Genomic DNA, 57,671 nt, shown 5'->3' on the forward strand with positions numbered 1-57,671 from the left:
TTATGTTGCAATGCTTGATCTACTTTGCGTCTAAAATGCTCTAAATTTAACGGTGCCTTTCCAAACTCCACAAACCATTCATGATAAGGAAGTTGTCCCGCTCCCGGATTCACCTGGGGAGCTACTGTAAACTCAGAAATTTCGACACCTTCTTGGTTAGCCACGCTTAACAAAGCATATTCAACCTCTTCTCCTATAACATGCTCGCCAAATGCCGAAATATAGTGTTTTATTCTACCAGAAACAATAATACGAAAAGGATTGAGGGAAACAAATTTTATTGTATCACCTAAATTGTATCCCCATAGCCCCGCATTTGTATTTAGTATTACCGCATAATTAACGTCCAGTTCGACTTCATTCAATCCCAATCTCGTGGGGTTTTTACTGAAAATTTCATTGACAGGAACAAACTCAAAAAAAATTCCCGCCTTACATAGGAGCAGCATTCCCTTCTCCTGCTGCGAATCCTGATACGCAATAAACCCTTCCGAGGAAGGATAAGTTTCTATGTCGTCTATCTTTTTCCCAATCATTTCCTCGATCCTAGCACTATAGGGTTGAAAATTCACTCCTCCATGTACAAAAAGACTAAAGTTCCTAAAGATATCCTTAATCTTTTTTCCATTAGCTCTTGCCGACAGTCTTTCAAAATACATTTGAACCCATGGTGGAATACCCGAAATAAGACGCATATCCTCCTGCAACGTTTCTTCCACAATTGCCTCTACTTTTGTTTCCCAGTCGTCTATACAGTTTGTCTCATAACTTGGTAACCTGTTTTTTTGTAAATAAGAAGGGATATAATGCGCGACAATGCCCGAAAGTCGTCCAATCTTAATACCATTTCGCTCTTTCATTTCCGGACTTCCCTGTAAAAAAATCATTTTCCCATTAACAAAGGCTGTGTTACCCGTCTCGTGTATATAACTAAGTAATGCATCCCTGGCGGCATTAATATGCTCGGGCATTGATTCTTTTGTTAAAGGAATATATTTGACACCTGAGGTCGTACCTGATGTCTTAGCTAAATAAAGTGGTTTACCAGGCCAAAGAATATTCGATTCTCCCGCAACTACCCGATCAATATAGGGACGTAATGCCTCATAATCTCTTATAGGTACATTCTTTTTAAAATCATTGTATGATCGAATTGTTGAAAAATTATGGTCCCTACCAAAAGCAGTATCCTGAGCTTGCTGCAAGAGCTCTTTCAGCACGATTTTTTGCGTTTTCACAGCATTATATTTCCATTTATCAATTTTCCTCGCCACTATTGCAGCGAAAGGTTTGCTCATCGCAGCTTTTAATCCCATAATACCGTTGATAGCCGATTGAATTCTATAATCAAATAATATTTTTGATAAAGGTAGGGTCTTCCTCGCCCTTATATTCTTTCATCATCTGTCTATATGCCAATGCAATAGCAACACTCGAGAGAGGAACTACTAAAAACGAATTTACTAAACTCAATCCTGCCGACAGCATAGGGTATCCTCTATAGTTCGAATAAATAGACAATAAATGTAAGATGGTCAAAAAAGTTAACAATAATAACAATTTCAGAAAATTCCCTCTTGTTATTGCAAAACTAAGACGTATTGCTTTGAACGGCTTTTCATGTCTATCAATAATAAAAAAGGGATAAAATGCTACACGCATCATAAAACAGATCAAAAAAATTATTGAAAGGAAGGCAAATAAGTCGACCGCCTTTGCTGTACTTTTATAAATATAAATTACTGGCAAAATAAGAACCGCCAATAACGCAAATGCTATTAGGATAATCGCCAGTAAGGACAACATGCCTACAAAAAAATAGCTGATTTCCTTAGTTGTTGGAATAGTATCCTGAAGTGTTAAATGCTCATTATCTTTATCTACAACGTGAAAGATATATTTGAATAACGTCAATTGTATGCCAAAATAAATCACCACGAAAGAAAATGCCATAAAGGAACTTAAAATACGACTAACTTCGCTAAAATAAAAAGCTAAAATGCCAGAGGCATTTGACGTTAAAAAGAGCAATAGGCAAAGGCCGGCAATTGAAAAATAATGCCTTTTTAGTACAAGCCAGGCATCATTTATCACTTCATTTACAGCAAAAGTACTATCTTTAAGGAACTGGATCATTCTATATTAAATATTACATGCAAACCTACCACAAAATTTTTTATTAGCCTCATCTTAGTGAATAAGTATTTTTGTTCTTAAAGTTAAAAAAATATATTCACCTGCTGATCGGCAGCCGTTAAAAAACGGTATTAATAAAGTCTCAAACAATCTTATCGATCTACTGTTAACGTATCGTGAAATATGATTACTTTATAAAAATAACCTTATCAAAAAAAATATATGATCGTTGAGACCAACATCCGCGCAACGCACATGTTCCAGTTAATCGCTAAATGGATAATTATTTACCTACTTGTTGCAACAATAGTATGTATAGGATATATTGAATTGGGCTGGCATATTGCCATTCCTGAAACGGAGATAGCGATTGTTGGTACCGCACTTTCTATTCTCATGGGTTTTAGGGTGGATGCGGCATATAAACGCTGGTGGGAAGCTCGCATCATATGGGGCGCCGTCGTTAATAATTCAAGGACTTTTGCCCGAGAGGTAATGGGGTTTGTCGGAAATCAGCATTATGACATTGGCAGAGAACTCATTTATAGGCAAATTGGTTTTGTGGAATCGATGGGGAAGCATCTGCGAAGACAGGGAGGAATAGAACATTTAAATAGGCTCTTATCTCAGGATGATTATGAGATCATCAAGACGAAAAAACATGTTCCCAATACACTCCTTATGATGAATCTAAAACAATTAGCTGATCTTAATACACAGGGAGAGCTGTCTACTTACTTATTGGTCCAATTAGAGACTATTATACAGAACTTAACGGACGAACTGGGAAAGGCTGAACGAATAAAGAATACTCCTTTTCCCGTTCCTTATGGTTATTTTTCCTGGCTGCTGGTACATACTTTCGCCTGTTTAATTCCCTTCGCCATGGTGAAAGAACTGGGATATCTCACCATCGTGCTTTCTATCGTTATCTCATTCATATTTCTAATTATTGAACAAATAGCTATTCAGATACAAGATCCTTTTGAAAACAGACCCAATGATACTCCTGTAACCACTATAGCTAAAAACATTGAGATAGATTTAAGGGAAATATTGGGTGAAATACCCCTGCCGGAACCGTTAAGACCAAAGGCTGGTGTAAGTATGTAGCAGACAAAAAAACGTCTACCAGTATAAAACTAAAGGTAGACGTTTCTATAAGAAAACTAGAAAAACTAAAAACTAAATAAATTCAGCGCGACCTTCGTGCTGCGAATTCTGTGAAACCAACTTCTTTAATTCACAATTCCCGGTAGCGCCTCGGTACAACAAAGCACTCCCTATAGCCACCTGGCCTAAGGCCAGTAAAGGTTTTTTCAGCAGTTCGCGTACGCCTTTGTAAATCATATAAGTTCCTGTACCAATTGAAATGACACGTTCCGAGAAATCCATATTTTGTGTCCGATCGTTTTCTATCAAAAGGTATTCTTTATTTCCAACATTTGCCATGATAAAATAATTACGTTTATCATATAACAAAGATTTTGCTATTAGGTTTTAAGTATTAGGGTACTAGTAGCAAGATATCAGACATAAGCAGCAAGATTAAGACGAAAACGTCAAAGATTCATCACTCATCATTCATCACTAGCTTTAAGCTCTTGCTCCGCACTAAAGTATATTAAACAGGCACAGATAAGTCAGGATTGAAGTCTTCATCATGTAAATGGCTTATCTGAGTTGCCTTCTCGTAATTAGTAGATTTTTTTGAAAAGAAATCGTGCTGTGTAGTTTCTAAATTTAAACCATTTAACACAATTGGATTCACCTCCTTCACTTCAAAAATTTCTTCAAAACCCAAGTTCATAAGTGCCTTATTGGCATTGTAACGAACATATTCCTTCACCTCTGCTGTAAGGCCTACATCGGTATAAATTTCTTCGGTATATTTCAGTTCGTTCTCATACAGCTGCATCAACAGATCAACCACATCATTCTTGGTCTTTTCTTTATTCGGAAGTTTTTTATAAACATCTTGTGCCAATAACCCAACAAAAACACCGTGAATGGATTCGTCTGCTACAATCTTCTTAATAATATCGGCACTGGCAACCATCTGACCTTGCCCTGCAAGCCATAGGGGAATAAAAAAGCCGCTGTAAAAAAGAAAGGATTCCAATAAAACAGAAGCCGCCAATGACATAAATAATTCTTCATTGCTTACCTTTTTCTTGTCTAATGAGCGATAGTACTGATCAATGGTAGCTGCCTTAAACTGCAAATACTTGTTACTTTGTACCCACTCAAATAACTCATTTATTTCGGGTGTACTTGCTACTGTTGTAAATATGGTTGAATAAGATTTTGCGTGTATTGCCTCCATCATACACATGTAAGAGAGTACTGCTTTACTTTGTAATCCGTCTATGTGATCTAACAGTTTAGGCATTCCGGTATGGCTCTGCAGTGTATCCAATAAGGTTAAACCTCCAAGGGCCTTTTTGTAAGTTTCCTGCATTTCAGGAGAAAGCTTTTTCCATACATCAATATCCTTTGACGGTATATATTCCGTATCTATCCAAAACTGCCTTATATTCTGTTCCCAGAACATTCCGACATATTCATTCTCCGGAGTATTCCAGTTTACTGCTTGATATTGATTCATTACTATTAGTTGTGAGTTATGAGTTATAAGTTGCCAGACTTAAATAACATGCAGTGACTGGCAACCGGATAACTTATTATTTTTATGAGTTATATTTTGCGTGTTACGAAACGTAAGAAATCAAAGACTGATAACTGGCAACTCGCAACAGGCAACTAGAAACTAAACTGAACAAGAAATACATTCGTCAATCGATGCTTTCCTAGTACGCGTATAGTAAAGTGATTTTAATCCCATTTTGTGGGCATAGATATAATATTTAGCTAAATCGCGTGTACCATCTTTAGTATTTGTATGTAAGATGGTTGATATACCTTGATCTACATGACGTTGAATGACCGAAATTAGACGTAATACGTTATTTTGGTTCATGTCGTAAGCTGATTTATAGTAAAAGTAATTATCATTGCTTAAGTAAGGCATTGGATAATAGGTAGTACTATCTCCATATTCACGTACTTCAATAGTATCGACTACCGGCATAATCGAAGCCGTAGCATTCATAATATAAGAAGTAGATTGATTTGGAGCAATGGCCATACGATAAGCGTGATACAAACCATGTTCCTTCACTTGTTGCTTCAATTGTTCCCACGCAGCTTTATCAGGAATTTCTATCCCTTCGAAGAGTTCTTTTATTCTATCCGTTACCGGTTGGTAGTTTTCAGCAGTATATTTATCAAAATAGACACCACTTGCATAGTCCGATTCTTCAAAACCTTTAAATGTCACACCCCTTTCTTTAGCTATTTCCATAGAACATTCAAGGGAATAAAAATTAACCATCATAAAAAAGACATTACAGAAATCCAAGGCCTCCTTGCTTTCATACATAATGAAATTTTTAGCTAGATAACCGTGAAGATTCATCGCTCCCAATCCAACACTATGCAATTCCCTATTAGCTTTTTGTATGGTAGGCACCATTTTTATATCTGTTATGTCAGATACAATTGTTAAAGAACGCATAGCTGTTTTAACAACCTCCTTAATGCGCTTGTTATCCATTGTGGTAGCAATGTTCAATGAACCTAAGTTGCAGGATATACCGTAACGAATAGTATCATCTTCATGATATGAATTCATATCCGAAACTTCAGACAGCTGCATAATTTCCGTGCAAAGATTGGAGAATTTAACGGAACCGATACCGTTTAAAGCATGCCCTTTATTAGCATTATCTTTAAAGAATAAATATGGATAGCCACTTTCTTTTTGTGTTTGAGCAATTTTTATTAATAAGTGACGCGCATTTATTTTACGTTTCTTGACTTTAGGATTACTCACTAACTCGTCGTACATTTTAACCATGTCCATCTCATCAAGATATTTACCATACTCCTGGAATACCGTGTGTGGATAGAACAGATAACAAACCTCGTCATCCGCTGCAATCTGCATAAATTTATCCGGAATGACGACACCAATGGAAAGTGATTTTATGCGCAGCTTTTCGTCGACATTAATTTTTTTACAATCCAAAAACTCTTCGATATCATTATGAAAAATATTTAGATATACCGCTCCAGCCCCCGGTCTTTGCCCCAGCTGATTAGCATAAGAGAACGTATCTTCCAATATCTTCATTACCGGAAGCACGCCGCTCGACCTACCTTCAACACCTTTGATAGCTTCTCCCCTAGCACGTACTTTTGAAATATTAAAAGATACACCTCCTCCGATTGAAGATAGCTTCATCGCTTCGTCTACCGCATAGCTGATACCACTTAAACTATCACCAATCTCGTCGAGAAAACATGAGACCAGTTCGCCCGAACGCAATTTTCCTGCATTTAGGAAAGTCGGCGTAGCAGGTTGATACTCTTGATTGATTAAAATTTCAGCGTATTCCAATGCCTGTTTTAGATCGCCTCTTGCTAGGTAAAGAGACACACACACTACACGATCTTCGTACCGTTCCAGAAATTTTTCACCACTATCATCCCTCAGGGCATAGCTTTGAAAAAATTTGAAGGCACTCATAAAAGAAGAGAATCTAAATTTACGTGCATAAACAAAATCATATACTTCTTTCATTTGCTCAAAAGAGTAATGCTCGTAAAAATTGATGTAATATCTATTTTCTATTAAGTAATCAATTTTTTCTTTCAAGGTATAGAAGAATACCGTATTCTTATTTACATAATCCAGAAAATATGACCTAACTGCTTCTTTATCTTTATGAAGACGGAATTCATCTTCATCCTTGGTCATGATTTCGTTATTGAGCAATATCCACTTCTTCGCAATGGAGGGATTTTTCGTTACTGTGGTATTCATGGTATTCATTTATCTTGTTAATAAATTGCCGAACATCGCTCATACTGCCCGATAGTTCAAACTTAAATAGTAAAGGAAGTTGATAAAGATTTGCGATAGTATCAGCAGCCTTACCAAAATTTTGACCCCAATTTCTGTTTCCGCTTGCAGATACTGTTTTGATAAGTTCATGATTATGCTGCATAAATTTATCAGTGCTTGATGGAATTTCTCCTTTCCCGGTAGTGAAGGTTATCAGATGCCCTGGATTGGCGATAGACATATCTTCGCTAATACGGCGAATACACCATCCTGTCGCTATTTCCAGCTTATCTGCAAATCGTGCAACATTACCCGTTTTACTATCATAGTAGATCCAATCTTGCATAATTAGCCGGATGTTTAGGCATTCTGCAAACCGCTAATCATTAAAAGTTCCTCGGGTTTGAACCCAATTACCCGCTTCACCTCTTCATTTCCTTTTGTTACAATCACAGTAGGCACTGTTCTTATCCTAAATTGCATAGCTACTTCAGGATTTTCAAAAGGATTGATCTTTTCATAATCTACACCCTTATTATCCAAAAATTCTGACACCATATTGCATGGCGCACAATTATCTTTCTCAAATTTTATCACTCTTATCATAGCTTTTTATTTTTATTATTTATAGAGGTGTAAATGCAAAGGTGCACCATAGTATTTAGATACGATGTAAATAATTTTCAACAATGGTGGATTAATCCACATTTATAAAATAAAAGGAAATTGGTATGGTTTTTATATTGACTGACAATGCGATGACAAGTAACCCATTACTCGAATTTACAGATAGGCTAATAAGTTAATAATGAATCCTATTCAAGATTTTTATGAAATAACTGTTCAATTGATTAACTCGCTTTGACCGGACGCCATCGGGCAAGCAAGTGGTTTGGATTAAATGTCCGCTGCTTATCTAACAACTCGTAACCGGCAACTCACAACTAATAATTAACCGGCTAAACAATCGTCACTTTCACTCCCCTACTTTCCAGTTCTTTTAGCATATGTGCAGGAATACCTTGATCGGTAATAACCTCATCGATTTCATCTAGACCACAAATTCTGCCAAAACCCCGTTTACCAAATTTTGTAGAATCTACCAGTATGATTGTTTTTTGAGAAACCTCAATCATTTTTCTATTAAGATGTGCCTCCAAACCATTGGTAGTAGTTAGTCCAAAATCGGGATCAATCCCATCAACACCTAGAAATAATTTACTACAGAAAAAATCGTCTAAAATTTTTTCGGCATAAGGCCCGGCCACAGAAGCAGAAGTAGAACGCATCATACCTCCCAGTTGCAAGATCTCCACATTGGCGTGTCTATTTAATTCAATTGCCACATTTAATGCGGAGGTGACCACCGTCAAATTCCCAATCGGATGTATATGTCTGGCCATTGCAAGCACAGTAGTTCCAGAGGCAATGATGATGGAGTCATCTGCCTCTACCAACTTCGCAGCAGTCTCTGCAATCAAGGCTTTTTCTTCCGACTGCATTTTTTCTTTTTCAATAACCGATCGATCGCTTGTATACGGGTTATTAAGCGTCGCTCCACCATGTGTTCTAAAAAGCATTTGCCTTTCTTCTAACACTTTTAGATCTTTTCTAATAGTAACAGAAGAGACGTCTAATTCTTTTCCCAATTCAAGCACATTGATCGAACCCTTTTCTTGAAGTTGCTTTAAGATATACTGATGCCTTTCTACGCTATTCATAGTGTTTTTTTGTAGCTAAATTAGGCTTTTTCCTTCAAAAACAAGTTACTTTTTTATTGTTTCGTTTTATTTCGAATTAATTTCAATAAATTATTTTTGATTTCTAATTTAGATCCTTTAACTTTGCTTTATAACATCACCTCAAAGTGATACACATATGCAAAATACCGCTAACAAGAACCATTATTCACTGAACCGCGATTTAAATATTGACGAAATAACCCAAATCGATCGTTGGGATATTGCCATTATAGGGGGTGGAGCAACCGGACTAGGCATTGCAGTAGACGCGGCCAGTAGAGGATACAAAACCTTATTAGTAGAACAATCAGATTTCGCAAAGGGTACATCCAGCAGAAGCACAAAATTAGTACATGGAGGAGTGCGGTATCTTGCACAAGGAGATATAAAGCTTGTATACAGCGCATTAAAGGAACGGGGTATCCTTTTTAAAAATGCACCGCACCTAGCGCACGTTCAAAGTTTCATTATACCTTGCTATACTTTATTCGCCAAACTGAAATTTCTAATAGGTTTGAAAATATATGATTGGATGGCTGGCAAATATCGCATTGGTAAATCTTCCTTGCTATCCAAAGAACGCGTATCAAACTTAATACCCGAAGTAAGGCAATCTCAACTGAAAGGGGGCATAGAATACTTTGATGGGCAATTTGATGATGCACGATTAGCAATTAATCTTGCGCAAACAGCTAGTCAATATGGCGCTACCCTATTAAATTATGCAAAAGTTACGGCGCTAAAAAAAGACAATAACGGAAAAATAAAAGGATTTACGTTCGTTGACAAGGAAAGTAACGAATCGTATACTATTCATGCAAAGACTGTCATCAATGCCACTGGTGTATTTGTAGATGAAATCTTAACACTTGCACATCCTAATCATAAACCCATGGTTCGACCAAGTCAGGGTGTCCACATAGTGGTAGAACGTTCTTTCCTTGGAGGCAAAAGCGCTCTCATGATTCCCGAAACAAGTGATGGCCGCGTACTTTTTGGTGTGCCCTGGCATAGCCACCTTGTATTAGGCACGACAGATACTCCCCTCAATGAGCACAGTTTAGAACCACGTGCACTCGACACGGAAATTGATTTTATTTTAAACACTGCAGGTGAATATCTAAACAGGAAACCAACAAGGAATGATGCCTTAAGTATCTTTGCCGGACTTAGGCCGCTGGCAGCGCCTACCGACGATAAAGAAAGCACCAAAGAAATTTCGCGCGACCATAAATTGATTGTAAGCGATGAAGATCTTATCACCATTACGGGAGGAAAGTGGACGACCTATCGAAAAATGGCAGAAGAAACGGTAAATCAAGCCATCAAAACAGGGCAACTTCCCCCTGCTCCCTGTAAAACAGTCAATATAAAAATACACGGGGCAGAGAATCAAACAGCGCAAGGCCATTGGGCTGTTTACGGGTCAGACGCGGAGCCTATCAAATCGCTCATTATTGACGACGATCGTTTAGCACAGCAATTACATCCACGACATGCACATATAGGTGCAGAAGTAGTTTGGGCTGTTCGACATGAAATGGCCAGAACGGTGGAGGATGTTTTAGCCAGAAGAATGCGCATACTTTTCTTGGATGCTCGTGCAGCTATAGAAATGGCACCAAAAGTTGCGCAATTAATGTCTGACGAACTTCATAAAGACGATTCATGGATTCGCCAACAAATTGCCAGCTTCAATGATTTAGCCAATGGTTATCTAGCGGAACCTTTTTACTCAAAAACAACCGATTCATAATGTTATAAATTTTCTTTGCTAACTTACAAACCTGAAATTTATATGACTGATAAGAAATATATACTTGCATTAGACCAAGGAACAACTAGTTCAAGAGCTATTATTTTTGATCGTGCTGGACAAATCATCTCCGTTGGCCAAAAAGAATTTAACCAGATTTATCCTAAATCTGGCTGGGTAGAACATGATCCGCGTGAAATATGGTCATCTCAAATCGCCGTAGTGGCAGAAGCCTTGGTGAAAGCCGACATTAAATCTGCCGATATTGCTGCGATTGGAATAACAAACCAACGGGAAACAACTATCGTATGGGACCGGGAAACAGGACGACCAATTCATAACGCAATTGTATGGCAAGATAGGAGAACAGCATCTTATTGCGACGAATTAAAGGCAAAAGGCTACGATGAAAAAATCAAAGAGAAAACGGGGTTATTGATAGACTCCTATTTTTCTGCCACAAAAATACGTTGGATATTAAAGAATGTAGAAGGTGCAAAAAAGAAAGCAGAAGAGGGTAACCTTTTATTTGGAACAGTAGACACTTGGCTAATCTATAACCTTACGGATAAAGAAAAGCATGTCACGGATGTAACGAACGCTTCTCGCACTATGCTGTTTAATATTAATAACATGCAATGGGATGAAGAGTTATTAGCATTATTTGAGATCCCTAAAAGCATGCTTCCCGAAGTAAAAACTTCCAGTGAAGTATATGGTGAAACGGCTGGCAAAATATTGACCGATAAAATACCAATTGCAGGCATTGCGGGCGACCAACAGGCGGCACTTTTTGGTCAATTATGCATAAATCCCGGCATGGTAAAAAACACCTACGGTACAGGATGTTTCATGCTTATGAATATAGGAAATAAACCTATCGTTTCTAAAAACAAGCTTGTTACGACCGTAGCTTGGCAAATTGGCAAAGAAGTGACCTATGCTCTTGAAGGCAGTATCTTCATCGCTGGAGCCATTGTGCAATGGTTGCGGGATGGCTTAGGAATCATTAAATCATCTGAGGAAGTAGAAGCATTAGCAAACAAGGTAACAGATACAGATGGCGTTTATTTGGTTCCTGCATTTGCCGGCCTGGGGGCACCTCATTGGGACTCTTATGCGCGCGGAACAATAGTAGGTTTAACTAGGGGAAGTAATGCCTCACATATCGCTCGAGCAGCACTAGAAGGAATTGCATTTCAAACAGTTGATATCCTCAAAGCGATGGAAGCAGATGCCGGAAAGGAAATAAAAGAACTGCGTGTTGATGGCGGCGCCACTAACAACAATTTATTAATGCAATTCCAATCAGACATTTTACAGGCCAAGGTTGTCAGGCCCAAGATTACAGAAACCACCGCTATTGGCGCTGCGTATCTGGCTGGCTTGGCAGTGGGCTATTGGAAGGATATGGACGACTTAAAAGGTCAATGGCAGATTGATAGAACATTCGACCCAGATAGTAAAATGGATGTAAAAAAGCATCTAAAAAATTGGCATCATGCTGTAGAAGCAGCAAGAGCTTGGGCCAAACTTGAATCAAAAAATGATGAATAAAGCGAAAAGTAGAGAGCGAAAAGCTTAAAGCTTTTCATCATGACATTCGTCTCCCCGAGCGGAATTGAAGCGTCTCTTGAAATATTTCGACATCAATGTGTTAAGCTTATTCTGACAACCCAATAACAAACAAAAAATAACCAATAACAGATAACAAACAACCAGTAACTAATAAAGAATAACCAAATTATGACACCTTTTATAGCAGAATTTCTCGGCACCCTTATTTTAATACTTTTAGGCGGCGGTGTTGTTGCCAATGTGTTGTTAAAAGGCACTAATGGGAATAATGGCGGATGGATTGTTATTACCACCGGCTGGGCACTGGCCGTTTTTACCGGGGTGGTAATCGCCGGCCCCTACAGTGGTGCTCACCTAAATCCAGCCGTAACATTAGCAATGGTCCTCACGGGGAGCCTAGGCTATCAAGATGCACTGCTATATGTAATAGCCCAAATCGGAGGGGCTATGAGCGGTGCCTTTTTGGTATGGCTAATGTATAAAGATCATTTTGATGAGACGGAAGATCCAGGATTGAAACAGGCTGTGTTTTGTACGTCGCCAGCTATTCGTAATCTACCCATTAATTTGATCAGTGAAATCATTGGCACTTTTGTGTTAATTTTGGCTGTTTTCTTTTTTACAGATGGCGAAATAGCCATCGAGCAGACGAAAACACCTATCGGACTAGGTTCTATTGGAGCCATCCCAGTAGCTTTTGTGGTTTGGGTAATCGGCTTATCCCTTGGAGGAACCACCGGATATGCTATTAATCCGGCACGGGATCTTGGTCCTCGAATGATGCATGCCATACTTCCAATTAAAAACAAAGCGTCTTTCAATGCCAGCTATGCTTGGGTGCCGGTAGTTGGCCCTTTAATAGGATCAGCTATTGCTTGTCTAATTTATATAATGCTTGCTTGATGGTCAGAAAAATCAGAAAGAAAACGTAAAAATATTTTACGAGAACAAATACTTTTAATTTTTAACCAATTATCCTGCTTTAGGCCCTCCCTATTAATGCAGACATTATATTAACAATTTCTTAATACCATATTAACCATTTACAAACCTAACTGCACTAACATTGCAGCTTTCATTTTGATGCTAAAAAACAACAAACGCATCACAGCTTAACTTAAATGAAATATTATGAAAAAAACTGAAACTAAACCGAGGTATCATGGCTCATATGTGTACCTCTTAATTGCCAAGCTAATACTGTTATCGCCAATGGCGTATGCTCAGGAACGATTGAGCGTAAGCGGAACAGTTGTCTCTGCGGAAGACAAAGCCCCATTGCCAGGTGTATCCATTAGTTCCGCAGAAAAAACGCTTGGTATTACCGATGGTGATGGCCATTTCAGCGTTAACATCGCTCCTCAGTCGAAACTGAGCTTCCGATATGTAGGATATAAATACTTTGAAACAACGATAAATCAGGCGACAGCAAATTTAACTATACGTTTGGAATCGGCCAGCACCATGCTGGAAGACGTTGTTGTAGTAGGCTATGGCACACAAAAGAAAGAAAATCTTACAGGAGCGCTCAGCACACTCAACATGAAAGAGAAGGAAGGCTCGCCAACGACCAATCTAAGTAATGCTTTAGCAGGAATGCCCGGTATGTTTGTTCAATTAGGGCAAAGTCAACCTGGCGTAGATCGATCTCAGATCAGAATTAGGGGCATGGGTACATTAAGTGGGAACAATCCGTTGGTCTTAGTAAATGGCATCGAATACTCAATGGACGAATTAAACCCCGATGACGTTGAAACCGTAACGGTGTTAAAAGACGCATCTGCTGCTATCTACGGATCAAGAGCTGCTAACGGCGTCATACTGGTTACGACTAAAAAAGGTGCTGGTGTTTCACAGGTGAACTATAACTACTATAATGGTATCCAAAACCCGACAACTATGCCTGATGTTATATGGGATCCTATCCAATACATGCGTTTGAAGAATCAGGCACTAGCCAATCAAGGTACCCAACTTCCTAATTATAGTGATGAAGAAATTGCAGAATACGAGGCCGGTATGAAGACAGACCCCTATACTTACCCGTCAAATAACTGGTTTGATATCGCTCTTAAAAACGGTAATATCCAAAAACATAATTTAAGTTTTGGGGGCAGTTCAGACAATTACCAGTATCGTCTTTCGCTTGGTTATCTCGACCGTAACGGTATTATCATTGGTCCGTCCGACAAAGAAAAAAAATATTCTTTAGGATTTAATGCATCCTTAAATGTTTCAAAGAGACTAAAAGTTGGCGCATCTATTGATGGCTACTATAGACACTATGATTATCCTTTTTACGGAAAAAATTTCTTCCAATATTTGAGTAGATCCCTACCTATCTTAACCGATACGCTTGCCGATGGTCGTTATGGAAATTCCTGGTTAAGAACTCCCGGACGCAACAATTGGGAGAATCCAAGAATGATTGCCGAAACTGGAAATTATAGAAAAATTGTGCAACGATTTTTAGCGTCTGTGTTTGGTGAATATAAATTGCCTTGGGATATTACCTACAATGTAAGGTTCGGGGCTGATAAATACGATGGACTCCTATCAGGATTTACGCCGCAAGTACAACATTTTAACCCAAAAACATTAGTTCCTATTAATTGGAATAGCCCTGCTACAGCGCCTAGATCCAATAAGGCAGATGATAACGTCTTAAATATCCACTTTTATAACACGGTCGACTGGAAAAAACAGTTTGAAGAAAAACATAACGTAGCGTTAATGATTGGTTCGAGTTACGACAAATTTTCCAACAACTTTTTTGATGCAGAAATGGTTGGATACCTCGACGAAACCCTAACAGCATTGGATGCAGGCACGATTCGGAATGCCATCTCTGGACACCTTGAAGAGGATGTGCTTATTTCTTATTTTGGACGGGCCAATTATGATTACAAAGGCAAATATCTATTGGAAGCTACCTTTCGGTACGATGGTTCTTCGAGATTTGCCAAGGGGCATCGCTGGGGATTTTTCCCATCCATATCGGCCGGGTGGCGAATAGATCAAGAATCTTTCTTTCAATCTGAAGTTATCAACCTGATGAAATTACGGGCGTCAGTAGGCCGTCTTGGTAATCAAGCAGTAGATTTGTATAGCTATGAGAATAGTATCGCCTTAGGGCAGAATTACAGTTTCGGGGGCATAAATGGACTATTAGCCTCTGGAGCTGCGGCGAACGCCTATGCCGATCCGCTGACATCTTGGGAAACAACTACGACTTATAATGCCGGTCTAGATTTTGAGCTACTACAAAGTAAAATCAATGTAACAGCAGATTTTTATAAAAAAAGAACAACTGGTATTCTAAGAACGGTTAACCTGCCTTCTCAAGTAGGTGGTTTGGCAGGACCAAAACGAAATGTAGGTACAGTAGATAACTCAGGGCTCGAATTGGTCGCTCAGTATCGAAATAAGATCGGTGAAGTTAACTACGGCATACAAGGCAACGTATCCTATAACAAGAATAAAGTAATTGACCTGGGTGGTCAGATATTGTACAATTTTGAAACTAATTTATCCACTATCACCAAAGAAGGTCTCCCGATCAATGCGCATTACTTACTACAATCAGACGGTTTTTTCCAGAATCAGGAAGAAATTGACAACCATGCTTTTCAAAGCAATGCTACACGTCCCGGTTACATTCGCTATAAGGACATAAACGGTGATAATATCATTAATGGGGAGGACCGGGTAGCAATAAGTGAATCTTCCTCTATACCAAAATACACCTATGGCTTCGGATTTAATGTCGCATATAAAGGATTCGAACTGAAAGCCGCGTTTCAGGGTATAGGTGGCATCAAAATTTATCCAACTGCAAACCTAGCATATCCCTTTAATAACGGTGCAGGGGCTACAACTGAGTGGTTGACAGACGCCTGGACACCTGAAAACCCAAATGCGAAACTACCTATTGTAACTGAAAGCACCGGAAATAAGGATAACTTTTTACAATCGGATTTCTGGCTGAGAAGTGGTTCTTACTTGCGTTTAAAAAGCCTTCAGTTGGCCTATTTAGTTCCGCAGGCATGGACATCAAAAATTAAGATCGCGCGGCTTTCTGTGTTTGTGAATGCTGAAAATTACCTTACATTCTCAAAATATAAAGGATTTGATCCGGAGACTATTATCGATGCCAATTCGCTATATCATTATCCTATGCTAAAAACCATTAGTGGAGGGGTCAACGTAACCTTCTAGCACATTATTTTACATTCATAAAAATTTGAAATATGAAACGAATTTATATAATCGCCACTTTCTGTTCCATGCTTTTATTAGGTAGTTGTAACCCTGATCTGCTGGACACAGCGCCCGATAATAAATATACTGAAAGCAATTTTTGGAAAACAGAAGCTGCTGCCAATGCTGCGCTCACTGGAATTTATGCCACTTTAAAGGGAGATGGTTTATATGGAGGTGAGGCTACCCCACTATGGGAAGAGGGGGCATCGCCTAATGCTTTTTGTTATAGTGCTGGAACACAGGGTTTCGATGCTATTGGTAGAGGTCAACAATCAGCAAGTACCGGAGCTGTGATCAGCGCTAGATGGAAACAAGCTTACCAAGGGATTGGCAGGGCCAATACATTTTTGGCACGTATAGGAGAAGTAGGCTTAACACAGGAGGTACAGAGTAGAATGGAGGGAGAGGCTTACTTTTTAAGAGCATTTTATTATTTTACGCTGGCGACCTATTACGGCGGTGCACCGATTATTTTAGACGCGCCAGACCCTGACTCTCAAAAAGATTTACCGAGAAATAGTCGAGAGGAAGTCATACAACAAGTACTAACAGACATTGATCTTGCTGCAGAAAAACTTCCGGTGAAATATACCGGTGCAGATGTTGGTAGAGCAACCAAAGGGGCGGCACTTGCGTTGAAAGCCCGCGCACTTTTATACGAAGCAAGTCCGCTATTAAACACAGATAATAATATCGAAAAATGGCAAACTGCCTCTATTGCTGCTAAAGCCGTGATCGATTTAGCTGCCGAGGCAGGATACGCCCTTTTTGACAATTACAGAAATCTTTTCTTACCGGAAAATGAGAACAATCGAGAGGTTATTTTCGATGTTCAATTTTTATTTCCGGATGCAGGAAGTTCCTTTGATCTAATCAATAGTCAATATAATTCAAATGCACCGTTACAAGGTTTGGCAAATGCATATGAGATGAAGAACGGGTTAGCAATAAACGATCCAAATGCTGGCTACGACCCTGAAAAGCCCTATGAGAACCGCGATCCACGATTGTATGCAACCATTGTCTTTCCCGGCGACACCTTTAAAGGAAAAGCCGTTACACCAAGCACATTTGCTCAAACGGGTTATGCTATGAAAAAATATTCCATATATGATAAAGAAACACCTCCTTCTGATAAGGCAGATTTAAAGTCCGGTCAATCTGAAACTAACTTCATTATATTTAGATATGCTGATGTGTTATTGATGTATGTGGAAGCACTAAACGAATCCAGCCCCGGACACGCCGACATATTGAATTATATTAACCAAGTACGAGCTCGCGTAGACATGCCAAATATTGCAGCTGGTTTAGGGCAAGAAGCTATGAGAGAAACCATCAGAAAAGAACGACGGGTTGAGTTCGCCGGAGAAGCACTTTACTACAATGATGTGAGACGTTGGAAAACGGCAGAATCTGTTATGAATGCACCAATAGAGAATTGGAAAAATCAAATTCTTGAAACACGAAAATTCGATGCGAAACGTGATTATTGGTGGCCAATTCCTCAAGCAGAATTAGATTTAAACCCCAATCTTGAACAAAACCCCAACTATTAATTTAATAAAATAATATCAAAATCTTAACAATAGCGATTAAGCAATTACCCGTGTTTTACTTGAATATTTGTAATTTGCTTAATCGTTTTTAAACAACATAATAAAAAAATAATGAAAAAACATCCGTTCTTAATGACTGTAATTTGTTTATTTGCTCTTATGCAAACCACTTATGCTCAATTCAACAAAAATGTTGTTATCGCTCATCGAGGCGCTTGGAAGGTATCCAATCTACCGGAGAATTCGATCGCTTCTCTTAACCATGCTGTCTCTTTAGGCTGTTATGGTTCTGAATTTGATGTGTACTTAACTAAAGATGACATCCTAGTGGTGAACCATAATAAAGATTTTTATGGCATTGACATCGAGACAGCAACTTACCAAGAGCTATTAGCTAAGAAACATCCAAATGGAGAGTCTATTCCGACAGCCGAAGCCTATCTTAAAGAAGGCTTAAAACAGAAAGGAACAAAACTTATCTTTGAATTAAAGCCGTCAAAACTGGGTAAGGAACGTGTGCTAAAAGCTGCTGAAATGTCCGTTGCACTCGTAAAAAAAGTTGGTGCTGAAAAGTGGGTTGACTACATTACGTTTGATAGAGATGCCGGAAAGCATCTTGCAAAACTTGCCCCTAATGCTGAAGTGGCCTACCTCAATGGCGATTTAACACCTGCTGAGGCCAAGGCTGATGGTTTTAAAGGAATCGATTACCACTTCAAAAAATTTGAAGAAAATCCAACTTGGATTAAAGATGCGCAGAAACTGGGTTTGACAGTAAATGTTTGGACGGTGAATGATGCGGAAAAAATGAAAAGTCTTTTAGACCAAAAGGTTGACTATATCACCACGAACGAACCGGAATTACTTTTTGACATATTGAATAAAAAATAACTGGTCATGATGCAGTTAATCGGTATGATAAGAAAAGCACTACTATTAGGGTGCTTTTCTTTCATCTTTATAACAAGTACTGCCCAGACCTATAAACCAATTGGGGGATGGAACCGTAACATCAATCAGCAACTGGAAAGCTTTCTGAATTCAACAACTATCATCAAAGAAAGAAAAGTTGCCGTATTTGATTGTGATGGAACGCTCTTTGGGCAGGCACCTTATTATCTTGCGGATGAAGCCATCTATGCATTTGCCAAAAAAACATATGCACATCATACTGACAGCCTATCTAAAGCTAAAATGGCCATTATTGAGGCCATGTTGCACGGTGATAATGTAGGGGTAAATTATGTTAAAAACCGAATTGCTTTTCTGGCCGGATTAACGCCAGATGAAGTGAAAACAATCGGAAAGAATTGCTTCCATGAAAAGTATCAAAAGAAATTCTATCCGGAGATGCGTGAACTATTAGCCAACTTACAACAATATGGTTTTGAAATTTGGGTGCTGTCTGCCTCTCCCGAATTACTTTATCAGCAGTTTGTCAAGGAAAATTTAGGTATCCCAGAAGACCGCATCTTAGGGGTTAAGTCGGTGATTAGTAATAACCAAGTGACTGATCAAATGGTTTACCCCATCCCCCAAGATGGCGGAAAAGCCGAAGCGATCCAAACCTTTATTAAAACACGTCCCCTATTTGTTGGAGGGAACAGCAGAGGCGACTTGGAGATGATGAATGAATCAGTTGGAATAAAGTTAATTGTCAATCCTGATGATGAAAAAGTAGAGCAAGGTGCTCATGCAGGTGCGATGAATGGCTACACTGTTAAACAATATTGGGATAAGCATGAAGGGCTGACCGTTTACTGCAATGATATCCCAGAAGGGAATAACCATTATATTACAAAAGAATGGAAAGTACCTGCGAATAAAAGCAACCCTATACAAAACCATTAAATAAAATAAATTATGAATCGTTTTAAGTTACGCTTACTAAGTTGTTTGCTGTTCTTGGCTTTCAACCAATCGTTCGCACAAGAAAGCAGCTGGGATAGCACTTATAGACCAGCCGTCTATCCGTTATTAGTGGAACAATTTAAGTCTTTCCCAAAAGCATCTTCTGATATTGTCTTTCTGGGGAATAGTATAACTGCCGGCACCGATTGGAATGAATTATTGCAACTTCCAACTGCTCGTAATCGAGGAATTTCAGGAGATATTACCTACGGTGTACTGGAACGTCTGGATGATGTTATTTCGGGCAAACCAAACAAGGTCTTTATTTTGATTGGGATCAACGATATATCCAAAAACATACCCGATGATATCATACTGAACAACTATACTAAGATTGTTGATCGTATTCAAGCAGCGTCACCTGCTACCAAGATATATTTTCAAACCCTTTTACCTGTTAACAGTTCCTTTGAAAAATTCAAAAATCACTATGGAAAAGATGAGCATATTCTTTACGTAAATGAAGGGATAAGAAAGCTCACTAAAGAGAAAAAAATACAGCTGATCGATCTGTATCCCCATTTCTTAGATCACGCAAAACACCTGAAAGCGGAGTTAACACATGATGGATTACATTTAAGAATGGCGGGTTATCAGGTTTGGGCGAAAATTTTAAAAGACGGAGGTTACCTATGAACAGGCTATTCAAAAAAAGCATCGTCTGCTTCATCACCTTACATTTCTTCCTCTCCGCTTCTAGTCAGGAAGCTGCCTACACGCCTCCCGCATTAACCGACTCCAATGCGTGGTCGATGATTCTTCTACCGGATCCACAAACGTATGTTAAGTTTAGCCGGAATCAACCGATTTGGGAGCTAATGACCAGCTGGGTTAGCGAAAATATTCAGCCTTTACACATAGAAATGGTACTATGTACAGGCGATTTAGTAGAACAAAATAATATCTTAATGCCTGTTGGACAAAACGGCAATCAAGCAAGTGCAAATCAATGGAGGTCTGTCGCCCGTGGATTTAGCAGGTTAGACGGCCAAGTACCTTATATTGCCGCAACGGGCAATCATGACTACGGCTTCAAAAGTGCAGAAAATCGTCAAACCAATTATAACCAGTATTTCCCTGCCGACAAGAACCCTAAATCGCAAGCCTTACTAAAAGAGGTTGGTTTAAACATCGATCAACAACCAAGCCTCACGAAATGCTGCTTACGAATTCATAGATCCTCACGGCATCAAATACCTTTTTATGGTATTAGAGTTTGCCCCACACGATGGAACGATTGCCTGGGCAAAGGAGGTGGTGAACAAACCTGCCTACGCCGAACATCGCGTGGTATTGTTGACGCACTCTTATTTAAATGCTAAAAATGAACATATAGAAACCGAAGGATACGAAGTGAAAAACCCCAATTATGGAAAAGCAATTTGGGAGAAACTAGTAAAGCCATCGAAAAATATTGTACTGGTTTTTTCTGGACATATTGGTGCACCCGACGATGAAAAAGCACATATCGCTTTCCGTACCGATACAAATGCCGCTGGCAAAAAGGTTCAGCAGATGACGTTTAATGCACAGGCCTTAGGTGGTGGCTGGCACGGCAATGGTGGAGATGGCTGGCTTAGAATCTTAGAATTCTTACCTGATGGAAAAACAATCAAAGTAAAAACATTTTCTCCCCTGTTTGCTATCTCCCCTGCTACTCAGCATTTAGCATGGAGAAGTAAAGATTATGATGATTTTACATTCCAGCTCGACTAACAAGGTTTTATCGTAAAATGCGAATAGATCGTTAAGCAACAAAAAAGTCTTCGACCGGGGAGATCGAAGACTTTTTAACTAACCAATTATAAACCTAAATTATGAATGACACAAAAATAGTGCATACAGAAAACACTATGAAAACTATTTATTTGAATTAACAATTCAATGACAAAATATGCCTAAAACAAATTATTCAGAAATAAACAAGTCCTGCGATCTGTGAATTGCAGGACTTGACAAACCCAATATAAACAAAAAACTATTTATAAGACGTTCCGAATCCTTATTCGTTACAACACAAAAACTATTTTAACATATTTTTAACATCAACTTAATCATATTACAATAATGTTCAACTAAAATTTATCCTCATTTTACTTATATTACGCTATTGATCTGAATTCGATTATTAACAGGTCAGTGAATTTTCAGAAATAATACCCTTTTCAGCATTCATTAAGTTCTGGAGTGTAATATGTGCAATCTCATTTAACGCTTCTGAAGTAAAAAATCCTTGATGTGCGGTAATCAATACATTCGGAAAACTCATAAGTCGCAAAATGTCGTCATCTTCAATAATATTTCCCGACAGATCTCTAAAGAATAATTTCTCCTCCTGATCATATACATCAATTCCTAAAAATCCTACTTTCCTCTTTTTAAGGGCTTCAATAATATCCCGCGTATGAACTAAACCTCCTCTACTGGTATTTATTAACATAACGCCATCCTTCATTAAAGCTAAGCGCTCTTTATTGATTAGATGCAGTGTATCTTTGAGTAACGGGCAATGCAAAGAAATAATATCAGACTCTTGAAGTAACTCTTCCAACTGGATCACATTAATATAATCGGGGTACGATTGAATTACAGGATCATATGCCAACACCTCACAACCAAAGCCATGTATTATTTTACTAAAAGCCAATCCGATTTTCCCTAGACCTATCACGCCTACCTTCTTTCTGTGCAGGTTAAAACCAGTTAAACCCACCAAGGAAAAATTCCCTTCTCTTACCCTATTATAAGCTTTATGTGTTTTTCTATTCAATGTTAGAATCATGGCAACTGCATGCTCTGCAACTGCTTCTGGGGAATAAGCGGGTACACGCATCACCTGTATACCTAGTTCTTTTGCCACTTCCAGATCCACTTGATTAAAACCAGCGCAACGTAGTACAAGTGTTTTGATTCCAATATTCAATAAAGCCTGCAATACCTTTGCATCTGCCTGGTCATTCACAAAAATACAAACAGCCTCACAGCCTTCTGCTAATTTTACGGTGAATAGATTTAAATCTATATCAAGATATAAAAACTCATGACCATATTCCTCGTTTACCTTATCAAATGAAAAACGGTCGTACGATTGAGCACTATACATTGCTACTTTCATGTTTGCACTTTTACTAGTCCATATCAACCCCTGAATATAGCAATTTTGACGTTAGTTTCTGCGATACATAGAAAAAAATCAGTAAATGGAGAATTAAACATTTATTGCCGTTGCTTGTAGCATAAAATTGTGAAGATCTATATTCTTAACAAAAGGTTTTAAATTTTCTCTTCCTGCCCCAAACATGGCCAGTTCTACAAAATCTGCCGAATGGTCCATTGCTCCCCAGCCCACGGAAAGATGCTTTTCCTGAATCTGAGCAAGTAATTTAAACGGTAATTTCCGCGGGTTATACAGTCCGTCACCATCCAATGTCTTATAATGACTTAACAAGGCACTAGCTTCCTCTTTGGCAATAACATAATGTTGTGCAAATTCAATACGTTCAATCAATTGATCGGGTGTATAGGCTTGGTCCACCCCATTTAATATCCAATTATTTGTATGTTTAAATTGCTGAATGCGATCAAAATTCTTATTAGCGTGTTCGCCATAAAACAAACCCGGGTTTGCATTTCCATGATCCGTTGTAATAATGACCAAAGTTTCCTTATCTTCCGCTGCAAAAGCGATCGCTTCTCCTATCGCATCATCAAAAGCTAATTGATCATAAATCAAGCCCCCAGCATCGTTAGCATGTGCAGCCCAATCCACTTTACCTCCTTCAACTTGTAGTACGAATCCGCTTTTATTTTTCTTCAATTGCTGAATCGCTGTCTTTGTCATTTCGGCCAAACTTGGTGTCGTTTCTTTTAATTGCACATCCGTTTCCCTATCGAGTGCATAAGGCAATCCATCTTCATAAAAAACGCCCAAAATCGGTTTTTGAAGGTCGCTTGAAATAGCTAACAGTTCTCCCCTATTTCGAATAACTTCAAAACCACCCTGCTTAAACTTTGCCAACAGATCCTGTTTATCCCTCCGCTTATCAGCACTAAAAAATTCAAGTCCGCCCCCCATCATTACATCAAAACGTAAATCAAAATATTGAAGCGCAATGCCGGGCTGATCAGAACGTTTATTGCTATTTACACAGAAACCCGCTGGGGTAGCGTGTGTGATGGGCACTGTCGTCACGCAGCCTACGGCTTTACCTGCTGCCTTAAACTTTTGTAGAATAGGCTTATTATACGTTCCATCTTCGTTTACATTTAAAGATCCATTACTCACGCGAACACCACCGCCCCAGGAAGAGCTTGCCGCGGCTGAGTCGGTGATCAGCGAACTAGCTGAAGCCGTATCCATTAAGGCTCTGCTAGCTAAATTCTGCTCATATAAGGATAGCCAATTACTTTGCTTTCCTTCCTTTCTAAAGCGTAAAAGACTTGCCATGTTTAAGGTACCGGTACTCATCCCATCACTTACCATAAAAATAATATTCTTGGCCCCGCCTGCTGGGCTAGATACAATATTACTTGAACGACGGCGGGCTATGGATTCAAATGGAGATAGTAAGGAAGCACCAAGGGCTGTGAAAGCCGTATTTCTAAAAAATTCTCTGCGTCTCATGCACGATGTATTATTGATATATTAAATTTTTGCAATTAGCAAATATAATATCTCCGCCTCAATTGCAACTAAGATTCATTTTAATTTTATGTTAACAATCGCTCCTTCTTTAGAGAAGATTACATATATTCCGGAAAATCGTCCTTCCAATGTTTGTTATTCCATTCCTTAGCTTCTTCATCTGTGAGTAAGCACGCTTCGAGGTCATTCAAATAAGTTTGTTTATCCAAATATTGTCCTATGAATACTAATTCGTTCTGCCGATCTCCCCATTGTTTACTCCATCTGTTTTCTATTTCTTCTTTAAAATCGTGGTAATAGGAATATTGAATTCTTTCTTCATAAGGCATGCTGCACCACCAGGTGCCGGCATTTTCTATTCGCAGGCTCCCGCCAGCCTGACTAAAATTTATAGCTTTGTCCGGTCTGGAAGCCATCCAAAACAGTCCTTTTGCCCGTATGATATTATTCGGGTAATGCTGGTTTAAAAATGTATGCCAGCGCTCAGGATGGAAAGGTTTCTGGGAGGTAAAGACAAAAGAAGAAATTCCATATTCTTCCGTTTCGGGTGTATGTTCGTTTTCCAGCTCTTTTTGCCATCCAGCGGTTGAAGAAGCCTTCTCAAAATCAAACAGACCGGTATTCAAAATATGCGTTATATCAATCCCACCAAAATGTGACCTTATTATATGGGCATCGGGATTTAATTTCTTCAGCGCTGCTTCCAATGTCCCGATCGTTTCATCGGCTACCAAATCTGTTTTATTTAAAATAATCACATTAGCAAACTCAATTTGATCTGTTAATAGATTAACAATTGTCCGATGATCTTGCTCATCATCCGTCAAACGCCGATCCAATAAAGTTTCGTTCGTACCAAAATCTTTAAAAAAATTAAAGCAGTCTACTACCGTAACCATCGTATCTATATAACTAAAATTCCCTAAATCAATATGCTGGTTATCATCAACATAACTCCAGGTTTGAGCTACGGGAATGGGTTCAGAAATCCCCGTGCTCTCAATAAGTAAATAATCAAAACGATTTTCTTTTGCTAAGCGTTCTACTTCCACTATTAGATCCTCCCTCAAAGTACAACAGATACAGCCATTACTCATCTCTACGAGTTTTTCTTCTGTACGCGATAGTACATTTTCTCTGCTTACCATTTGCGCATCGATATTTACCTCGCTCATATCATTTACAATAACGGCTACTTTTAAATTTTGCTTATTGTGCAAAACATGATTTAACAAGGTGGTTTTTCCAGCCCCTAAAAACCCACTTAACACAGTAACAGGAAGTTTTTTTGTCGACATTTCTATGCTCCTTTTTCTATTGTTTCTAACCAAGCAACTATGTTTTGATAGTGTCTCGAACCATATAATCTTATAAATGCTGTTGTTTCAGTATGCGCTTTCTGTCTATAAATAGCCAAACGCTGCCTTGCGAATGCTGGAGAAAGCGTTATACCACATTTTACAGTGATGCAATCACGCCATGTTTCAAAGTCTTGTGGAATCATCTTTAATGCAATTTAGTTGCAAACTTAAAAATAAGATAATATATTTGCAACATAATTGCATTAATAAATATTCACTTGAGTAAAACACACATATATATTATGAAAACCAGCTTTTTGTCCAAATTAGATCAAATTGGGTTTACCGCCTCCGCGCTTTGTGCCGTGCATTGTGCGCTAATGCCCTTTGTTATTACCCTTCTTCCATTAATTGGCTTAGAGTTTTTATCAAGCCCATGGGTTGAGATCGCTGTTATTTCTCTTTCAGTTGTGGTGGGTATTAGCTCCCTTATTCCCTCTTACCTCAAATTTCATCGCAAGTGTGGCCCTATTCTCTTATTAGTATTAGGCTTCATACTTATTTTTGGGACGCATTTATTAGGTTTTCATGATATGGAACCTGTTTTAGTTCCATTAGGAGGCTTAACCATTGCTGCAGCGCATTTTATCAATTGGAAATTAACCAGAGCACATCGTCACAGCTGCTACACTTCATCTGAAAATAAATAGCTACGATGATTGACGTCCGTGAAATAAAAACCAATACATTGTCTCATAGCTATAAAAATGGTCACACCATTACGTTCCAACCCTTTATCTTAAAGCAAGGACAGCCTTGTTTAATAACTGGGAAATCGGGAAGTGGCAAGACCACCCTGCTCCACCTATTATGTGGCTTGCTAAGACCGCAAAGGGGTGCCGTGCACATTTTTGGAACAGCTATTTACCAGCTTCCCAATAGAGCGCTTGATCATTTTCGAGGCACGTCCATTGGTATAATATTTCAGAAACCGCATCTTTTGCCAAGCCTCACGGTACAAGAAAATCTAACATTGGCGCAAATGCTTGCTGGTTTAAAGAAGGATACAGCGCGCCAACATGATCTCTTAAACAAACTAGGTATATTGGAGAAAGCGAATAGTTATCCAGTTCAGCTTAGCCAGGGACAAGCGCAACGCGTAGCGATTGCAAGAGCACTTATTAACCGTCCAAAACTATTGGTGGCAGACGAGCCCACATCTTCATTAGACGACAGCAATGCCGAAAGCGTATTAAATTTATTGATAACCCAAACAGTAGACAATGAAACGTCGCTTATTATAGCAACTCATGATCAGCGAATTAAGAGTAGAATATCAACCCTTTATCAGCTTTAACAAAATGACATTATTCTATTTGGTTAGAAAAAACGTAAGCCATCATTTGTCTTCTTGTGTATTGAGTATCATCCTTTGTTCATTGGGTATAGCTACCTTATGTCTTATTTTATTAGTTAGTACACAATTAAATGAGCAACTTGAAAAGAAAAGCAGGCATATTGATTTAGTTGTAGGGGCAAAGGGTAGTCCGCTGCAATTAATACTCAACAGTGTCTATCATGTAGATAATCCGACAGGAAATATCTCCTTAAAGGAGGCTCATCAACTGTCTAAGAATCCATTTGTAAAAATGGCCGTTCCTCTTGCTATGGGCGATAATTATCAAGGTTATAGAATCATAGGAACGGATAGCAATTTTCTAAAATTATATCAAGTAACGGTTGCTACAGGTCGCTGGTTTACAAAAGATTTTGAGATAGTGATCGGCGCATCCGTCGCTCGAAAAGCCGGTCTTCAGATTGGTGACAAAATAATCAGTGCTCATGGATTAAGCAGCAGCGAGGACCTACACGAGACACATCCTTATTGGGTAGTCGGCATTTTAGGCGACAGCAAGAATATTCCTGATAATTTATTACTTACAAAGCTCACCAGCATATGGCATATGCATGATCATATGCAACATGAAGGTCATGCAGGGGAAGAAGATCCGCTTCACCTAATAGCTCCTTCGGAAGGTGAAGAAGAGATTACAAGTCTGCTAATACAATATAAAAATCCAGCAGCCATAGCGGCATTTCCCCAAATGGTTAATAAAAAAACGAACCTTCAGGCTGCATCACCGGCAATTGAAAGTAGTCGGATTTTTAGTTTACTTGGAATAGGGTTTGATTCCTTACAAATACTTTCCTATCTATTAATGGTCATGGCCGGCGGCGGAATTTTCATAAACCTACTTAACAACTTAAAGAACAGAAAATATGAGCTAGCTATTATGCGAACAATGGGTGCATCGCGCATGAAAGTATTTATGCTTACGATAATAGAAGGAACATATATAACATTTATAGGAACTATAATAGGTCTTCTACTTGCGCATCTAGCGCTGTTTTTTATTACAATTTATAGTAATAATGAAATGGTACATCCATTTTATTTCATTAGGCAGGAATTACTTATTATGTTAATAGGTTGTTTAGTTGGCTTCATAGCAGCAATGGTACCTGCCATGAAATCTTATTCGACTCAGCTGTCTGAAACACTAGCTAAATAAAAAACGGTGCCGCATGAAAGGTTTTCGTATCCAACTTAAAAAAATAAATATGAACTGCCATGTTTAAATATTTACAGAAATCCTTTCTATTAGTGGTTTTGCTATTATCCTTTTCCTATCAGGTAAAGTCACAGCTGATCCAGAACACTATTCCCGATCATAAACCAATGATGACGGCCATTTGGGAAAAATTTGATCTTCTCATGTATAAGGTTATCACTATGCCAGACGGCACAAAAACGTACACGCCTCATTTCCCACAAGAATTGAAAGCCCTTGATAATAAAAATGTCACACTACCTGGCTACATGATTCCCCTAAAGGTAGGTAGGGATCATCATACGTTTATGTTATCCGTTTTACCGGTCATGCAATGCATGTTTTGCGGGCAAAATGGCATTCCACCACTTGTACAAATTGTGATGAGAAAAGGGAAAGTAAGATTTACAGATGAACCCTTCAAAATTAATGGCACTATACATCTAAACCAAGATCCCGACAAAGGTGCTGAGATTCAGCTTTTAGATGCATCCCTTTCGCAATAAATAAGTTTATTTTATTGCGCGGATTTTAGCAACCAGCATACTGATCACTACACCGAAAACACCTATTACTGCGTAAGAATATCGTAGACTTGCGAGTTCTGCTATATAACCTATCAAAGGCGGCCCCATTAAAAAGCCTAAATAGCTTACGCTAGACACCATTGCCAACGCTATGCCTGGAGCTACTTTAGCATTTCTACCAGCAACACTATAGACCGTCGGCACCACCGTAGCCACTCCTAAGCCAACCAGCATAAATGCTAAAACGGCTGTAACAACATAGGGAAATATTACTGCTATAAACATACCCAGTGAAATGAGAACTCCACTTACCTGCAACACGGTCTTCCTACCTAATCTGGCAATCAAACGATCTCCAATAAATCTTCCAGAAGCCATCATGATCATAAAAGAAGCATAACCAAGCGGTACCAAAGCATGTGGTGCTTTCACAATATCTTTAAAATATACACCACTCCAATCAAACATAGCTCCCTCTGTTGCCATGCTGCAAAAGCCTATCACACCTAATTGTATCAACGCTCCTTCAGGTTTCGAAAATAATTTTCGTTTGGTAGTACTGGTAGGGCCTACTCCCGCAATTAAATACTTATTATTTATGACTATACTGATCCATACAAGTCCGGCGATAATCCAAAAATGCAGATAGGGATTAACATGCAGATTAATCATTAAAAGACCTACAAGCGCACCGGTGAAGCCAGCAATGCTCCACGCGCCGTGAAAAGAAGACATAATGGGTTTATCAAATAAGTTTTCAGCAGCGACACCTTGTGTGTTTACCGCTATATTGCACATATTCCCTATTATACCAAAGAGGAATAGCGCGGCTCCTAGATGCCAGCCCTTAGTAGCTAAACCTAAATTTGTTAATGCAATTACATATAATGCTGCTGCAACGATCAGGACTTTTTTACTTCCAAATTTTGTCACTAAGCTGCCCGACAATGCCATTGTCACTAATTGTCCGAGAGGAAGCGCAAATAAGAGACTTCCCAACTGACCGTCTGAAAGGTTTAATGCTGTTTTTATGTCAGGTATGCGGGATGCCCATGAAGCAAATGCCAGTCCTTGGCAAAAATAAAACAATGCTACAGCTAAACGTACCCTATTACGATCATGAACTACAGCGGGCGGAGTATAACTTTCCACAATATGGCCTACGATTAAATTTTTGTTACAAAGTTCTCAAAAAGAATTTACATATAAAGGTAGATTATAAAATAAAAAGACCGCCTAGCATACATATACACTAGGCGGTCAAAAACTTTTACAACGAAATTCCTATAGATCTGTAATGGGTTTGTAAGTCGGTACCAGTGCCTTCATTACTATCCATCCAACAATATAACAAACGGCACAGACCGAAAAAATGATAAAGTATCCCGCCTCAATTCCATGAAATCCCATAAAAGACATGTCCGTTTCCTTACTGTAATCAAATAACATTCCTGAGCACTTGTTAATGAAGAAAGATCCAATTCCGCCCGCCATACCGCCGATTCCGGTGATGGTAGCGATAGCCTTTTTAGGGAACATGTCTCCAACAGTAGTAAAAATATTGGCCGACCACGCTTGATGCGCTGCTCCGGCAATACCTATAATAAGCACCGGCCACCAATAGCTGATATGGCCGAGTGGCTGTGCAAATAATGCTAATAAGGGGAAAAAAGCAAATATTAACATAGAACGCATACGACCTGCGTAAGGATTCATTCCCTTCTTATCTACAAAATATGTGGGTAACCATCCTCCAATGATCGAAAGAAGCGTAATCAAATAAAGCACAAAAAGAGGCAACGCGCTGTCTGTAGAATCCATTCCATAAACCGAACTTAGGTAAGCAGGTGTCCAGAAAAGAAAGAACCACCAAACGCCATCCGTCATAAATTTACCAAAAGCAAAAGCCCAGGTTTGATTATATTTAAAACATTGCACAAAAGAAACTTTCGTAGTTGTTTCCTCTTTGTAATCCACAAGTTTTCTATCATTTATCAAATCTTGCTGAATATAAGCAAGCTCCTCCTTACCTACTCTAGGATGTACCTCGGGCTTATGATAAATAAAAATCCAAAAACCCATCCATAGAAAACCCAATGCACCTATGATGATAAAAGACATTTCCCAACCGTAGGCTGCCGCAATAAAAGGTATTGTAACAGGAGCAGCAAGAGCTCCTACGGTTGCCCCTGCATTGAAAATACTGGTAGCAAAAGCTCTATCTTTCTTTGGAAAGTATTCTGCAGTCGCTTTAATGGCAGCTGGAAAATTACCTGCTTCACCAAGCGCCAAGACGAAACGAGCAAAAATAAAAAGCGCTACACTTACCGTTATAATGTTGGCGGTATTATCAACCATTGCTATTGACTCCTTCGCTCCTTCAAACCCAACTAACCAATTACCTGTCAGCAAACCAGCCGTAGCAATACCACAAAAGGCATGTAAGCAAGCGCCAATAGACCAGATACCTATTGCCCAAAGAAATCCCTTTTTAGTATCGAGCCAATCAACAAATCTACCTGCAAATAAAAGCGAAATGGCATAAAAAATGGAAAATAAAGCGGTGATATTACCATAATCGTTGTTGGTCCAATGAAACTCCGGGGCAATAAAATCATTCCATGTTAAGGATAGGACTTGCCTATCCAAATAATTGATTGTAGTAGCAAAAAAAAGCAAGGAACAGATTGTCCATCTGTATTTACCAATAGTTTGTTTTTGGTTCATTATTTTTGGTTATATCATTTAATTAGGTTAATTTGAAAACGTTTGCACATCTCCATAGATAATTTAAATTCACCTTTGAAATACAATGATATCAATTTTTAATCAATTTACCTTATTATTCTTATTTAAAGTCAAAAAGCAGACGGAGTCGTCTGCTTTTTGAAAGCTTATTTCGGCCAGTTAAAATAGGCGCTAGCATTATTATAACAGATATCTTGGATCACTTTGCCTATCCAAGGTAGATTGTCTGGCAGTTCTCCTTTTTCAATTTCTTCACCAAAAAGGTTACATAAGATACGTCGGAAGTACTCATGTCTTGGATAGGATAAAAAGCTTCTGGAATCTGTCAACATCCCGACAAAATTGCTGATCAATCCCATATTAGACAAGGCATTCATTTGCCTAATCATACCATCTTTTTGATCTAGAAACCACCAGCCCGATCCAAATTGAATTTTCCCTGAAGACGACCCATCATTAAAATTACCGATCATCGTGGCTATCAATTCGTTATCAGATGGGTTTAAATTATATAATATTGTTTTAGCTAGTTTATCCTGGCTATCTAACTTATCTAAAAAACCTGCTAAGGCTTTGCCCTGTGAAAAATCACCAATAGAATCCCAACCAGTATCTGGGCCAAGCTTTTGCATCATCCTGGAATTATTATTGCGAAGTGCCCCTAGATGATATTGTTGTACCCACCCCTTTTCATGGTCCCATTCAGCAAAATAAGTCAACATAGCCGATCGGAACTGGTTATGTTCTTCGTCAGAAATCAATTTGCCTTCCAAAGCACTGGAAAAGGTTGTTCGTATATCCTCTAAACGGTACGAATCATTATAAATTTTTTCTAATCCGTGATCGGATACGCAACAACCATTTTCGGCAAAATAATCGTGCCTTGATTTTAAAGCATGCAAATAATCATCAAAATTTTGAATACTTATTTTCGACACCTCCTCTAGCTTTCTAACATAACTTTTGAATTTTGAGAGTATTGATAAGTTCATTGCATTATCTGGTCGAAAGGCAGGTAACACTTTGATCTCAAAACCTTCACTTTTTAGTTGTTGATGATATATAAGCGAATCTGTTGGATCATCTGTTGTGCAAACAATCTTTACATTCATTTTCCTTAAAAGATTACGAACACTATAAGCAGGATCTTTAAGGAGTGCATTACATTGATCATAAATCCTATCTGCTGTTTCGGGACTCAATATTTCATTAATACCGAAATAACGCTTCAACTCTAAATGCGTCCAATGATATAGCGGATTCCTTAATGTATAAGGTACTGTTTCAGCCCATTTTAAGAATTTTTCGCGGTCACTTTTCTCTCCCGTACAATAACTTTCATCAACACCATTCGTACGCATAGCACGCCATTTATAATGATCGCCATATAGCCAAACCTGCGTTATATTGTCAAATTGTGCATCTTCCGCAATTTGTTGTGGAGATAGATGACAGTGATAATCAATAATTGGCATTTGCACAGCATAATCATGATATAAGGACTGTGCAGTGGTACTTTCTAATAAAAAATTTTTATCTAAAAACGGTTTCATTCTTCTAATTATTTGTTTAATGGCTTTTTTATTTTTCTCTCGGTTTGCCCCAAAAGGAACAAAACCGAGGAAGATAGTGACGAGCTCCTATGAACACCTTCGAAAACAAACAAAAGGTGAATAACTCATGACTTCATAATTCTCGCTAAAAAGTTTTCCCTTAGCCATAATATGCAGCCGCTTCGCTTCCTCATATTATTCTCTCATCCCCTAAAAACTTTTTTTAACACACATCCGCCAGTGGTCGGACAAGTTCTTATGAGGTCGGTCTTGCTAGCGTAGTGTGATAATATCTCTTCTTGATAAATTAGTTGTTAACACCTCATAACTCGCAACTAACAACTAACAACTCACCATTACAAAGACACTCCCCTCTTCCATGGAATAAAATCGTCCTGATTAAGTTGGACAGCTTTGGGTATCACTTCTCCGCTGGCGGCTCGTATACAATATTCTAAAATATCTTCTCCCATTTGTTCGATCGTTTTCTCTCCAGCGATAATAGGTCCGCAGTCTATATCGATTATATCAGCCATACGCGAGGCTAACTGTGAATTTGTAGCAACTTTTATTACTGGGCAAACGGGGTTTCCTGTCGGCGTACCTAAACCGGTTGTAAACAAGATAAGTGTAGCACCACTCGCAGCCTTTCCCGTAGTTGCCTCTACATCGTTGCCCGGTGTACAAACTAAATTAAGTCCTGGTTTTACGGCTGGCTCGGTGTAATCCAATACATCCTCCACGGGCGCTGTTCCTCCTTTCTTCGCTGCCCCATTACTTTTTATGGCGTCTGTAATCAATCCGTCTTTGATATTTCCGGGAGATGGATTCATATGAAATCCAGAGCCTGCATTTTCGGCAGCTTCACTATAAGCTGTCATCAATTCAATGAATTTTTTAGCGGCCGCTTCATCTTTCGTGCGATCTATCAAATTCTGTTCAGCACCGCAAAGCTCCGGAAACTCCGCCAACAGCACCTTTCCTCCGAGCGCCACGAGCAAATCCGAACAATAACCTACTGCTGGATTGGCAGAGATACCACTAAAGCCATCGCTTCCACCACATTTAACGCCCAATGTTAGTTTAGTTAGGGAAGCTGGTTTACGGGTAAGCTTGTTGGCCTCTACTAGGCCGAGAAAAGTCTGTTTAATTGCGTCGGTAATCATATCCTCTTCACTTTTTGACTGTTGCTGTTCAAAAATATGCAAGGGTTTATCGAATGTTGGATTACGTTCTTTTAAATCCCGAAGAAAATCTTGCACCTGCAAGTTCTGACATCCTAAACTCAACACCGTTACACCGGCTACATTTGGATGATCAGCATAGGCTGCAAGCAATTTACTAAGTACAGCAGCATCTTGCCGAATACCTCCGCAACCACCTTGATGATTTAAAAACTTAATCCCATCCACATTTTCAAATAGACGATCAGTGGGCACCAGGGATTCTTGCACATGCAGATCTAACGCCTCGATATCACCACTATTCTTGTACCACTCGCGTAAAAGTTTCGCCTTTTGCTTATACTTGTCGGTCACCGCATAGCCCAACTCATTGTGTAAGGCCTCTCTAATGACATCTAAATTTCTATTCTCGCAAAATACGGTTGGAATAAACAACCAATAATTTGCGGTGCCTACCGTTCCATTAGTTCTATGATAACCTAAAAAGGTACGATCAATAAACCGAGATACATCAGGCGGTTGCCACTTATATTGAGATGGGCGGTAGGTATAAGGTGCTGCCGCATGCTTTAAATTCTCGGTGCTCATGCGTTCACCTACCTGTACATCATACTGTACTTTTCCCACCAACGTTCCATACATAAAAACCTCCTCTCCTCGCTTTAAAGGGACTAGATAGAATTTATGTTTTGCAGGTATATCCTCCTTCAACACATAAACCTGCTCTTTATAATGAATATGTTCACCTTTCTGAAGGTCTTGTAAGGCTACCAATACATTATCATGTGGATGTATTTTTAAAACGCGCGCTCCCATCTTCTTTTTATAACTTAAACTGACTGAATTTCTTTATTATTTACAACCTCGCTAATAACATCCAATGCCTCTTTATTCATTAATGCATGCAAGTATTTTTTCACTTCACTTCCGAATGTTGGTAACGTTGACAAATTAACGTTCCACAAACGTTGGTTTTTTAACACATCATCTACCACTTGCTCAGGGGACTGCCTATTCCAAAGATTTTCAAAGATTTCTGCCGACTCATCATTAATGGCATAATAACCTCTATTGTTAACATAACCTTTGTAAGTATTATCGATACTCTTTTTCCCCTTCATAAAGAGCAAATAAGCGGCAAAACCTAACGCCATATACTGCGAAGAAGCATTATGACCTTTATAGTATCCTTTTAAGAGGGCAACATTTCGCATTTCCATCTTAGAAGTATAATTTAGGGTAATATTAATCCATTTATGATCTAAGGATTTATTACGGAATCTATCTAACACTTTTCCGGCAAAGACATCCGCCTCTTCTTTGGATATTTGGGAACCAACAACTGTAGGAACAATTTCCTGCATTAATAAATTAGTAATAAAATGCTCCATTAACGGATTAGCCATAGCCTCTTTAACGGTTTCAAAACCTGCGAGAACGGCAAGTCCACAGGTAAACGTATGTGTGCCGTTCAATAGACGTAATTTGAGCTCTTTAAACTTACTTATGTCGCCTGTGATAACTAAACCCTCGTCAATCGTACTAAATGACAACACTTCTTTCACATAAGGGTCTTTCGCCTCAATAGCCCACAGGCGGAAAGGCTCAGCCATAATCATAAGCTCATCTTTATAGCCCAATTTTTTTTCCATGGATTGATGTTCCTCATAAGGCAGTTTCCCTGGAACAATACGGTCGACCAGCGAATTACAAAAATAATTCGCATCATTAAGCCAGCTTATGAATTTTTCTTCCGAAAGATGTTCGCTTGCTAATTGAAGCAGAATGTTTTTCAACTTTAATCCGTTATCGGATATAAGTTCGGTAGGTACCACCACCAACCCTGATGCCTTACTCCCTTCAAAATGTTTAAAACGTGCATATAAAAATGCAAGTAATTTCCCGGGGAAGGATGCAGGTGGCTGTGCTAAAATATTATCATTTTTATCATATACAATCCCTACCTCTGTTGTATTGGAGATAACAACCTTCATTTCAGGATCTAGCGCATATTGCATAATATCATGCCAATTGTCTTGCGCGGAAAGAACCTCTTTGATAGATGAATTCAATAGGTATTCCTCTACGTCTTTTCCATCCTCTATTCCTTTTACACAAAGCGTATATAAACCGTCCTGTTCATTAAAACTGTCTGTTTTACCCGTACTGGTTGATTTCACCACTACAATCCTTCCATTGAAAATACCAGCTCTATTGGCTTTATCAATGAAATAATCAGGTAATCCTCTAAGTAATACACCTGTGCCGAACTGTATCACCTTGACAGGTAACTCGTTCCAATTGGCTACAGGCCCTAGAACTTCTGCGGGTAACGAACCCGTTTGCAAAAATTTGTTATTTAAACGTTCCATTCGTATGCTGGTCTTATTTTTATCTATTACAATCAAGTGCAGGCCTAAATTCCAACTCCCCGTCCCATAGTATCGCTAACACTAATACCATGTCATTGTTATTCTTTAACTACCTAACTATTTCCCTACTCAACGATTTTACTAATTCACTAATCACTTAAGCAGCCACTTTACCCAATCATGAGCGGCTGGATAATTCTGAAAATCAGCAGGCAATTTTCGCCCATCTAAATATTCATTATATATCCAGGGGTCGCCGAGCGCAAAAATCTTACCCATACCGTATTTAGCAGTTGCCATTACATTTATATTGTTTACACCCAAAACAGGTATTGCGGGCGCATATACAGTAAGTGAGCTTATTTCTTTCAGGTATAATTTATACGGTTTACTAAATATATCGTTCCCTTGCGGAACAGAGACTGCCCCCTGTTCATAGTTATTGTTTTTTACAAGCAAGTTGTTGTCCTCCTTAAAATGAATTCCAAAGCGGTTTGCCAGTAGGTTGAAATGTTTAAATTCTGCATTTCCTGCGTCATTACCTAATAAAACTAAGGTTCCACCTTTTTTCACCCAACTCATGATCGCCTCAATTTCTGGTTCTTGTATATAAGATGGATTATCCGTTTCTTTTTCCGTATCTGGATCAACAATGATGTAGACATTCGCTTTACGTAGGTTTTCTTTGGTTGGCTTCGTATTTAGCGAATCCGTTTGAGCGCCATAGGACTGGAAAATATAGCCTAATAAAGAATACCCGCCATTATCCTGTTCTTCCCATGTATAATGATAGCGTTCCTGTTGTCCCAGCAAATTTTTTCTCTTTTCATTATTGTAATAGTAATCCAGTACTACCTTTTTTCCCTTAGCAAATTTGAGGTTCGGCAACATCTCCATTTCTACCGCGCATTGAATAAAAGCGCCTATACCTTTAGGGTCGTTCTGTATAACAGGTTCGCTCATATAGTATTCAAAACTACCGTCGCGATATGGGGTTCCGCCCAATCCAGATACCTTAACAGTACCGTTAAGGTTAACACGTCCTTGACTATCTTCCTCAATAAATTCTTTCAGAATACCTTTATAACCACTCTCAGCGTTTTTTAAAAATTTGGAAGGTAAATAACCTAAGCGGACTCCTTTAGCCAGGGTATAAACAAGCATCGATGATGCAGACGCTTCCGGATAGTTTCCTTTCTTCTCTGGCATATCGGTAACCTGATACCACAATCCATTAGGCTGCTGTACCTTTGTCACCGCATCAGCATAGCGATTTAAGATGGCAATAATGGAATCTCTTCCGGCATGATTTTTCGGAAAATAATCCAATACATCCACGAGGGCCATTCCATACCATCCAAGAGCACGACTCCAGAAATTAGGTGATCTCCCTGTGTTTTTATCCGCCCATTTTTGCTCCTTAGATTCGTCCCAGCCATGATATAATAAACCTGTTTTTTCATCTCTGGTATTCTTTTCAATCAATATAAATTGTTTACTGATATCATCAAATGCTTCGGGCTCATTAAATAGTTTGGCATATTCAGCATAAAAAGGTTGGCCCATATATAATCCATCTAGCCAAACTTGATGTGTGTAGATTTTTTTATGCCAGAAGCTCCCTTGCTTCGTGCGCGGATGTGTATCAAGCTGCTTCCTTAGATGTTGAACTGCTTTTAGGTACTTTTCTTTTCCAGTTACCTGATATAGAAATAGCAGGATCTTTCCATTATTAATGAAATCGATGTTATAATCATCCATTTTATAGGCGTTAATAGTCCCATCTTCCTGTACATAATGGTCCATTTTATGCTGGATATAATCGAAGTATTGTTTATCTGCGGTATTTTTCCAAACCCCTTCTACCCCTTTTAAAATTACCCCCAAGTCATAGCTCCATTTAGCTTCCTGACCTTTATCAAGCGTAAATGCATCTGGCCATGAACGCATCGCCGTTTGCGTCATTAGCTCACTGTATTTTTTTTCCTGTGCCAGTGCCTGTAAACTAATTAGGAAAGAACCGGTAATTAAAATATTTTTTAGTATTCTGTTCATTTGATCGTTACTTAAATGTAATGGTGTTTTTACTAGCGCCAAAGTCGGCCTTAACTGGTTCTTTCACGCGCTCTATATTTGTATTTCTTATACTAACAGCACCCATCCTATCACCTTGCACATGCAGCAGATTCGCTACCTTATCAAAAACAAGGTTGTCGATTTCAATGTTTTTACTATTTAACAAATAAGCGAGCGATTTCTGTTTTCTTGTGGATAAGCTAATATCTTTCAACTTAATGCTGCTTGCTTCTTGAATATCAATACCTTCATCGGCATTTATCTTAAGTTTGGTAAGTTCGATATTTCTAATAGGCATTTCCGGCAAACCTCTTATAAACAGCGCTTTAGCCGCACCTTCACAAATTACATTATTTATATAAAAGTTTTTAAATTGGGGAGTTGCTTCGGTTACCGGTAACATTTCCACTTTAGGTGGTTCACGATGTTCTCCTGTTAGTGCAATAGGATCCTTTGCCTCATAATACATATCAAAAAGAATCGCTTCTCCGGGTATATCTTTCATATAAATATTATTGATATAGACATTTTCTACAACGCCCCCCCTACCTCTCGTGGTTTTAAAACGTAACCCGATATCTGTACCGATAAATGTACAATTATCAACATATAAATTCTTTGCCCCCCCACTCATCTCGCTTCCTACTACAAAACCGCCATGTGCATGATAAACGGTGCAATTTCTCACCCATAAATCTTGTGTCGGCATTGCCCGTTCTCGACCTGCCTCATTTCTTCCACTTTTGATGCATATGGCATCGTCACCCACGTCAAATGTGCTATGCTCCAATAATACATTTTGGCATGATTCAATATCAATTCCATCACCATTTTGAGAGTACCAAGGATTGCGTACATTAATATTCCGAACAGTAATATCACGGCTCATTAACGGATGGATATTCCAAGCTGGTGAGTTCTGAAATGTCACACCTTCCAATAAAATACGCTGACATTTTTCAAGCAATATCAAGTTCGGTCTTAAATAATCTTTGACTCCTTGATAGAATTGTTCATTCTTTCCTTTCTCCACAAGCCCAGGGTCTTTAAAAGAAGCACCTTTCAATGAGCTTTCAGAAGGATACCAAATATCTTTCTTCTCATTTAAAACGCCACCGGAAGCAAGAAGTTTTTGCCATTGCGTTTCCGTCATCTTAGCTTTTTTTACCATTCGCCAAGCATCACCATTTCCATCAATAATCCCTTTTCCGGTAATGGCTATATTTTGTTGTTCAAAGGCCCATATAGGAGATTGGTTTCGCATCTGTGGGATACCCTCCCAACTTGTTTTCACTAATGGATATTGCGTAAAATCTTTCGTAAAAAGCAGCAATGCATTCGCTGCTAAATGTAGATTAACATTACTTTTTAATACGATAGGACCCGAAAGCCATACGCCTGCAGGTATCAACACCACACCGCCTCCTTTCGTATGAATATCATCAATGGCTTTATTAATGCTTTTCGTATTCAGCTGATGCCCTCCTGAAACAGCACCTAATGTTTCTATGGAAACGGTATCTTGTTTAAAAGTTGGTATTGGAATAGCTGCTTGCGGGGCAATTGATGCATTTTGCGCAGAAGCTGAAAAGGCAGATATTAATAGTAAAAGTGATGTGCTTAGTATCTTATTCATTCGTATCATCAAGGTATTAAATTGGGATAAGCCTTTGCAATTGTAAGGCTCTCCATGAATGTTTTCAAACATTTGTACGTATTTATTTGCGCAATCGTTATCGGTAACGATTGCGCTATTCACTATTGCGCTTGATAGCCGGGATTTTGCTGAATTTCCGCTTCGTTTAAGTCAATTGCATCCTGTGGTATTGGCCTTAAAATTTTATCTCTTCCATCCAACCCTCTAAAGGCTTGGTCTACACCAATCTTTTTAATATCATAATTATATCTGCCACAGAACTCTTTGAGCTTGCCTGTTCTTCTAAGTTCCGGCCATCTTAAGTATTCACCGGCAAATTCTTTGGCACTTTCAATAAGGTAAGCGTTCAAAGCTTCGCTTTGATTAGCGGAAGCAGCAATATTCATCGTAGGCGATAAACGCGTTCCATCTTTTGTATTACCTGGTCTATCTAAAACAGCCTGCACATAATTTGCAGCGGTAGCAAAATCATTCAATCCGATACTGGCTTCGGCATATATAAAATAAGTTTCTGCCAATCGGGCCAGCACTACATCTCTTACACTGGCTGTTTGTTGAAAGATAGTACGTGTAGATGGGCTATCAAACTTTTTGATAACCGGAGTGCTCATATCCGCATCATAAAATTCTCGGTAAGCCTCTTCATTGTATTTAAAGGGGTAATAGCGGAAATTGCTCGCTATTTGTCCTTGACGTTGAGCCGCCCATGCAATCGAATCTGTACGGGTGTATTCCCTTCCCCATACCCTCGGGTAGTAAGCCCTTATAAGAATTTTAGTTTTATCTTTACTCGCATCATAGTAGTCAAAGTATTGATCATAGATGGTCAACATAAAAGTGGCATCATATCTTGCATCTTTCTCATCATAAAAATTATGCAAATTCCATGAGGGATATAATTGTGCACTCATATATTTATGGTTCAACTCAGAACCTCCTAAATACGGTCCGAAAATACCTTGCTGATTATTACCATCCGTACTGGACGCGATTGACTGTAGATCATATTGCACGGCAAAAATAAACTCATCATTATTTTCATTAGTAGGACTCCAAAGTTGCTCAAATGGAATGCTTATCGTTTTGCCGTTAATCGCGGCCAGTGCATAACTTTTTGCTTTTTCAAAATCTCCGCTTTGCTTGAGATCCCATCCCCTAGTTAAATAAACCTTGGCTAAATAATGATTCACCACCGTTTTATTTACGCGAGCACGCCCATCCCCAACCAGCGGAAGAGCTGCTTCCATTTCACTTATAATAAAGGCATAACAATCTTCTAAACTACTTCTTGGCATATTAAGTTGCGCTTCAAAAGTAGCCTGCTGATTAATATAAACACCCCCAAATTGTTCAACCAAGAGAAAGTGGTAAAAGGCTCTTAAAAACCGGAGTTCAGCAAGATATATAGATTTCTTATCTGCCGCTATTTCTGCGATATCGCTGTAAAAAACCCCCATATTAATAGTTTGGATAGCCTTATAACAATTCTGATAATAGGTCTTTACATAGGAATCAGTAGCATATAATTGTTCATACTCTTGAATTGAACGGTCGCCATTCCCTCTAGCTCGTTGATACATATCTGTACCTGCCACCAATAGCCAGGGCGTTAATCTAAAGGTTTCCCGTAACGACGAATAAGAGGCTGTTATCAAGGTTTCATACCCCGCTTCGGTCTTATAAAACTCTTCATTTGAAATCCCACCTTTATTATCCTCTTCCAAAAATTTCTTGCATCCGCTTAGCGATATTATAAGAAACAATAATATTAAAATTCGGTTCATGATCAATAATTATTTAGATATCTAATAATCAACTAAAACTTAAGATTTACACCTAATTGGTAAGTAATCGTACTCGGGCCATTACCTTCCTGCAGTGATGTTGTAGCATATTCCGGATCCCAACCGTCATACTTGGTAAAGGTGAAAGGGTTGAGTACATTTAAATAAACGCGTAACTGACTGATTTTGGCTTTAGATAACAGCTTCGCTGGCAACGTATATCCCAAAATAATGTTCCTTATTTTCACAAAAGAGGCATCGGTATATTGGCCATTATTACCATAATATGGACCAGCGTTGTTGATTGCAGGATATTTAGCATCCTCATTACCTGCTGCAGGAGACCAGGTAGCTGAAGGTGAGCCATCGGCTTTTGTTCCCCAATTATTCCAATCATAACGATCAACACCAGCAGGTACGAAATAGTCAAATCCGATTTTCGGCCGCCCTCTTTGGGTATTACCAGGCCCGAATTCCTCTAAAAATCGATCTTGTACAAAGATTCCCTGCCGGGTGAATATGTCGACCGATAAATCCCAATTTTTGTAATTAAAAGTGGAACGTAAATTGGCCGTCCAGTTTGGATTTGGACTTCCCAAAATTGTACGGTCATCTGCCGCCGTAATAACACCATCGTTATTGATATCCTGCACGCGTGCTTGCCCCGGTTGTTGCCCCCAGGCCGCGGCTTCTTGTGTTTCATTAGATTTCCAAACACCAATTACCCGATAATCGTAAACAACTTCAATAGGCTGTCCAATGAATCGTTTCTCGCCCATCACATCTTCTTTTCTGCCATACAGCGATTCAATGGCATTTTTATTATGGGCAAAATTCAAAGAAGTTGTCCACTGAAAATTTGGTGTGCGGATATTGGTTGAATTTAAAGCAATTTCAATACCTCGATTACTCACTGAACCAATATTATCTGTCATGGAAGCAACGCCCGACTCGATTGCTAATGACCTACTCATCAGCAATCCATCCGACAGCTTATCGTATATATCTACCGATCCATAAAGTCTTTGGTTGAAAAATCCAAAATCAAGGCCAAAATTTAATTCACGTGTTTTTTCCCAAGTAATTACTGGATTAACGGGATAGCCCGGTCTTAACCCGGAAACGGCACTCCCGTCTCCATAATCATACCATATCAGCTCATCTGTAATAGGCGTTTGAAGAGATCCGTAAGGATTAATACCATTGTTATTGCCTGAATAACCAAAACTAAAACGTGCTTTTAAATCGGAGAGCCAGTCAGCTTTCATAAACTCTTCTTCTGATAAACGCCAACCCAATGCGAAGGAAGGGAAGGAGGCCCATTTATCTGCCAATTTAGAGCTTCCATCGTAACGGATGGTTCCAGTAACTAGGTATTTCCCTTTATAGTCATAGTTTACGCGTGCAGCATAAGAAATCAAGCCTGACTCATTATAGGAAGATAATGAATTTTCGCTATCTAGTTTACCAGTAAAAATATTATACCATGCTGAATTATAGGGTAGATTTTGTGAAGCTGCCTGGATGCTTTCAAATCTTGTTTTATAAAAACTATTGATAAAGGTAGCATTTAGGTGGTGATCTTGATTAAATGTTTTGGTATAGGTTATTTGATTATCCCAGGTATATTCTAAACTCTCATTATTTTGCTGATAGGCTTCACTTTGGTTTCTGTTTCCCGGTACGACGCCATAATAGTGACCTATTCGCTCTCGTGTAAACCTGGGCATAATAGTGCTCTTAATCGCTAGGCCCTCAAATGGCGTAACTTGAGCATAGAAACTACCTAAAACATCGTATCGTCGGTCTTCCTGATTACCACTATTAATTTCGTTTAAAGGGTTTGGCGAGCTGGTAAAATTCCCACTACCTTGGATAGAAGTAGCAATACCGGGCTGTTCAATTAAATTACCGTTTTCATCATGCGCCTTAAGTATTACCGGCATCCGCATAATATCCCGGTATCCATATTGACTACCCTGATTATTCACAGTATGAGACAAATTTATTGTTCCACCTGCAGAAAAGTATTTGGAGCCTCTATGGTCAATACTCAGCTTCATATTATAACGTTTCAAGTTTTCGCTGATAAAGTTGCCTTGCTCATTTTGATAGCCGATACCTAGATTATAAGCCAGATCACTTGAACTTCCGCCGATATTAACAAAGTGGTTTTGCTGGTGACCATCCTGCGTGCCTAAAGCTAACCAATCTTCATAATCTTCGTTATACAAGCGTTGCTCTAATAATGGGCTTCTTTGTAAAACGGAATTTTTATTTGCTGTTGTTAGTTCATATTGTTGTAAGTTGGTATTGTACGTGTAGTAGGCAGAAGTCCTAAAATCCACCCATTCTCTTCCATCCATAAAATCTGGGAGACGGGCTAGTTTTCGGATACCGTAAAAGCCGTCATAGCTCACTGACATTCGAGAACCATGGTTACTACCTGCATTTTTCGTACGCACAATTACCACCCCATTTGACCCTCGCGACCCATAAATGGCAGTGGAAGAAGCATCTCTCAATACGTCGATTTGTTCGATATCTGCAGGATTTAGAAAGTTAATATCCCCCATAACCACTCCATCCACCACATATAGCGGGCTTCCTCCGGCTAAAGAATTTTGCCCTCTAATCTGAATATTAAAACCTCCTCCAGGTTTGGTAGAATTAGAACTGATATCTACCCCTGGTACCGACCCTTGTAAAGCAGCCATCGCGGAAGTGGTTCCTCTGGCTTTCAAGGTCTCCGATGTTACAGATCCAACGGCTCCCGTAAGATCTCCCTTTTTCATCGTGCCATATCCTACAACTACCACTTCATCCAGCCCCTGCGCATCCTCCTCCAGTATAATATTCAGCTGCTGCTGATTGCTAAGAGGTACCTCTTGTGTCTTATAACCAATGGAGGTTATAACAAGTAATTGATTTTCCAGATTTGGGATCTTAAGATTAAAATTGCCCGACTCATTTGTGCTGGTAGTGGTGTTTGTTCCCTTTAACATCACCGTTACTCCCGGTAGGGGTTCTTTGGAAGCATTAGAAATCCTTCCAGAAATTTGCCGTGTTTGTGCTTTCAATGAAAAGGTGCATAGGAGCAGCACAAAAAGCATCCATAATTTTTTGGCCATAGTTGGTTACAGTTAGTTGAAAATCGGTTTATTGCTTGGTTCAGTACTAAAAATATTTACTATTCAAAGCACAAGTGTCAATAATACATATATAGATGCGGATTATAAATACAAATCACTGTAAAAAACTACGCAATCGTTTCCGAAAATGGTTAAACAAGAGTCAATCGGAATTCTTGTGGAGAGACAAGATGAATTATTGAAACATGAAGAGAGAATGGGGGAATAAATTGAGGTTAACAAATAAAAAGAGACTGCCCTTTTGAGACAGTCTCCGTATTAACAAAGCATGTTTATGTTACTATTTTCCTACCTAACGATTCAACTATTTAACAAATCAACTATTTCCCCATTTAACGATTTAACTATTTAACAAATTCACCTACTCAACTATTTACTATTGATATCCTGGATTTTGTGTAAACTCACTTTTATTTGTTACTGCATCCAATTGATTTTGAGGGATGGGACGCAATAAATGATAGTCTCTAAAATAGGTATTCGCGTGCGGATTATACTTCTGTAGGTTTTCTTTCAATTTACCAGTACGCTTTAAATCAAACCATCTAAGTTGCTCACCTGCAAACTCCCGGGCACGTTCTTCCAGTATAAAATCTAATGTTACATCCGAGGCTAGTATGTCCATTTCTTGTTTGTGCCCTTCGTTTGCGGCACGTTCTCGAATAGCATTCAGGTATGTCGCAGCTTCTATAGTATTCCCTAATTTAAAATCAGCTTCTGCTACAATCAGATACATTTCCGCCAAGCGGATCACAAAGGCGTTTCTTACACTTTGTGCTTCATTTACACTACTTCTGGTATTGTCCATGAATTTCTTCATAGAAATATAACGCAACCTGTTCTTCGATGATCCATCCGTATTATATATATCATTGTCATCATAAATGGTGTAATTCTTCGTAGCACGTTCTGCGGCAGGTACTGCGTACTTTGAAATGAAAACGGCGGTATCCCCCACATTCATTCCTGGAGGTCTTGATGAGGCATTCGGTTGATTGCAAAGCCACACCTGTTGAAAAGACGCATCAAATCGGCTGTCAATTTGCTCATTAAAGAGATAAAGTAAATACCTGGATGGCTGATAGCGGTTAAAAGGTCTGCCATATTCCAAACTCCGTATCAAACCAGGCTGATCGTCATACTTCATAATAAATAATAGGTGTGCGCTATTAGATCCTCTATTATCGCCATCAGGATAAACATTATCATCCTGTTTATCGTTATCATTTAAATTAGCAGAATAATTGACGGCATATACTACTTCACTATTTTGCTGATTATCCATTTTCCATAAATCCGCATAATTGGGAAGCAGTGAAAACCCATAATTATCAATCACCTTCTTCGCCAGCGAAGCGGCTTCGTCATTCATTCCACGGGTTAAATAAATCCGAGCTAGAAATGCCTCTGCGGCAGGCGTCGTAACTCTTCCATATTCCGTTGTTGTAGGAGCTAAATTTTCAATGGCAAACTTCAGATCATCAATTATTAGTGTATAGATGTTCTCGACACTTGTTTTGTTGGCTTCCGTAATAACACCCTTTGTTTCCTCTGTTGTTAGGTGTATATCACCCCAGGTCTCTACAATATGGTAATAATAAAATGCACGTAAAAAACGGAACTCGGCCGTCCGTTGCACCTGCAAGGCTTCATCCATCCCTGAATTACCTACTCTTGCAATCCCTGCATTACAAACATTAATGGCCTTATAAAAATTAGACCAAACTTCCTGTAAGGCACCATTGGTAGCTTGTAAATTCTGATAGGTCGTTAAATCCGGATAAACATCCCCTGCCCCATTCGTCCATAAATCTGTGCCCGTCTCACCCATATTAAATCCTCTTTCCTTTCCATACCACCACCGCTGATAACTATAAGCAGCATTAACCAAGGTTTCAAATCCCTTGGGTGTAGTATAGAGTGTTTCGTCTGTAATACCACTTAAATTTTCTTCATCCAATACTTTTTTACAGGATGTTAAATTTGTCGCCAAGAGTACAGTTAAAAATAGAATTGCTTTATATTTAGTTGGAAATTTCATGATCTGCCTGATTTAAAAATTAACATTGATACCTGCAACAATTAAACGCGTTAAGGGAGCTGATTCGCCACCACCACGTTCCGGATCATAGCCATTGATTGTTTTGCTCCACATCGCTAAGTTCCTTCCCGAAACATACACTTTGAGTTTCGCCATCCCCCACTTCTCTGTAAGGGATGAGGGAAGCGTATAACCTAATGTCACATTTCGTAGCTTCACGAAAGATCCTTCGGTATAACCTAAGGTTGAAGTATAAAGCATGCTTGTTAAACTAAGATTTGCGTTGGGCCTTGGTCTTTCATTTGTTGGATTTTCGGGTGTCCAATAAGGAATATCAGCTGTACTATTACCATTTCCCTGTGGGTCGTACCTTGTTAAGTAATTAGCATTTATCATTTGCCCTATTCTTGCAAAAATGTTGACGTTCAGGTCAAAATTTTTGTAAGAGAAATCATTGTTCCAGCCTAAACTCCATTTAGGCACTTGCGATCCTACAACTACCCGGTCTCCATCTGCTGTAATGACACCATCACCATTCTGATCTTTCACTTTTATATCTCCCGGATGTTGACCAAATTGACTTGCCTGCTCTTCTTCTCCCAATTGCCAGATACCTAATTTTTCATAATCAAAGTAAGAGTTTACCGGATAACCTACTACCACATAGCGCGAATCTAAACTAATGATGTCTTGATTATCAATCAGCTCCTTTATCTTTTCAATATTTTTCGTAAATGAAACCGTGCTATTCCATTTAAAATTATCTGTACTCACCGGCGTACCGTTTAGTGCCACCTCTATTCCTTTATTCTCTGTCTTGCCAATATTTTGGGTTACAAAGGAATAACCCGACGTAGGGGGCAAAATTCTATCCAATAATAAATCGCTTGTGCTCGTGTGGTAAAGCTCCAACGTACCATTTAACCTTCCTTTAAATAATCCGAAATCTAAACCAATATTGGTATTAGCTGATTTTTCCCATCCCAATTGGGGGTTAGGTGAATTATTAGGAAATCCGTAGCCGGGAGCAGATGCGTCGCCATAAGCGAAAGGTATACGGGTCAGCGTACTTTGTGAGGAATACGCAACTACTGAAGAGTTTCCCGAAACGCCATAGCTGGCTCTTAATTTCAAGTCATTAAAAACCTGTTGTCCTTTCATAAAATCTTCATCAACTATTCGCCAGGCACCTGCCACTGAAGGAAAGAAATCCCATTTATTCCCTACAGCTAGTTGACTGGCACCATCGGTTCTAGCAGTCAATGTTAACAGGTATTTCCCTTTGTACCCATAATTTATCCTAGCAGCGTAAGAGAGCAGCTTCGTTTCGGTATACGCACTGGTGATCGCTAAATTTTGCGTATTCGATCCCAGGTTATAGAAGAAATTATTATCGAGTAATTGATTCTCTCCCTGTGCGGTCGCATTCTCCGCATCATTGTATAAGTATTCACTAATTCCTGTAATACCAAAATCGTGGTCCCCAAATGTTTTCTGATAATTCACAATAGCTTGCCAATTATACCCTAAACCATTGTTGGTAACATAAGTAGCACGAGAATTCGCACCATTTCTACGAATTGAATAAGATCCCTCGTACAGACCGTCGCGTAGATTGGATAAGTTTACGGCAAAATTACCACGGATACTTAAACCATCTAAAGGCTTAAACTCCGCAAAAACGGTAGGGAAAACCCGCAACGTTTTAACATTATTTTTATAATTTCCCGGTTGCTCATCGGCCAAAGGATTAACAGAAGCTCCTTGATCTGGATAGATAATATAGTTACCATCAGCGTCGTAAGGGGTATTAAGCGGGTTGATCTTATTTGCCTGATTCAATGGATCTGCACGTTTGTTCTGATCATAATAGGTTAGTTGGGTCTGTGTTCCCACTTTTAATGTATTAGTAACCTGGTAATCCAAGTTTAACCGAGCGGTGTACCGTCTTGCGTCATCCATTTTAAATAACCCTTGCTCATTGAAATAGTCAAGCGAGAAATAAGATTTCAATTTCTCCGTTCCGCCCGATATACTGAGCTGGTAGTCTTGCTGATGCCCGGAACCTAACATAAGAGTCGGATAATCTGTGTAAACATTATTGGCAATAAAGTTTAGCTGATCATTATTAAAAATTTTTGGATCATCTGCAATACCATTCCATACTCCTGTAGTCCGATTTGCTTCTCTTCTTAAATCCACATATTCGTTTCCATTCATCACCCTGGGGTATCCAGCGGCTTTTTGCATGCCATAGTAAGCATTAAAAGACACTTTAGGTGTACCAGAAGCACCTCTTTTTGTTGTCACGATGATAACACCATTGGCACCCCTTGAACCGTAGATCGCCGTGGAGGAGGCATCCTTCAATACTTCCATACTTTCGATATCATTTGGATTAATATCCTGAATATTGGAGTATTGCATACCATCAACAATAAATAAGGGTCCATTTCCGGCAGTTATCGACCGATTTCCCCGAACGGTAATGCTCACCCCTGAAGTTGCCGATCCACTCTGTCGAACAATATCCACACCAGGGGCCTTCCCTTGTACAGATTCCATCACATTGGTAGTAGGCAATTTGGTAAGCTCCTCTTTAGCAACCGACGTAACAGCACCTGTCAAATCTCTCTTTTTAACAGTTCCATAACCTATTACCACCACCTCATCTAAGTTGGTCGCATCTTCTTCCAATACCACATCCGCTATTCGTGCCTGTGTTCCCACAGTAACTTCTTTCGTTTTATAGCCTACATAGTTAAATACCAATACGGATCGATTGGATGATGGAAGCATTAAGCTGAATTCCCCATTTTCATTGGTACTGGTACCACTCTGGGTACCTTTAATTAATACACTTACCGCAATTAAAGGCTGCCCTTCCTTATCCAGCACTTTACCGGCAACCGTTTTGTTCTGCCCTTGAACCAAGCCTACACTTGCTCCTAATAGGTAAAAAAACAAAACAAAAATTCTCATGATCTTTTTAGGTATCCATTTCATAATATTGATTAGCTAACAAATTTAATTTGGCTTATTTAGTATTGCTTGGCATCTGACTCAGCAATAATAAAATTATCCTTTTGTTTTTCCAACGTTGGCATAAATTTAAATCTACGCAATCGTTATCGGTAACGATTGCGTAGAAATTGTTTAGCGCTATTTCACCAATTCTATAAAATTCTAGTTAATCTTGCTTTAAAACCAAATTATGTTGCTAACCGATATGCCTTTCAATCACTATTTCAAACTAAAAAAAATACTTTATATAGGCCTTTTGTCACTTCTTATGTTGGTGAATAAATTTGCTTTGGGGCAAACAACTGTATATCCTCATAAATTTATTGTAAGCCAAGATGGTAAGGGAGATTTTAAAACAATTCAGGAGGCCATTAACACGGTGCGTGACTTATCTCAACAGCAGGTATCTATACATATTAAAAAAGGTATATATCATGAGAAAATAGTCGTTCCCACCTGGAAAACAAATATTTCTCTTATTGGTGAAGGCGCTGATGAAACCATCATTACGAATGCAGACTATTCTGGAAAACCATACATCGATACAGTAGATGCCTACGGCAAAAGCAATTTCACTACCTATAACTCCTATACGGTTTTAATACAAGGCAATGACTTTACCGCCGAGGGCATAACCATTCAAAATACCGCGGGCCGCGTAGGTCAGGCGGTAGCATTACATGTCGAAGCAGATCGCGTCATCATTAAAGACTGCAAGTTATTGGGTAACCAAGACACCCTTTATACCGCTACAGAAAATAGCAGACAATATTATCAGCATTGTTATATAGTGGGAACGACGGATTTTATATTTGGACAAGCTACTGCTGTTTTTCAAGATTGCACCATTAAAAGCCTATCCAACTCTTACATTACAGCGGCGTCTACTACTCCTAGACAAGCCTATGGTTTTGTTTTTATAAATTGTAAGCTCATTGCGCATGTAGATGCAAAGAAAGTATACTTAGGAAGACCTTGGCGGCCGCATGCAAAGACAGTCTTTATCAAGTGCATGATGGACAAACATATTGTTCCGCAAGGATGGGACAATTGGCGAAATCCAACGAATGAGCAAACAGCCTATTATGCCGAATACGAAAGCACTGGCCCGGGTTCAGATTCGTCACAGCGGGCAAATTGGAGCAAGCAACTTTCTCAAGAACAATTAAAATTATATACACTTGATGAAATATTCAACAATAATGGTTCTTGGAACCCTACAATAAACCATTAAAATATGAACATGCAAAAACATTTATTATGCTCATTTCTACTCACCAGTAGTCTTATAAACCAACTAAACGCACAATTCCAGCAGGAAAAACCCTATGTTTCAAACGTTTGGGTAGCCGACCAAGGAGATGGAACTTATAAAAACCCTGTTCTGGATGCCGATTATTCTGATCCAGATGTTATTCGGGTAGGCGACGATTTTTACATGACGGCGTCCAGTTTTGATGCCATCCCCGGTTTACCCATCCTGCATTCAAAGGACTTAGTTAATTGGCAAATTATTGGCCATGCACTGAGAAAACAGCCACCATTTGAACATTTTTCAAAAACCCAACATGGAAATGGCGTATGGGCACCTTCCATCCGTTATCATAAGGGTGAGTTTTATATTTATTATGGCGATCCAGACTTCGGAATCTATATGATAAAAACGAAGGATCCGGCAGGGATATGGGATGATCCGATACTCGTTGAAGCCGGGAAAGGAATGATTGATGTATGCCCCTTGTGGGATGAAGATGGAAAGGCCTATATTACCTATGCCTATGCAGGAAGCAGGGCGGGTATTAAAAGCATTATAGCAATCAAAAAATTGAGTGCGGATGGTACAAAAACCTTGGATGAAGGTACCATTGTTTATGACGGACATGCCTTAGACCCAACGATCGAAGGGCCTAAGTTTTACAAAAGAAATGGTTACTATTATATGATGGCCCCTGCGGGTGGTGTAGCTACTGGATGGCAACTTGTATTGCGTTCCAAAAATATCTATGGGCCCTATGAAAGGCATGTTGCGATGGAACAGGGTAAAAGTTCAATTAACGGCCCGCACCAAGGGGGCTGGATCGATACACAGACGGGTGAAGATTGGTTTATGCATTTCCAAGATAAAGATGCCTACGGACGCGTTGTACACCTACAGCCCATGAAGTGGGTAAACGATTGGCCCGTTATAGGTAAGGATGTAGCAGGAAAAGGCACGGGAGAACCTGTTTTAACACATAAAAAGCCGAATGTAGGCAAAACCTATCCAATCCAAACACCTGTTGAAAGTGATGAATTCAATGATCTAACACTTGGCAAACAATGGCAATGGCAGGCCAATCCAAAAGCCACCTGGGCGTTCCGTTATCCTGAAAAAGGTGTACTACGCTTATATACGCAACAGGTTCCTGATAGTGCTCGCAATCTATGGGACGTCCCTAATATCTTATTACAGAAGTTTCCAACAGAAGAGTTTGTGGCCACGACAAAAGTAACTTTTACGCCAAATGAAAAGATTCAAGATGAAAAAACAGGATTGATTATAATGGGTCAAAGTTATGCTCATCTGAGCTTTAAAAGTCAGAAAGATGGCATTTATTTGGTCTATGGAGAAGCAATCGATGCGCACAAAGGGGCAAAGGAAACCGAGGTGGTAATAACCAAATTAAATAATAATACGCTATACCTCCGAGTAACTGTTAGTTCAGGAGCGCAATGCCAATTTAGCTATAGTGAAAATGGCAAAGAATTTAAGCGTGTCGATGCCGTATTTAAAGCAACACCGGGGCAATGGATTGGCGCTAAAGTTGGAATATTTAGTATACGTTCGACAAAAATTAACGATTCGGGCTGGGGGGACTACGATTGGTTTAGCGTAGCTAAGAAATAGAAGCTCTTTGAAAACCTGATGCGTAATTAATTAAACGAACATGAAAAGATTTATTTATCTGTATATTGTTTTAGCACTTTTTTATTCAGCGGAGTTGGTAGGACAAGAAACGCGGAACAAAGATGCTGTGGCAGAGAACATGCTGCTCCTACAGCGTAATTACGGAGGATGGTCGAAGTTTTTCAATAAAAAGAAGGTCGATTATTACAGGGCTTATAATTTAGCAGAAAGAAAGCTAGCAGAAGAGCAGAAGGGACTTGAAGATGCTACGATTGATAATAACGCCACAAGTAGCGAAATACGCTATCTAATAAAGGCATTCCATGAAACCAAAAATCAGCGGTATCTGACCGGTGCCAAGAATGGCGTTGATTACCTCCTTGATGCGCAATATGCAAATGGAGGTTGGCCACAATATTATCCCGACACCCATCTTTATCGATCGCAGATAACTTACAATGATCGAGCAATGATTAATGTTCTATTGATCATGCAGGATATTGTTAAAAGTCGGAATGGTTTTGATGTGCTAGCACCTTCCTATGTTGAGAAAGCAAAAAAAGTGCTTGAAAGAGGCCTTGAATGTATCATACATACACAGGTAATCCTTGCTGGTAAAAAAACGATTTGGGCTGCACAGTATGATAAAGACAATCTTCAACCTGCGAAAGCAAGAGCTTACGAATTACCATCTTTGGCGACAGCCGAATCTAGTGATATTTTACTTTTCTTGATGGAACAACCTGAGTCGGCAACTATTCAAGAGGCTGTTGAAGCAGGTGTTCAATGGTTTTCTGATCACAAATTAAAAGATAAAGAGGCCATTATTATAGACGATCCAAGGCAATCTAGCGGAAAAGACCGTGTCTTGATTGACAAACTAGGCACCGATAGTTGGGCACGTTTCTATGATCTAAATGAACAAGAGCCTTTATTTGTAGGACGAGACGGAAAACCTCATAAAACACTTTTTTCAATAGAAAATGAACGTCGGATAGGTTATGCGTGGTATGGAAATTGGGGCAATAAAGTAGATAAAGCATATAAAAAATGGAAGTTGAATACGTTTTAATAAGCACCGCCAACTACTTTTTCCGAGGCGATATTTTTAGTAGAAAAGGCTTTTGCAGGTAGCCAATATGGTCTTGAGCGTTGGAAAAACGGCCTTGGAGGATATATAAACCGGCTTTCATTCCGATCTTACCTCAAGATGTCATAAGTCTTTCCTTTTTTGGTGGATAAATCATATTCTTCAAATTCTATGGGATTTGACGTTGATTGATTTACGCGACTAATCGGTTCTTTAATTTCTAATACTTTATATAATGGATTGGGATTTATGCCCACAGCCTGCTTCAATGAAAGTTGATCGTTCAACCTATTATCTGCAACCCTGATCCTACAATTGCCACCAATACTAGCATGCACAACAAGCTTCTGTAATTTACCATCCTTCCATGCGATATCCACAATAAATCCACCACGCGCTTTCAGTCCTTTTACCTCACCGGTATGCCATTGATCAGGCAAGGCCGGTAAAATGTGCAAGCTGCCATCGTGCGACTGGACGAGCATTTCGGCAATTCCGGCCGTACAACCAAAATTCCCATCTATTTGAAAAGGAGGATGCGCATCTAAAAGATTAGCATAAGTACCACCAGCCTGTCCTGTCGTGTCATTTCCGGCTGGACTCAACTGATCGGCTATTAATTTATAGGCACGATTGCCATCTAATAATCGTGCCCACCAATTCACTTTCCAACCCATAGACCATCCCGTTGACTTATCACCTCGAAAAACGAGCGATTTCTTAGCGGCTTCAAAAAGAGCAGGATGTCGATTAGGCGATATTTGCGCCGAGGGGTATAAACCATACAAATGTGATATATGCCGATGATGATCCTCCGCTCGATCCCGGTCTTCCATCCACTCCTGTAGCTGTCCAAGTTTGCCGACTTGCATGGGAGGCAAGCGTTTACGCTTGTTAACCACCGTATCTACAAAAGTTTCATCTTCTTGTAAGGTTCGTGCAGCTTCAATAAAATTCGAAAGAACATCAAAAACCAACTGATTATCCATGGTCGTACCAGCCGTAATGCCAACACCCGATTGATATGAATTCTCAGGCGACATAGAGGGCGCCACTACTAACCATTTATGTGTTGGTTCTTCCTGTAATACATCCACGTAAAATTGAGTTATTCCTTTTAATATCGGATAATATTTAGCTAAGAAAGCTTTATCCCCATTAAACAAATAGTGCTGCCAAATATGTTGTGAAAGCCATGCCCCACCCATTGGCCACATGCCGTAAAAACCACCATCGATAATACCGGTAACGCGCCAAAGGTCTGTATTGTGATGCATGTTCCAACCGCGCGCGCGGTAATAGTTCCACGCGCTTTCTTTTCCCGTTACTGATAAGTCTTTTAACATCGCAAACAGAGGCTCATGCATCTCGCTTAAATTAGTTACTTCTGCGGGCCAATAATTCATTTCGGTATTAATATTAACAGTATACTTACTGCTCCACGGTGGCGATAATTTATCATTCCAAATTCCTTGCAGATTCGCTGGCTGACTTCCCGGTCTGGAAGAAGAAATAAGCAAATACCTACCAAATTGAAAATATAGCGCCACTAGTTGCGGATCATCACCCAAGTGGAAGTCGGCTACGCGCTGGTCGGTGGGTTTATTAATAGCCGATGTTTGGCCAAGATCCAAAGATACGCGATCAAAATAACCTTTATAATCCTCCACGTGCTTTGTCTTGATAGCTTTGTATTTTTTTCTCAAAGCTGCATCAAGGTAATCATCCGCTCGACGACGGGCGTCTCCGCTCAAATCATGATAATTATTAAAATTTGTTCCGATGGATATATACAACACTAATTCATCTGCTTGATCTACTTTCAACATTTCGCCATCGGCCTGGAGCGTTCCACCCTTTATTTTAGGCTCTACTGCAATCGAGAATTTAACTTGACCTTTTTTATTCTGCTTATCGCCAGAAGTGCCGTCCACATAGATTCGATTACCAATAATATGTTGCTGATGTACAAGATGTGGCGTATTTAATTTTAAATTACAACTTATACTTTTCGCTTTATCTGCCGTTAATCGCACGGCAATTACTTGATCAGATGCTGTAGCCAAATATTCCCTTGTATAAGTTACCTCTCCCACTTGATAAGTAAGTGTCGACAAAGCATTCGCAATATCCAGTTCACGACGATAATTGTCGGCTTTTCCTTCGTGTAAAAAATCAATCCATAAATCACCCGCAGGTTGGTATGACATACCGTAATTATTATTAGCCTCCGGCGCTCTGGGCATTTCTTTATTCGAAAGATCTTGTGCTTCTTGATATTTACCTTCAAAAAGTAAACGACGGATTTCTTGCATTGTCGGATATAAATCTTTACTGCTGTTATTGCCCGGTCCACCCGTCCAAATAGTTTCTTCATTTAGCTGCAAATGGTCTCGCTCCACACCACCAAATAACATGGCGCCTAATCGCCCGTTACCGATTGGTAAGGCCTCGTTCCAGTTGGCTGCCGATTTAGCGTACCAGAGCGTATATAAATTCGGCTCCGCAGCGTAAACCGAAGAGATGACGGAAAACAATAAAGTTAAGACAAAGACACATTTTTTTACGGATGTTATTTGTATCATAATAAGATGATCTGACTAGTATAAAATTGGTTGTTTCATTTCTGAATTCAATTTTAATAAATATTTTCCATATTTCCAACGTTGGCATATCACTGCTTTCAATTGTGGTTTAGCATGGCTTCTGGTTGTTGATCACAACAATTTGAAAGGTATATACAACCTGCGTTTCATTCGAAAAGACGGAAAGGAAACAGGCTGGTGGAATAAACTATTCAAAGTCTACATAAAAAAATTGTATAATGATGCTCCAATATGAGTCTTTACAAGCTAAACCCACGTCTCACCTACCCTTCACCTAGGTATTACATACCTTTTTTAGTATATCTTCCGTAGCTAAAAGGTACATATTCGCTATATGTTCTGTACTTCATTAAAGCATTTCAGGAGCTATTAGATGCTTGTTGGGATGATGAAAGGCAGCCAATCGCCCAATACCTGTTCCTTCGTATACAATTTAGCTTCTTCTCCATTCAGCGTTTTAGCCCATTTTACGCGTTTATTTTTATTTGCTCCCTTTCCCTTACTATTATATTCCGCATAAAAAACGGTCGACTCGTTTTCTTCTTTACCCCAGTTATT

43 protein-coding genes (2 of these 43 running past the window's edge) are annotated in these 57,671 nt (G+C 39.2%); 18 read left to right on the forward strand and 25 right to left on the reverse strand.

Annotated features, from left to right (window positions below; genetic code table 11):
* Together BMY50_RS12325 and BMY50_RS12330 are read right to left on the reverse strand one after the other, a co-directional pair.
* On the reverse strand, nt 1-1,316 hold the 5' portion of the coding sequence (locus tag BMY50_RS12325; protein WP_093324635.1) for a GH3 auxin-responsive promoter family protein. It extends 187 nt beyond the left edge of the window; the window shows 1,316 of its 1,503 coding nt (coding positions 1-1,316); the start codon lies at nt 1,314-1,316; the stop codon falls past the left edge of the window.
* A 31-nt stretch (nt 1,317-1,347) separates the two neighbouring features.
* Nucleotides 1,348-2,136: a beta-carotene 15,15'-monooxygenase gene (locus BMY50_RS12330; RefSeq protein WP_093324637.1), complete on the reverse strand. Its 789-nt coding sequence runs from the start codon at nt 2,134-2,136 to the stop codon at nt 1,348-1,350.
* A 222-nt stretch (nt 2,137-2,358) separates the two neighbouring features.
* Between BMY50_RS12330 and BMY50_RS12335 the strand changes: the two genes are divergently transcribed.
* Nucleotides 2,359-3,249: a bestrophin family protein gene (locus BMY50_RS12335; RefSeq protein ID WP_093324639.1), complete on the forward strand. Its 891-nt coding sequence runs from the start codon at nt 2,359-2,361 to the stop codon at nt 3,247-3,249.
* A 72-nt stretch (nt 3,250-3,321) separates the two neighbouring features.
* Here the strand turns inward: BMY50_RS12335 and BMY50_RS12340 are convergent, their stop codons facing one another.
* The 6 genes from BMY50_RS12340 to BMY50_RS12365 all read right to left on the reverse strand — a co-directional run bounded on the left by BMY50_RS12340 (nt 3,322) and on the right by BMY50_RS12365 (nt 8,766).
* Complete coding sequence (locus tag BMY50_RS12340; protein ID WP_093324641.1) at nt 3,322-3,588, reverse strand: YgaP family membrane protein; 267 nt, start codon at nt 3,586-3,588, stop codon at nt 3,322-3,324.
* 172 nt (nt 3,589-3,760) lie between these two features.
* A complete protein-coding gene (nrdF, locus tag BMY50_RS12345; RefSeq protein ID WP_093324644.1) occupies nt 3,761-4,744 on the reverse strand; it encodes a class 1b ribonucleoside-diphosphate reductase subunit beta in 984 nt (327 codons plus the stop codon).
* A 162-nt stretch (nt 4,745-4,906) separates the two neighbouring features.
* Entirely contained in the window at nt 4,907-7,024 is a 2,118-nt protein-coding gene (nrdE, locus tag BMY50_RS12350; RefSeq protein ID WP_093324647.1) for a class 1b ribonucleoside-diphosphate reductase subunit alpha, read from the reverse strand.
* Nucleotides 6,966-7,391 (reverse strand): class Ib ribonucleoside-diphosphate reductase assembly flavoprotein NrdI, encoded by a 426-nt coding sequence (gene nrdI, locus BMY50_RS12355; RefSeq protein WP_093324649.1) that lies wholly within the window; start codon nt 7,389-7,391, stop codon nt 6,966-6,968. The genes nrdE and nrdI overlap by 59 nt, the downstream gene beginning before the upstream one ends.
* Nucleotides 7,392-7,405: 14 nt before the next feature.
* The gene (locus BMY50_RS12360; protein ID WP_093324652.1) at nt 7,406-7,651 is read right to left on the reverse strand and encodes a thioredoxin family protein; all 246 of its coding nucleotides are present in this window, start codon (nt 7,649-7,651) and stop codon (nt 7,406-7,408) included.
* A 353-nt stretch (nt 7,652-8,004) separates the two neighbouring features.
* On the reverse strand, nt 8,005-8,766 hold the full coding sequence (locus BMY50_RS12365; RefSeq protein WP_093324654.1) for a DeoR/GlpR family DNA-binding transcription regulator: 762 nt from the start codon (nt 8,764-8,766) through the stop codon (nt 8,005-8,007).
* A gap of 157 nt (nt 8,767-8,923) precedes the next feature.
* Here BMY50_RS12365 and BMY50_RS12370 point away from each other — a divergent pair, with 157 nt between their 5' ends.
* The 10 genes from BMY50_RS12370 (at nt 8,924) to BMY50_RS28460 (ending at nt 21,570) form a co-directional block, all read left to right on the forward strand.
* A complete protein-coding gene (locus BMY50_RS12370) occupies nt 8,924-10,543 on the forward strand; it encodes a glycerol-3-phosphate dehydrogenase/oxidase (protein ID WP_093324657.1) in 1,620 nt (539 codons plus the stop codon).
* Between the two features lie 42 nt (nt 10,544-10,585).
* Nucleotides 10,586-12,100, forward strand: coding sequence for a glycerol kinase GlpK (glpK, locus tag BMY50_RS12375; protein WP_093324659.1), 1,515 nt, complete (start codon nt 10,586-10,588; stop codon nt 12,098-12,100).
* Between the two features lie 189 nt (nt 12,101-12,289).
* Nucleotides 12,290-13,024 carry an MIP/aquaporin family protein gene (locus tag BMY50_RS12380; RefSeq protein ID WP_093324661.1) on the forward strand — a complete coding sequence of 245 codons (735 nt, stop codon included), beginning with the start codon at nt 12,290-12,292 and terminating at the stop codon, nt 13,022-13,024.
* Nucleotides 13,025-13,252: 228 nt separating this feature from the next.
* Nucleotides 13,253-16,339, forward strand: a complete 3,087-nt coding sequence (locus tag BMY50_RS12385) for a SusC/RagA family TonB-linked outer membrane protein (RefSeq protein ID WP_093324664.1) — start codon at nt 13,253-13,255, stop codon at nt 16,337-16,339.
* A 32-nt stretch (nt 16,340-16,371) separates the two neighbouring features.
* The gene (locus tag BMY50_RS12390; protein ID WP_093324667.1) at nt 16,372-17,943 is read left to right on the forward strand and encodes a RagB/SusD family nutrient uptake outer membrane protein; all 1,572 of its coding nucleotides are present in this window, start codon (nt 16,372-16,374) and stop codon (nt 17,941-17,943) included.
* A 132-nt stretch (nt 17,944-18,075) separates the two neighbouring features.
* Entirely contained in the window at nt 18,076-18,834 is a 759-nt protein-coding gene (locus BMY50_RS12395) for a glycerophosphodiester phosphodiesterase family protein (RefSeq protein WP_317040841.1), read from the forward strand.
* A gap of 6 nt (nt 18,835-18,840) precedes the next feature.
* A complete protein-coding gene (locus BMY50_RS12400; protein ID WP_238383745.1) occupies nt 18,841-19,794 on the forward strand; it encodes an HAD family hydrolase in 954 nt (317 codons plus the stop codon).
* 12 nt (nt 19,795-19,806) lie between these two features.
* Entirely contained in the window at nt 19,807-20,490 is a 684-nt protein-coding gene (locus BMY50_RS12405) for a GDSL-type esterase/lipase family protein (protein WP_093324677.1), read from the forward strand.
* Entirely contained in the window at nt 20,487-21,176 is a 690-nt protein-coding gene (locus tag BMY50_RS28455) for a metallophosphoesterase (RefSeq protein ID WP_238383746.1), read from the forward strand. Before BMY50_RS12405 ends, BMY50_RS28455 begins: the two co-directional genes overlap by 4 nt.
* Entirely contained in the window at nt 21,148-21,570 is a 423-nt protein-coding gene (locus tag BMY50_RS28460; RefSeq protein ID WP_238383747.1) for a metallophosphoesterase family protein, read from the forward strand. The genes BMY50_RS28455 and BMY50_RS28460 overlap by 29 nt, the downstream gene beginning before the upstream one ends.
* 412 nt (nt 21,571-21,982) lie before the next feature.
* Here BMY50_RS28460 and BMY50_RS12415 read toward each other — a convergent pair whose 3' ends face one another.
* The 4 genes from BMY50_RS12415 to BMY50_RS12430 form a co-directional block, all read right to left on the reverse strand.
* Entirely contained in the window at nt 21,983-22,969 is a 987-nt protein-coding gene (locus BMY50_RS12415) for a 2-hydroxyacid dehydrogenase (RefSeq protein WP_093324680.1), read from the reverse strand.
* Nucleotides 22,970-23,062: 93 nt separating this feature from the next.
* Nucleotides 23,063-24,478, reverse strand: a complete 1,416-nt coding sequence (locus BMY50_RS12420; RefSeq protein ID WP_093324684.1) for an alkaline phosphatase — start codon at nt 24,476-24,478, stop codon at nt 23,063-23,065.
* A 119-nt stretch (nt 24,479-24,597) separates the two neighbouring features.
* Nucleotides 24,598-25,797 (reverse strand): GTP-binding protein, encoded by a 1,200-nt coding sequence (locus BMY50_RS12425; protein WP_093324687.1) that lies wholly within the window; start codon nt 25,795-25,797, stop codon nt 24,598-24,600.
* A 2-nt stretch (nt 25,798-25,799) separates the two neighbouring features.
* Entirely contained in the window at nt 25,800-26,003 is a 204-nt protein-coding gene (locus tag BMY50_RS12430; RefSeq protein WP_093324690.1) for a hypothetical protein, read from the reverse strand.
* Nucleotides 26,004-26,102: 99 nt separating this feature from the next.
* Here BMY50_RS12430 and BMY50_RS12435 point away from each other — a divergent pair, with 99 nt between their 5' ends.
* From BMY50_RS12435 to BMY50_RS12450, 4 genes are read left to right on the forward strand one after another with little or no spacing between them, the layout of a single operon-like run.
* A complete protein-coding gene (locus tag BMY50_RS12435; RefSeq protein WP_093324693.1) occupies nt 26,103-26,510 on the forward strand; it encodes a MerC domain-containing protein in 408 nt (135 codons plus the stop codon).
* Nucleotides 26,511-26,515: 5 nt separating this feature from the next.
* Nucleotides 26,516-27,157, forward strand: a complete 642-nt coding sequence (locus tag BMY50_RS12440) for an ABC transporter ATP-binding protein (RefSeq protein ID WP_093324696.1) — start codon at nt 26,516-26,518, stop codon at nt 27,155-27,157.
* A gap of 4 nt (nt 27,158-27,161) precedes the next feature.
* Complete coding sequence (locus BMY50_RS12445; protein WP_093325786.1) at nt 27,162-28,373, forward strand: ABC transporter permease; 1,212 nt, start codon at nt 27,162-27,164, stop codon at nt 28,371-28,373.
* A gap of 59 nt (nt 28,374-28,432) precedes the next feature.
* Complete coding sequence (locus BMY50_RS12450; RefSeq protein WP_093324700.1) at nt 28,433-28,918, forward strand: hypothetical protein; 486 nt, start codon at nt 28,433-28,435, stop codon at nt 28,916-28,918.
* Nucleotides 28,919-28,924: 6 nt separating this feature from the next.
* On the opposite strand, the gene BMY50_RS12455 is transcribed toward BMY50_RS12450, so the two are convergent.
* From BMY50_RS12455 to BMY50_RS12505, 11 genes are all read right to left on the reverse strand, one after another.
* Entirely contained in the window at nt 28,925-30,091 is a 1,167-nt protein-coding gene (locus BMY50_RS12455) for an MFS transporter (protein ID WP_093324703.1), read from the reverse strand.
* A gap of 132 nt (nt 30,092-30,223) precedes the next feature.
* Nucleotides 30,224-31,666: an MFS transporter gene (locus BMY50_RS12460; protein WP_093324706.1), complete on the reverse strand. Its 1,443-nt coding sequence runs from the start codon at nt 31,664-31,666 to the stop codon at nt 30,224-30,226.
* Nucleotides 31,667-31,833: 167 nt separating this feature from the next.
* Entirely contained in the window at nt 31,834-33,240 is a 1,407-nt protein-coding gene (gene uxaC, locus BMY50_RS12465) for a glucuronate isomerase (protein ID WP_093324709.1), read from the reverse strand.
* A gap of 356 nt (nt 33,241-33,596) precedes the next feature.
* Nucleotides 33,597-35,240 carry a UxaA family hydrolase gene (locus BMY50_RS12470; protein ID WP_093324712.1) on the reverse strand — a complete coding sequence of 548 codons (1,644 nt, stop codon included), beginning with the start codon at nt 35,238-35,240 and terminating at the stop codon, nt 33,597-33,599.
* A 14-nt stretch (nt 35,241-35,254) separates the two neighbouring features.
* Complete coding sequence (locus tag BMY50_RS12475; protein WP_202907827.1) at nt 35,255-36,796, reverse strand: tagaturonate reductase; 1,542 nt, start codon at nt 36,794-36,796, stop codon at nt 35,255-35,257.
* A 153-nt stretch (nt 36,797-36,949) separates the two neighbouring features.
* Nucleotides 36,950-38,851 (reverse strand): glycoside hydrolase family 88/105 protein, encoded by a 1,902-nt coding sequence (locus BMY50_RS12480; protein ID WP_093324715.1) that lies wholly within the window; start codon nt 38,849-38,851, stop codon nt 36,950-36,952.
* Nucleotides 38,852-38,858: 7 nt separating this feature from the next.
* Nucleotides 38,859-40,508 (reverse strand): glycoside hydrolase family 28 protein, encoded by a 1,650-nt coding sequence (locus tag BMY50_RS12485; protein ID WP_093325792.1) that lies wholly within the window; start codon nt 40,506-40,508, stop codon nt 38,859-38,861.
* A gap of 122 nt (nt 40,509-40,630) precedes the next feature.
* Nucleotides 40,631-42,313 (reverse strand): RagB/SusD family nutrient uptake outer membrane protein, encoded by a 1,683-nt coding sequence (locus tag BMY50_RS12490; protein WP_093324718.1) that lies wholly within the window; start codon nt 42,311-42,313, stop codon nt 40,631-40,633.
* Nucleotides 42,314-42,345: 32 nt separating this feature from the next.
* Nucleotides 42,346-45,444 (reverse strand): SusC/RagA family TonB-linked outer membrane protein, encoded by a 3,099-nt coding sequence (locus BMY50_RS12495; RefSeq protein ID WP_093324721.1) that lies wholly within the window; start codon nt 45,442-45,444, stop codon nt 42,346-42,348.
* Between the two features lie 397 nt (nt 45,445-45,841).
* Nucleotides 45,842-47,506, reverse strand: coding sequence for a RagB/SusD family nutrient uptake outer membrane protein (locus tag BMY50_RS12500; protein WP_093324725.1), 1,665 nt, complete (start codon nt 47,504-47,506; stop codon nt 45,842-45,844).
* Between the two features lie 12 nt (nt 47,507-47,518).
* Nucleotides 47,519-50,488: a SusC/RagA family TonB-linked outer membrane protein gene (locus BMY50_RS12505; protein WP_238383748.1), complete on the reverse strand. Its 2,970-nt coding sequence runs from the start codon at nt 50,486-50,488 to the stop codon at nt 47,519-47,521.
* A 232-nt stretch (nt 50,489-50,720) separates the two neighbouring features.
* On the opposite strand from BMY50_RS12505, the gene BMY50_RS12510 reads away from it, so the two are divergent.
* The 3 genes from BMY50_RS12510 to pelA are packed head-to-tail and all read left to right on the forward strand — an operon-like array spanning nt 50,721 to nt 54,489.
* Nucleotides 50,721-51,764 (forward strand): pectinesterase family protein, encoded by a 1,044-nt coding sequence (locus tag BMY50_RS12510; protein WP_238383749.1) that lies wholly within the window; start codon nt 50,721-50,723, stop codon nt 51,762-51,764.
* Between the two features lie 3 nt (nt 51,765-51,767).
* Nucleotides 51,768-53,417, forward strand: coding sequence for a glycoside hydrolase family 43 protein (locus BMY50_RS12515; protein WP_093324736.1), 1,650 nt, complete (start codon nt 51,768-51,770; stop codon nt 53,415-53,417).
* A 40-nt stretch (nt 53,418-53,457) separates the two neighbouring features.
* Nucleotides 53,458-54,489 (forward strand): pectate lyase, encoded by a 1,032-nt coding sequence (pelA, locus tag BMY50_RS12520; protein ID WP_093324740.1) that lies wholly within the window; start codon nt 53,458-53,460, stop codon nt 54,487-54,489.
* Nucleotides 54,490-54,617: 128 nt separating this feature from the next.
* Here pelA and BMY50_RS12525 read toward each other — a convergent pair whose 3' ends face one another.
* On the reverse strand, nt 54,618-57,092 hold the full coding sequence (locus BMY50_RS12525) for a glycoside hydrolase family 95 protein (RefSeq protein WP_093324743.1): 2,475 nt from the start codon (nt 57,090-57,092) through the stop codon (nt 54,618-54,620).
* A 390-nt stretch (nt 57,093-57,482) separates the two neighbouring features.
* A protein-coding gene (locus BMY50_RS12530) for a pectinesterase family protein (RefSeq protein ID WP_093324746.1) crosses the window boundary here: on the reverse strand, nt 57,483-57,671 show its final stretch. 807 nt of this gene lie beyond the right edge of the window; the window shows 189 of its 996 coding nt (coding positions 808-996); its start codon lies off the right edge, out of view; its stop codon occupies nt 57,483-57,485.

The sequence above is a fragment of the Olivibacter domesticus genome, assembly GCF_900109575.1.
Taxonomy (GTDB): Bacteria; Bacteroidota; Bacteroidia; order Sphingobacteriales; family Sphingobacteriaceae; genus Olivibacter; species Olivibacter domesticus.

Coding starts and splice junctions, on each gene's coding strand:
- BMY50_RS12330 (WP_093324637.1), bottom strand. CDS start 2,136: ATGATCCAGTTCCTTAAAGATAGTACTTTTGCTGTAAATGAAGTGATA.
- BMY50_RS12335 (WP_093324639.1), top strand. CDS start 2,359: ATGATCGTTGAGACCAACATCCGCGCAACGCACATGTTCCAGTTAATC.
- BMY50_RS12340 (WP_093324641.1), bottom strand. CDS start 3,588: ATGGCAAATGTTGGAAATAAAGAATACCTTTTGATAGAAAACGATCGG.
- nrdF (WP_093324644.1), bottom strand. CDS start 4,744: ATGAATCAATATCAAGCAGTAAACTGGAATACTCCGGAGAATGAATAT.
- nrdE (WP_093324647.1), bottom strand. CDS start 7,024: ATGAATACCACAGTAACGAAAAATCCCTCCATTGCGAAGAAGTGGATA.
- nrdI (WP_093324649.1), bottom strand. CDS start 7,391: ATGCAAGATTGGATCTACTATGATAGTAAAACGGGTAATGTTGCACGA.
- BMY50_RS12360 (WP_093324652.1), bottom strand. CDS start 7,651: ATGATAAGAGTGATAAAATTTGAGAAAGATAATTGTGCGCCATGCAAT.
- BMY50_RS12365 (WP_093324654.1), bottom strand. CDS start 8,766: ATGAATAGCGTAGAAAGGCATCAGTATATCTTAAAGCAACTTCAAGAA.
- BMY50_RS12370 (WP_093324657.1), top strand. CDS start 8,924: ATGCAAAATACCGCTAACAAGAACCATTATTCACTGAACCGCGATTTA.
- glpK (WP_093324659.1), top strand. CDS start 10,586: ATGACTGATAAGAAATATATACTTGCATTAGACCAAGGAACAACTAGT.
- BMY50_RS12380 (WP_093324661.1), top strand. CDS start 12,290: ATGACACCTTTTATAGCAGAATTTCTCGGCACCCTTATTTTAATACTT.
- BMY50_RS12385 (WP_093324664.1), top strand. CDS start 13,253: ATGAAAAAAACTGAAACTAAACCGAGGTATCATGGCTCATATGTGTAC.
- BMY50_RS12390 (WP_093324667.1), top strand. CDS start 16,372: ATGAAACGAATTTATATAATCGCCACTTTCTGTTCCATGCTTTTATTA.
- BMY50_RS12395 (WP_317040841.1), top strand. CDS start 18,076: ATGACTGTAATTTGTTTATTTGCTCTTATGCAAACCACTTATGCTCAA.
- BMY50_RS12400 (WP_238383745.1), top strand. CDS start 18,841: ATGATGCAGTTAATCGGTATGATAAGAAAAGCACTACTATTAGGGTGC.
- BMY50_RS12405 (WP_093324677.1), top strand. CDS start 19,807: ATGAATCGTTTTAAGTTACGCTTACTAAGTTGTTTGCTGTTCTTGGCT.
- BMY50_RS28455 (WP_238383746.1), top strand. CDS start 20,487: ATGAACAGGCTATTCAAAAAAAGCATCGTCTGCTTCATCACCTTACAT.
- BMY50_RS12415 (WP_093324680.1), bottom strand. CDS start 22,969: ATGAAAGTAGCAATGTATAGTGCTCAATCGTACGACCGTTTTTCATTT.
- BMY50_RS12420 (WP_093324684.1), bottom strand. CDS start 24,478: ATGAGACGCAGAGAATTTTTTAGAAATACGGCTTTCACAGCCCTTGGT.
- BMY50_RS12425 (WP_093324687.1), bottom strand. CDS start 25,797: ATGTCGACAAAAAAACTTCCTGTTACTGTGTTAAGTGGGTTTTTAGGG.
- BMY50_RS12430 (WP_093324690.1), bottom strand. CDS start 26,003: ATGATTCCACAAGACTTTGAAACATGGCGTGATTGCATCACTGTAAAA.
- BMY50_RS12435 (WP_093324693.1), top strand. CDS start 26,103: ATGAAAACCAGCTTTTTGTCCAAATTAGATCAAATTGGGTTTACCGCC.
- BMY50_RS12440 (WP_093324696.1), top strand. CDS start 26,516: ATGATTGACGTCCGTGAAATAAAAACCAATACATTGTCTCATAGCTAT.
- BMY50_RS12445 (WP_093325786.1), top strand. CDS start 27,162: ATGACATTATTCTATTTGGTTAGAAAAAACGTAAGCCATCATTTGTCT.
- BMY50_RS12450 (WP_093324700.1), top strand. CDS start 28,433: ATGTTTAAATATTTACAGAAATCCTTTCTATTAGTGGTTTTGCTATTA.
- BMY50_RS12460 (WP_093324706.1), bottom strand. CDS start 31,666: ATGAACCAAAAACAAACTATTGGTAAATACAGATGGACAATCTGTTCC.
- uxaC (WP_093324709.1), bottom strand. CDS start 33,240: ATGAAACCGTTTTTAGATAAAAATTTTTTATTAGAAAGTACCACTGCA.
- BMY50_RS12470 (WP_093324712.1), bottom strand. CDS start 35,240: ATGGGAGCGCGCGTTTTAAAAATACATCCACATGATAATGTATTGGTA.
- BMY50_RS12475 (WP_202907827.1), bottom strand. CDS start 36,796: ATGGAACGTTTAAATAACAAATTTTTGCAAACGGGTTCGTTACCCGCA.
- BMY50_RS12480 (WP_093324715.1), bottom strand. CDS start 38,851: ATGAACAGAATACTAAAAAATATTTTAATTACCGGTTCTTTCCTAATT.
- BMY50_RS12485 (WP_093325792.1), bottom strand. CDS start 40,508: ATGAATAAGATACTAAGCACATCACTTTTACTATTAATATCTGCCTTT.
- BMY50_RS12490 (WP_093324718.1), bottom strand. CDS start 42,313: ATGAACCGAATTTTAATATTATTGTTTCTTATAATATCGCTAAGCGGA.
- BMY50_RS12495 (WP_093324721.1), bottom strand. CDS start 45,444: ATGGCCAAAAAATTATGGATGCTTTTTGTGCTGCTCCTATGCACCTTT.
- BMY50_RS12500 (WP_093324725.1), bottom strand. CDS start 47,506: ATGAAATTTCCAACTAAATATAAAGCAATTCTATTTTTAACTGTACTC.
- BMY50_RS12505 (WP_238383748.1), bottom strand. CDS start 50,488: ATGAGAATTTTTGTTTTGTTTTTTTACCTATTAGGAGCAAGTGTAGGC.
- BMY50_RS12510 (WP_238383749.1), top strand. CDS start 50,721: ATGTTGCTAACCGATATGCCTTTCAATCACTATTTCAAACTAAAAAAA.
- BMY50_RS12515 (WP_093324736.1), top strand. CDS start 51,768: ATGAACATGCAAAAACATTTATTATGCTCATTTCTACTCACCAGTAGT.
- pelA (WP_093324740.1), top strand. CDS start 53,458: ATGAAAAGATTTATTTATCTGTATATTGTTTTAGCACTTTTTTATTCA.
- BMY50_RS12525 (WP_093324743.1), bottom strand. CDS start 57,092: ATGATACAAATAACATCCGTAAAAAAATGTGTCTTTGTCTTAACTTTA.